The following is a 57,671-nucleotide window of genomic DNA, read 5'->3' as shown; positions in this document are numbered from 1 at the left end:
TACCGCGACCGCACCGCCGACTCCCCGCTGGCCTGGGACGTCTACCCGCAGGGGAACACCTCCTTCACCCTGTACGAGGACGACGGCGTCACCCGCGAGCACCGCGACGGGAAGTACGCCACCCAGCGCGCCGACGTCCGGGCCCCGCAGCACGGCGCGGGCGACGTCTCCGTCACGATCAACGAGAGCCGGGGCAGCTTCACCGGCAAGCAGACCGCCCGCCCCTACGAGTTCACCGTCCACACCGGCTCCGAGCCGCGCGCGGTGAAGCTGGACCGGACGCTGCCCGAGCTGACCTCGAAGGCCGCGTACGACCAGGCCCGCCAGGGCTGGTGGTACGACCGCGACGACCGGGGCGGCGTGGTGCACGTGAAGACCGCGCCCCTGAGCACCGCGAAGAAGTTCACCGTGAAGCTCCTGGGCACCAGCGCGGTCGGCGGTAAGAAGGCATCGGCGGCCGCCGCCCTCACCGCCCCCACGGGCCAGGAGGCGGGTGCGGGCACCCCCGGCACGGTCCAGGTGGAGGTGACCGCGGGCAGCTCCGCCCTCACCGACACCACGGTCTCCCTCCAGGTCCCCGAGGGCTGGCGGACGGCCACCGCGAAGGTCCCGGGCCGCATCCCGGCCGGTGCCACCCGCCGGGTCGAGGTGGAGCTCACCCCGGCGAAGGACGCCGAGGTGCGCGAGACCCGGCTCACCGCGCTGGCCCGCTACCGGACCGCCGGGGAGACCCGCACGAGTCAGCAGCGGCTCGCCGTGTCCGTCCTGCCACCGGCCCCCGAGGGCGAGGCCTGGGCGAGCGATCTGGTCTGGCTCTCCGAGAGCAACGGCTACGGCCCCGCCGAACGCGACCGTTCCAACGGGGAGTCGGGCGCGAGCGACGGGAAGACGCTGACGCTCGCGGGGAAGACGTACGAGAAGGGGATCGGCACCCACGCCGACTCCGACATCGCCGTCCATCTCGGCGGCCGATGCACGGCGTTCACGGCCGACGTCGGGATCGACGACGAGATCAACGGCTACGGAGAGGTCGCGTTCTCCGTGGAGGGCGACGGCAAGGTGCTGTGGACCTCACCGAAGCTGACCGGCGCCTCGGCGACCGTGCCCGTGGACGTGAAGCTCGACGGCGTACGCCAGGTGCGGCTGAAGGTCACCGACACCAACGGGTCCAAGACGGGCGACCACGGCGACTGGGCGGCGGCGACGTTCCACTGCGCCTGAGCCGCACCGGGACGCTCCGGAACAGAGGCGCCGCACGGGATCATCTCCCGTGCGGCGCCTCGCTGTTCGTCACCGGGCCTAACTCTCGCCGTCCTCCTCGGGACGGCCGCCGGAGCCTTCCTCGCCGTCGGACTCCGACGCGTCGTCAGTCCCCTTGGCGCCCTTGTCGTCGGAGGCCTTCCCGCGCCCCGTCTCCGGGCGCGGCGGCTTCGGCGGGCGGGTGCGGCCGCTGGACGGATCCCGCAGATAGGAGACGTCCCCGGTCTCCGTGGCATGGCCGCCCGGCCCCTGCCCGGGACCGCCGTCCCGCCGCCGCAGATACCGCTCGAACTCCCGGGCGATGGCCTCGCCGGACGCCTCGGGCAGCTCCGCGGTGTCCCGCGCCTCCTCCAGCGTCTGCACGTACTCCGCGACCTCGCTGTCCTCCGAGGCCAGCTGATCGACCCCGAGCTGCCAGGCCCGAGCGTCCTCGGGCAGTTCGCCCAGCGGGATGCGCAGCCCGATCAGGTCCTCAAGACGGTTGAGCAGGGCCAGCGTCGCCTTCGGGTTCGGCGGCTGCGACACGTAGTGCGGGACCGCCGCCCACAGGCTGACCGCGGGCACCCCGGCGTGCGTGCACGCCTCCTGGAGGACCCCGACGATGCCCGTGGGGCCCTCGTACCGCGTCTCCTCCAGGTCCATCGTCCGCGCCAGGTCCGCGTCGGAGGTGACCCCGCTCACCGGCACCGGCCGGGTGTGCGGGGTGTCGCCGAGCAAGGCGCCCAGGATGACGACCATTTCGACGCCCAGCTCATGGGCGAAGCCGAGGATCTCGTTGCAGAACGACCGCCAGCGCATCGACGGCTCGATCCCGCGCACCAGGACCAGGTCGCGGGGCTTGTCGCCGCCCACCCGCACCACGGACAGCCGTGTCGTCGGCCAGGTGATCTTCCGCGTGCTGCCGTCCAGCCACACCGTGGGCCGGTTGACCTGGAAGTCGTAGTAGTCCTCGGCGTCGAGCGCCGCGAACACCTCGCCCTTCCACTCCCGGTCCAGATGACCGACCGCTGTGGAGGCGGCGTCCCCGGCGTCGTTCCAGCCTTCGAACGCGGCCACCATGACCGGGTCGACCAGCTCGGGCACCGACTCGAGCTCGATCACCCGGGCCTCCTTCCGATGTCTCCATACGTACGGAGCAACCTTACGGCTTCCCGGGCCCCCGGCCGCAGCCCTCTTGCACGGCCGGGTGAACACTGTTCGATCAGTCCCGGAGCGAGGACGGCGCCTCCCGTCGCACGACCGGGGCGATCTCCTCCGCGAACCGCTGGAGCGTCTCCACCTGCTCGGGACGGCCCAGCCCGAGGCCGTCCACGGTGATCGACTGGAGGTCGTGGCGGTAGACCTCGTGCCAGCCGAGGATCTTGTCGATGATCTGCTGCGGACTGCCGATCAGCTGCGGGCCGCCCTCGATCGCCTCCTCGATCGTGCGGAACGGGGTGTTGTAGCCGGCCCTGCCCGCCAGATGCGGCTTGAACGTCTGGCGCACCCGCGCCTCGTACAGCTCCTTGTACCGCGTGACGGCCGCCTGCGAGCTGTCCGCGATGAGCAGCCCGCCCGATCCGGCCGCCACCTTCGCGTCCGCCGGATCGTGCCCGTACGCCTCGAACCGCTCGCGGTAGTGGGCGATGAGCTTCGCGTACGCCTCACGGGGCTGGATGGCGTTGGCGGTGAACAGCGGGTCGCCGTGTTTGGCCGCCAGTTCGGGGGAGTTGAGGCTGGTCGCCGAACCGTGCCAGATCCGGGGGAGACCGCCGTACGGACGCGGCACGGTCGTCACGTTCTTCAGCGGCGGGCGGAACTCACCCTCCCAGTCGACGCCTTCCTCGGTCCAGAGCCGGCGCAGCAGCTCGTACTTCTCCTTCTGGAGGTCCCACTGCCGCTCCTCCTCCAGGCCGAACAGGTCGAAGTGGCCCGCCTCCGCGCCCTTGCCGACGACCAATTCGACCCGGCCCCGGGAGATCTGGTCGAGCGTCGCGAAGTCCTCCGCCACCCGGACCGGATCGAGGATCGCGACGACGGTCACCCCGGTGAGCAGCCGGATGGTGGTCGTCCGGGCCGCGATGGCGCCCAGCACGACGTTCGGGCTGGAGGAGAGGAAGGCGCCCGCGTGCCGTTCGCCGACGGAGTAGGCGTCGAAGCCGAGCCTCTCCGCCACCGAGGCCGTATCGATCACTTCTTCGAACCGGTCGGCGGCGGAGGGCAGGTCACCGGTCAGCGGGTGCGGGTCGTGACCGATCAGGGAGAGCACGGAGAATCGCATGAACTCCACTGTCCCCGCGGCACGTTGCACGCGTATGGCGGGAGTGTGGCACCCGGACGGTGTCCTGCGGGTACGGGAACGGGGGCGGCTCCCGTGAGGAAGCCGCCCCCGTCCGCGTGCCCGTGGGGGGTGGGTCCGGTGGATCAGTCGCGGTCGGCCAGCAGCTTCTCGACGCCCTCGCGGACGTCGTCCGTAGCCAGGCCCCGGATGGTCAGCGTGGTCCGGCGGCGCAGCACGTCGTCCGCCGTCTCGGCCCACTCGTGGTCCCGGGCGTAGGCGACCTGGGCCCAGATCTCCGGGGCGTCCGGGTGCACGCGCTCGGCCAGCTCCGGGTTCTCGTTCGCCAGCCGGGCGATGTCGAAGGCGAGCGAGCCGTAGTGCGTGGCCAGGTGCCGGGCGGTGTCCGGGGCCATGCGCGGGCCGGGGGCGGGGCCGTCGATGAGCAGCCGGTGGGCGACCGCGTTCGGGTTGGCGATACCGGGGAGCGGCAGCTTCCGCGGCAGCCGGTTCATCGGCTCCATGTCCTCGGCCAGCGGGTGCCCGGGCAGGGCGGCCAGCTTGTTCATGACCGTACGGCCGATGTGGCGGAAGGTCGTCCACTTGCCGCCCGCGACCGACAGCATCCCGCCACGGCCCTCGGTGACGACCGTCTCGCGCTTGGCCTTGGAGGTGTCACCCGGACCGCCGGGCAGCACCCGCAGACCCGCGAAGGAATAGGTGATCAGATCGCGCGACAGCTGCTGGTCCTTGATCGAGAACGCCGCCTCGTCGAGGATCTGCGCGGTGTCGGCCTCGGTCACCGAGACGTCCGCCGGATCGCCCTCGTACTCCTCGTCCGTCGTGCCGAGGAGCAGCATGTCCTCCCACGGCAGCGCGAACGTGATGCGGTACTTGTCGATCGGGGTGGCCAGCGCCGCCCGCCACGGCCGGGTCCGCTTGAGGACCAGGTGCGCGCCCTTGGAGAGGCGGATGGAGGGGGCCGCGTTCGGGTCCTCCATCTTCCGCAGGTGGTCGACCCAGGGGCCGGTGGCGTTCAGCACGAGCCGGGCGTCGACACCGAACTCGGTGCCGTCGGTGCTGTCCTTCAGCTCGGCGCCGGTGACCCGGCCCCGGGTGAAGCGCAGCCCGGTGACGGCCGCGTGGTTGAGGACGACCGCGCCCGCGTCGACGGCCGCGCGGACCGTCATCAGCGCCATGCGGGCGTCGTTCATCTGGTCGTCGCGGTAGACCGCGACCGCCTTGAGGTCGTCCGTCCGCAGCTCGGGCACGTCGCGCTGGGCCTTGGCCGGGGAGATGACGTGGCCGACGCCGTCGCCGAACGCGGAGAGCGCGGAGTAGGCGAAGACGCCCGCGCCGAGCTTGGCCGCGCCGTGCGGGCCGCCCTTGTAGACGGGCAGGTAGAAGGTGAGCGGGTTGGCCAGGTGCGGGGCCACCTCGCGGGAGACCGCGCGCCGCTCGAAGTGGTTCTCCGCGACCAGCTTCACCGCGCCGGTCTGGAGGTAGCGCAGACCGCCGTGGAGGAGCTTGGAGGAGGCGGAGGAGGTGGCGCCGGCGAAGTCGCCGGCGTCCACCAGAGCCACCCGCAGCCCGGACTGCGCGGCATGCCAGGCGGTGGAGATGCCCAGGATGCCGCCGCCGATGACCAGGAGGTCGTACGTGGCCCGGGACAGCTGGTCCCGGGTCTCGGCGCGGCTCGGCAGCGAGCCGGAGGCCGGGTGCGTTCCGAGGGCGGGAACGCTCTGCAGGGTGGTCATGGTGATGCTCCTCGTCAGCTTTCTTCGTCCTCGACCCAGCCCATGGTCCGTTCGACGGCCTTGAGCCAGCTCTTGTACTCGCGGGCACGGGTGTCCGCGTCCATGCGGGGTGTCCACTCGGCGGCCCGGCGCCAGTTGGCGCGCAGCGCGTCGGTGTCCGGCCAGAAGCCGACGGCGAGACCGGCGGCGTAGGCGGCGCCGAGGCAGGTGGTCTCGGCGACCATCGGGCGCACCACCGGCGCGTCCAGGAAGTCGGCGAGCGTCTGCATCAGCAGGTTGTTGGACGTCATGCCGCCGTCGACCTTGAGCGCGGTCAGCTCGACGCCGGAGTCCTTCGTCATGGCGTCGCTGATCTCGCGGGTCTGCCAGGCGGTGGCCTCCAGGACGGCACGGGCGATGTGCGCCTTGGTGACGTAACGGGTGAGACCGGTGATGACGCCACGGGCGTCGGGGCGCCAGTAGGGGGCGAACAGGCCGGAGAAGGCGGGCACGAAGTACGCGCCGCCGTTGTCCTCGACCGAGGAGGCCAGCGTCTCGATCTCGGCGGCCGACTTGATCAGGCCCATCTGGTCGCGCATCCACTGCACCAGCGAACCGGTGACCGCGATGGAGCCCTCCAGCGCGTACACCGGGGGCTTGTCGCCGATCTGGTAGCCGACGGTGGTGAGCAGCCCGTTGTACGAGTTCACCGGGGTGCCACCGGTGTTCATCAGCATGAAGGTGCCGGTGCCGTACGTGGACTTGGCCTCGCCCTCGGCGAAACAGGTCTGGCCGAACAGCGCCGCCTGCTGGTCACCCAGCGCGGAGGCGACGGGCACGCCGTCGAGGATGCCGCCCTTGGCGTTGCCGTACACCTCGGCGGAGGAGCGGATCTCGGGGAGCACCTCGGCCGGGATGCCGATGGAGGAGAGGATCTTCTCGTCCCACTCCATCCGGTGCAGGTTCATCAGGAGGGTGCGCGAGGCGTTGGTGACGTCGGTGACGTGGACGCCGCCGTCGGTGCCGCCGGTGAGGTTCCAGATGACCCAGGAGTCCATGGTGCCGAAGAGGATGTCGCCGCGCTCGGCGCGCTCGCGCAGCCCCTCGACGTTGTCGAGCAGCCAGCGGACCTTGGGGCCCGCGAAGTACGAGGCGAGCGGCAGCCCGGTCTCGCGGCGGAACCGGTCCTGGCCCACGTTGCGGCCGAGCTCCTTGCAGAGCGCGTCGGTGCGGGTGTCCTGCCAGACCAGGGCGTTGTGCACCGGCTCACCGGTGTTCTTGTCCCAGAGCAGGGTGGTCTCGCGCTGGTTGGTGATGCCGATCGCCTTGACGTCGGCGGAGGTGATGCCGGCCTTGACGATGGCCCCGGCGACGACCTCCTGGACGTTCTCCCAGATCTCGGTCGCGTCGTGCTCGACCCAGCCCGGCTTCGGGAAGATCTGCTCGTGCTCCTTCTGGTCGACGGAGACGATCCGGCCGTCCTTGTCGAACACGATGCAGCGGCTGGAGGTGGTGCCCTGGTCGATGGCCGCGATGAACGGCCCGGTGCCATGGGTGCCGGTGGTGTGTGCGTCGGTCACGGTGTGCTCCCGGAAGTCTGTGAGGTGATGGGCGAGCGGCTAGGCGAAGGCGAGGTTGTAGAGCCCGCCGGCGAGTGCGCCGCCGACGAGCGGACCCACGATGGGTACCCACGCGTAGCCCCAGTCCGAACCACCCTTGTTCGGCAGCGGCAGCAGGGCGTGCACGATGCGCGGACCGAGGTCGCGGACCGGGTTGATGGCGTAGCCGGTCGGGCCGCCGAGCGAGAGGCCGATCCCGACGACGACCAGGGCGGTGATCAGCGCGCCGAGCACGCCGATGCCGTTGCCCCCGTCGTTGAGGCCCTGGGTCAGGATCGCCAGGACCAGCACGGCCGTCGCGATGATCTCGGTGACGACGTTCTGCACGCCGTTGCGGATCTCCGGACCGGTGGAGAAGATCCCGAGCACCGGGCCCGCCTTCGGGGCGGCGGTCTGGTCGACCATGCCCTCGTCGGTGGACTTGGTGCCGACGATCTCCGGGTCGGTCAGGTGGGCGTGGAACTGGCCGTAGTAGACCGCCCAGACCAGCAGGGCGCCGATCATCGCGCCGAGCAGCTGTGAACCGAGGTAGAGGGGGACGTCGCCCCACTCCGTGCCGCCCTGGATGGCCAGGCCGACCGTGACCGCGGGGTTGAGGTGGGCGCCCGATACGCCGCCGGCGAGGTAGGCGCCGGTCAGCACGGCGAAGCCCCACCCGAAGGTGATGGCCAGCCAGCCCGCGTTCCGGGCCTTCGAGCTCTTCAGCGTGACGGCGGCACAGACACCGCCGCCGAGCAGGATGAGTACGGCGGTACCTATGGTTTCGCCGATGAAAATGTCGGAGCTGGACACCCGCGACTCCTTTGTCCTTCGTCCAGGGGAGAGCGGATCACCGGTCCCGCCGGTGTTCCGCGCCCCAGATGGGTATCCACGAAGCGTGGGCAGCCCATCTGTAAGGGCTTGACCGGCCCTTGGCACTGTCACACCCTAACGCGTATTGCCGTTAGGCGTTCGACAATGCCGACCGTTGAACGGCAGTGTTTCCCCGAAGTGAAGGAAGCGTCAAGGGTTCTGTGGTCCACGACTCGGTGCGCGACGGGATCGTTACCGGCCGGTGTCGGATGTGGGTATGGGTATGGGCATGGGTGTGGGTGTGGGCATGGGTATGCCGGGCCCGGCCGGAGCGGGCGGGCCGCGCCTCAGAAGCGCCCGGCGCCCAGGTCCCGGGAGACCGCCCGGGCGCAGTCCCGCACGGCCGCGATCAGCTCGGGGCGCAGCGTGCCGCCCGGGGCCACGCGCTCCACCGCGCCGGTCACGGCGACCGCGCCCACCGGCATCCTGCGCCGGTCGTGCACGGGGGCGGCCACGGCGGCGACGCCCTCCCAGGTCTCCTCGGCGTCGGCTGCCCAGCCCTGGGCGCGGATCAGGTCGAGCATCGACTCGAACGCGTCGGCCTCGGTGACGGTGCGCCCGGTGAAGGAGCGGCGCTCCGCCTCCATGACCTCGCTGTGGGCCACCGGGTCGTACGCGGACAGCACCTTCCCCAGCGCCGTGGAGTGCAGCGGCTGCATCGCCCCCACCTCCAGCACCTGGCGGCTGTCGTCGGGCCGGAAGACGTGGTGGACGATCAGCACGCCGTGCTGGTGCAGCACCCCGAGGTGGACGCTCTCGCCGCTGGAGCGGGCCAGGTCGTCCGTCCAGACCAGGGCGCGCGCCCGCAGCTCGTGCACGTCCAGATAGCTGTTGCCGAGCCGCAGCAACTCCGCGCCCAGCTGATAGCGGCCCGACGCCGCGTCCTGCTCGACGAAGCCCTCCAGCTGAAGGGTGCGCAGAATGCCGTGCGCGGTGCCCTTGGCCAGCCCCAGCGAGGAGGCGATGTCGGAGAGCCCGAGCCGGCGCTCGCCGCCCGCCAGCAGACGCAGCATCGCGGCCGCCCGCTCCAGCGACTGGATGTTCTTGGCCATCGCGCCGTACTCCTCCACCTCGGTTCGACAATGCTGAACACTATCGGTCGATGCCGACCTGTGCCGGACTCCGGGGAAAGTCTCCTCCCGGTTGCCCGGCGCGCCCGCACCCGCACAGCATGCAGTCCGCCTCATGGACGAACCGACCACGCGTCGAGGTGTCCGGCTACGCTGACGGAGTGCGCCTTCCCCAAGAAGGACGCAAAGCCGACAGCCGTCGCATCCCTGGGAGATCATCCATGGCCTCGTTGCCGACATCCGCCGCCGACAGCCGGACCCGCGCAGAAGCACTCCGAGAGGCACTCGCCACCCGCGTGGTGGTGGCCGACGGGGCGATGGGCACCATGCTCCAGGCACAGGACCCCACGCTGGAGGACTTCGAGAACCTCGAAGGCTGCAACGAGATCCTCAACATCACCCGGCCCGACATCGTGCGCTCGGTCCACGAGGAGTACTTCGCGGTCGGCGTCGACTGCGTCGAGACCAACACCTTCGGCGCGAACCACTCCGCCGCCAACGAGTACGAGATCGCCGACCGGATCTTCGAGCTCTCCGAGTCCGGCGCCCGGATCGCCCGCGAGGTCGCCGACGAGTTCGGCGCCAAGGACGGCCGCCAGCGCTGGGTCCTCGGCTCGATCGGCCCCGGCACCAAGCTGCCCTCGCTCGGCCACACCACGTACGACATCCTGCGCGACGGCTACCAGCAGAACGCCGAGGGCCTCCTCGCGGGCGGCTCCGACGCGCTGATCGTCGAGACCACCCAGGACCTCCTGCAGACCAAGGCCAGCATCATCGGCGCCCGCCGCGCGATGGACGCCCTCGGCCTCCAGGTGCCGCTGATCTGCTCCCTCGCCTTCGAGACCACGGGCGTCATGCTCCTCGGCTCCGAGATCGGCGCGGCCCTGACCGCCCTGGAGCCGCTGGGCATCGACCTGATCGGGCTGAACTGCTCGACCGGCCCGGACGAGATGAGCGAGCACCTGCGCTACCTCGCCCGCCACTCCCGTACGCCCCTGATGTGCATGCCCAACGCCGGCCTGCCCGTCCTGACCAAGGACGGCGCGCACTTCCCGCTCGGCCCCGAGGGTCTCGCCGACTCCCAGGAGCTCTTCGTCCGGGACTACGGCCTCTCCCTCATCGGCGGCTGCTGCGGTACGACCCCCGAGCACCTGCGGGTCGTCGTCGAGCGGGCCCGCGAGCTGACCCCGACCGAGCGCGACCCGCGCCCCGAGCCCGGTGCCGCCTCCCTCTACCAGCACATCCCCTTCCGCCAGGACACCGCCTACCTGGCCATCGGGGAGCGCACCAACGCCAACGGCTCCAAGAAGTTCCGCGAGGCCATGCTGGAGGCCCGCTGGGACGACTGCGTGGAGATGGCCCGCGACCAGATCCGCGAGGGCGCGCACATGCTCGACCTCTGCGTCGACTACGTGGGCCGCGACGGCGTCGCCGACATGACCGAGCTGGCCGGCCGCTTCGCGACCGCCTCCACCCTGCCGATCGTGCTGGACTCCACCGAGCTGCCCGTCCTGCGCGCCGGGCTGGAGAAGCTCGGCGGCCGGGCCGTGCTGAACTCGGTGAACTTCGAGGACGGCGACGGCCCCGAGTCCCGCTTCGCGCAGGTCAGCGCCCTGGCCGCCGAGCACGGCGCCGCCCTGATCGCCCTGACGATCGACGAGGAGGGCCAGGCCCGCACGATCGAGCACAAGGTCGCCATCGCCGAGCGGCTGATCGAGGACCTGACCACCAACTGGGGCATCCGCGAGTCGGACATCCTCATCGACACCCTGACCTTCACCATCTGCACCGGCCAGGAGGAGTCCCGCGGCGACGGCATCGCCACCATCGGGGCCATCCGCGAGCTGAAGCAGCGCCACCCCGACGTCCAGACCACGCTGGGCCTCTCCAACATCTCCTTCGGCCTCAACCCGGCCGCCCGTGTCGTGCTGAACTCCGTCTTCCTCGACGAGTGCGTCAAGGCGGGCCTGGACTCCGCGATCGTGCACGCCTCGAAGATCCTGCCGATCGCCCGGCTGGAGGAGGAGCAGGTCAAGGTCGCCCTCGACCTGATCTACGACCGCCGCGCCGAGGGCTACGACCCCCTCCAGAAGCTCATGGAGCTGTTCGAGGGCGTCAACATGAAGTCGATGAAGGCGGGCAAGGCCGAGGAGCTGATGGCCCTCCCGCTGGACGAGCGGCTCCAGCGCCGCATCATCGACGGCGAGAAGAACGGCCTGGAAGCCGACCTCGACGAGGCCCTCCAGGACACCCCGGCCCTCGACATCGTCAACAACACGCTGCTGGAAGGCATGAAGGTCGTCGGCGAGCTGTTCGGCTCCGGCCAGATGCAGCTGCCGTTCGTCCTCCAGTCCGCCGAGGTCATGAAGAGCGCGGTGGCCCACCTGGAGCCGCACATGGAGAAGTCCGACGATGAGGGCAAGGGCACCATCGTGCTCGCCACCGTCCGCGGCGACGTCCACGACATCGGCAAGAACCTCGTCGACATCATCCTCTCCAACAACGGCTACAACGTCGTCAACCTCGGCATCAAGCAGCCCGTCTCCGCGATCCTGGAAGCCGCCGAGGAGCACCGCGCCGACGTCATCGGCATGTCCGGTCTCCTGGTGAAGTCGACCGTGATCATGAAGGAGAACCTCCAGGAGCTCAACCAGCGCAAGATGGCCGCTGACTTCCCGGTCATCCTCGGCGGCGCCGCGCTGACCCGGGCCTACGTCGAGCAGGACCTGCACGAGATCTACGAGGGCGAGGTCCGCTACGCCCGCGACGCCTTCGAGGGGCTGCGCCTCATGGACGCCCTCATCGGCGTCAAGCGCGGAGTGCCGGGCGCGGCCCTGCCCGAGCTGAAGCAGCGCCGGGTCCCCAAGAAGGACGTGACGGCGGTGCTGGAGGTCGAGGAGCCCGAGGGTTCGGTGCGCTCCGACGTCTCCATCACCAACCCGATCCCCGAGCCGCCCTTCCGCGGCACCCGGGTCATCAAGGGCATCCCGCTCAAGGACTACGCCTCCTGGCTCGACGAGGGCGCCCTGTTCAAGGGCCAGTGGGGCCTCAAGCAGGCCAGGACCGGCGACGGACCGACGTACGAGGAGCTGGTGGAGACCGAGGGACGCCCGCACCTGCGCGGCTGGCTCGACCACCTCCAGTCCAACAACCTCCTGGAGGCGGCCGTCGTCTACGGCTACTTCCCCTGCGTCTCCAAGGGCGAGGACCTGATCCTCCTCCACGAGGACGGCTCCGAGCGCACCCGCTTCACCTTCCCGCGCCAGCGCCGCGGCCGCCGCCTCTGCCTCGCCGACTTCTTCCGCCCCGAGGAGTCCGGCGAGACCGACGTCATCGGCCTCCAGATCGTCACCGTCGGCTCCCGGATCGGCGAGGCCACCGCCGAGCTGTTCGCCGCCAACTCCTACCGCGACTACCTGGAGCTGCACGGCCTCTCCGTCCAGCTCGCGGAGGCCCTCGCCGAGTACTGGCACGCCCGGGTCCGCAGCGAGCTCGGCTTCGCCGGGGAGGACCCCGAGGACGTCGAGGACATGTTCGCGCTGAAGTACCGCGGCGCGCGGTTCTCGCTCGGTTACGGGGCGTGCCCGGACCTGGAGGACCGGGCCAAGATCGCCGACCTGCTCCAGCCGGAGCGGATCGGCGTGCACCTCTCCGAGGAGTTCCAGCTCCACCCGGAGCAGTCCACCGACGCCATCGTCATCCACCACCCCGAGGCGAAGTACTTCAACGCCCGGTAGGACACCCCCTCGCCCCGCGCTCGCGCGCTTGCCGCGCACCGCGGGGCGACACGTCGTACACTGGTCGGTCCAGCGCAGGCCGGTCGCCCTCCCACTTCTGGGAATGGCGGCCGGCCTTCTCGTCCCTTACGGAAGGTGTGCCGGATGACCAGTACGGTCCCCGCGTCCTTGACCCGCACGGCCGAAGAGGCCGCCCTGCAGGCGGTCCTTCTCGACATGGACGGAACCCTGGTCGATACCGAGGGTTTCTGGTGGGACGTCGAGAAGGAGGTCTTCGCCGGTCTCGGACACCGCCTGGAGGAGTCCTGGCGGGACGTGGTCGTCGGCGGCCCGATGTCCCGCAGCGCCGGCTACCTCATCGACGTCACCGGCGCCGACATCCGGCTGGACGAGCTGACCGTGCTGCTCAACGACGGATTCGAGAACCGCATCAGCCGGGGCGTGCCGCTGATGCCGGGTGCCGAGCGGCTGCTCGCCGAGCTGGCCGTGTACGAGGTGCCCACCGCACTCGTCTCGGCCTCCCACCGCCGGATCATCGACCGGGTGCTGGAATCCGTGGGCCGTCACCACTTCGCGCTCACGGTAGCCGGGGACGAGGTCGCCCGGACCAAGCCGCACCCCGAGCCCTACCTCACCGCCGCCGCGGGCTTCGGCGCCGACCCCTGGCGCTGCGCGGTCATCGAGGACACCGCGACGGGTGTGGCCGCCGCCGAGGCCGCCGGCTGCCGGGTCGTCGCCGTGCCGTCCGTCGCCCCCATCGCCCCGGCGGCCGGACGCGTGGTCGTCGGCTCCCTCGAGGAGGTCGACCTCGCCTTCCTGCGCGGGCTGATCACCGGATCGAGCGGGACCGGCTGAGCGGGTACGAGCGCGAACTTGTGAACGAACGGTGGATTTCCTGCTCCCCTCCGTGTGTTTTCCGGCAGTGTTCCGTGGATGTGGATCAGTCGCCGGGTGATTCTGTGAAGAGGTCGGACGGGTGACCTTGCTCACTCGCGAGTCCTCGGTGCTCCGCCGAAACGGGTGAGCTGTCCGAGATGATGATCGTATGTCCGCCTCGCTGGTGACCGGGGGAGCGCGGACCGTTCGTCGGGCGGTCGGAGGGCTCACCCACGGCTACTAACTTGGATTCCTCACCTGCCGGGATGAGGGAGAACGTCCAGATGAACCGCAAGACCCTGGTGCTGCCGGCCGTCGTCGGCCTGCTCGCCCCCGTGCTCGCCGCCTGCGGCAGCACGGACAGCGGCGCCGGTGGCAAAGGGGCCATCGTCGTCGGCACCACGGACCAGCTCGTGGCCTCCAAGGCGAACCCCGCGCCGCTCGACCCGGCCATCGGCTACGAGGCGGGCGTCTGGAACGTCCTGCGGCAGACCGTGCAGACCCTGACCACGGTGCCCAACGGCGGCGGAGAGCCCGTCCCCGAGGCCGCCCGCAGCTGCACCTTCACCGACACCGCGAACGAGAGCTACCGCTGCACCCTGCGGGCGGGCCTCACCTTCGCCGACGGGACGCCCGTCACCGCCGAGGACGTGAAGCACTCCATCCAGCGCGTCATCGACATCGACTCGGACAGCGGCCCGGTCGGCCTGCTCGCCAACATCGACATGATCGAGACCAAGGGCGAGGACCAGGTGATCTTCCACCTGAACACGCCCGACGCGACCTTCCCGTACAAGCTCGCCACCCCCGCCGCCGGCATCGTCCCGAAGGCGCAGTACCCGGCGAACGAGGCACGCACCGGGTTCCAGGTCGACGGCTCCGGCCCGTACACCATGAAGCCCCAGGTCGAGGACGGCCGGGTCGTCAAGATCGCCTTCGAGAAGAACCCCTCGTACAAGGGTGAGCTGAAGGTGCTCAACGACAAGGTCGAGATGGACCTCTTCCCCGACGCCGAGGCCATGGGCAAGGCGCTCGACGAGGAGAAGATCCACCTGATGACCCGGGCCATGTCGCCCGAGCAGGCCCACGACATGCTCGTGGAGCCGAAGGAAGGCATCGAGCTCACCGAACTGCCCGGACTGGCCATCAGCTACCTCGGGTTCAACACCAAGAACCCCGTGGTCGACAAGCCCGTCCGGCAGGCCATGGCGCAGATCATCGACCGGGGCCAGATCGCGGGCAAGGTGTACGGCACCACCGCCGAACCGCTCTACTCGCTGATCCCGTCCAGCATCGCCGGGCACACCAACGCCTTCTTCAACAAGTACGGCGAGCCCAGCACCGCCAAGGCCGCGGCGATCCTCCGCGACGCCGGGATCAAGACGCCGGTGAAGTTCACCCTGCACTACACCAACGACCACTACGGCCCGGCCACCGCCGCCGAGTTCAAGGCGATCCAGCAGCAGCTGAACAGCTCGGGCCTCTTCGAGGTCTCCGTCCAGGGCAAGGAGTGGTCGAAGTACCGCCCCGAGCAGAAGCGCGGCGACTACGCGGCCTACGGCATGGGCTGGTTCCCCGACTTCCCGGACCCGGACAACTACACCGCGCCCTTCCTGGACGCCAACAACTTCCTCAACTCGCCCTACCGGTCGCCCGAGGCGGAGAAGGTCCTCATCCCGCAGTCCCGCCGCGAGGCCGACCGCACCGCGGCCGCCGCCACCTACGAGAAGCTCCAGGACATCGTCGCCACCGACGTTCCGGTGCTCCCGATCTGGCAGGGCAAGCAGTACATCGCCTCCCGCGACGGGATCGCCGGAGTGGAGCGCTCCGTCAGCGCCACCTCCGAGCTCCAGCTCTGGGAGCTCAACCGGCCCAGCGCCTGAGCCCCGACCGCAGACGCCGTCCGGCCCGCACCCTCCTGTCGCAAGGAGGGTGCGGGCCGGACCGCGTTCGTGAGGGCTTTGTGCGGGCGCGCCGTGCCGCTACTGCGCGCCGGGACGCACCAGCCCGCTCTCGTACGCGTACACCGCGGCCTGCACCCGGTCGCGCAGGCCGAGCTTCGTCAGCACATGGCCCACATGCGTCTTGACCGTCGTCTCGCTGACGAACAGCTCCGCCGCGATCTCCGCGTTGGACAGCCCCCGCGCCACCAGCTTCAGCACCTCGACCTCACGGTCCGTCAGCGTGTGCAGGGCGTCCGGCACCGGCTCCTCGCCGGACGGCAGATGGTCCGCGTACTTGTCCAGCAGCCGGCGCGTGATGCTCGGCGCGAGCATCGCCTCGCCCGCCGCCACCACCCGGATCGCCTGCACCAGCTCGGCCGCCGGGGCGTCCTTCAGCAGGAAGCCGCTCGCTCCCGCACGCAGCGCCTCCACCACGTACTCGTCGAGATCGAAGGTCGTCAGCACCAGCACCTTCGCCGGGCCGTCCTTCCCGGGACCGGTGATCTGACGGGTCGCCTCCACCCCGTCCATCCGCGGCATCCGGATGTCCATCAGCACCACGTCGGGCTGCAGCGCCCGCACCTGGTCGATGGCCTGCAGACCGTCACCGGCCTCGCCGACCACCGCCAGATCGCCTTCCGCCTCCAGGATCATCCGGAAACCGGTGCGCAGCAGAGGCTGGTCGTCGACCAGAAGGACGCGGATCGCCACAGGAACTCCTTAAGGGCCCTCAAGGGCCACGGCTCGGCCGGCCTCGGCCCGGACCGGTCCCATTCTGCCCTGGTCATCCTCTCCCGGGCCCGCCGGGCGGACCGACAGCGGATAGACCGGGGGAGTCCCGCCGAATTCCGGACACACCGCCTGGTGGTCGCACCAGCCGCACAGCTTCGTCGGCCGGGGCCGCCAGTCGCCGGTCTCCGTCGCCAGCCTGATCGCGTCCCACAGCGCCAGCAGCTTGCGCTCCACCCGCTCCAGGTCCGCCACCACCGGGTCGTACGTCATGACGTCCCCGCTGCCCAGATAGACCAGCTGGAGGCGGCGCGGCACCACGCCCTTCAGCCGCCAGATCACCAGCGCGTAGAACGTCATCTGGAACAGCGGCCCGTCGGAATACTCCGGCCGCGGCGCCTTGCCCGTCTTGTAGTCGACGATCCGGACCTCACCGCTCGGCGCGATGTCCACCCGGTCGATCACCCCGCGCAGCCGCAGCCCCGACTCCAGCTCCGTCTCGACGAACATCTCGCGCTCGGCCGGCTCAAGACGCGTCGGGTCCTCCAGCGAGAACCACCGGTCCACCAGCCGCTCCGCCTCGCCCAGCCAACGCGTCAGCCGCTCACCCTCGGCGTCCCCGGCGAACAGATCGCTCAGCTCCGGCTTCGACTCCAGCAGCCGGTCCCACTGGCCGGGGATCAGCGCCCGCGCCCGAGGTGCCGTACGGTCGGCCGCCGGGGCGTCGAAGAGGCGCTCCAGCACCGCATGGACCAGCGTGCCGCGGGTAGCCGCCTCGCTGGGCTTCTCCGGCAGCTTGTCGATGACCCGGAAGCGGTAGAGCAGGGGGCACTGCATGAAATCGCTCGCCCGCGACGGCGACAGGGACGAAGGCGGCTGAGGCGGCCGCGGCACGGAGGTCATGTCTCAAGACCCTACGGCCCGCCACTGACACCGAGCGGCATACCATCGACGGCAGACCCTCGCACACTGCATGATCGTGGCACAGACCACGCACCGAACCGAAGGGACCCCGTGGACGACAGCGGCGACAGCGGGCGGCCGCAGCCCGGCGCAGGGGGAACGGCCCCCGGCCCCGACCCGGACAACGGCAAACCGAAACGCCCCGCGGAGCCGGGCGGCGGCCTGCTCATGGGCCGCCCCTTCGGTGTGCCCGTCTACGTCGCCCCCAGCTGGTTCGTCGTCGCCGCCCTCATCACCTGGGTCTTCGGCGGCCAGCTCGACCGCGTGCTGCCCGAGCTGGGCGGTGCCCGCTATCTCGTCGCCCTGTTCTTCGCCATCGCCTTCTACGCCTCCGTGCTCGTCCACGAACTGGCCCACACGGTCGCCGCCCTGCGCTACAAACTCCCGGTCCGCCGCATCCAGCTCCAGTTCTTCGGCGGCGTCTCGGAGATCGAGAAGGAGACAGAGACCCCCGGCCGCGAATTCGTCCTCGCCTTCGTCGGACCGCTCCTGTCCCTGGTCCTCGGCGGCGTCTTCTACGGCGCGATGCAGCTCGTCGAGCCCGGCACCGTCCCCGGCGTCCTGCTCGCGGGCCTGATGATCTCCAACCTCATCGTGGCCGCCTTCAACCTGCTGCCCGGGCTGCCGCTGGACGGCGGCCGGATGCTTCGCGCCGTCGTCTGGAAGATCACCGGCAAGCCCATGAGCGGCACCATCGCCGCCGCCTGGGTCGGCCGGGGCCTCGCCGTCACCGTCCTCGTCGGACTGCCGCTGCTCACCCACACCGGAGCCCTCGGCGGCACCGCCCAGGACATCGGCGGCGTCGAGACCGTCATGGACGCGCTGCTCGCCGCGATCCTCGCCGGCATCATCTGGACCGGCGCCGGGAACAGCCTGCGCATGGCCCGCCTCCGCGAGCACCTGCCCGACCTGAGGGCCCGCACCCTGACCCGCCGTGCCGTCCCCGTCGAGTCCGCCACCCCGCTCTCCGAAGCGCTGCGCCGGGCCAACGAGGCCGGCGCCCGCGCCCTGGTCGTCGTCGACGGACAGGGCAACCCCAAGGGCGTCGTCCGTGAGGCCGCCATCGTCGGCGTCCCCGAGCACCGCCGCCCCTGGGTCGCCGTCAGCGGCCTCGCCCAGGACCTCACCGACGGCATGAAGGTCCCCGCCGAACTGGCCGGCGAAGCCCTCCTGGACCGGCTCAAGGCCACCCCCGCCACCGAGTACCTGGTCGTCGAGGAGACCGGCGAGATCTACGGCGTCCTCTCCACCGCCGACGTCGAGCGCGCCTTCGTCAAGGCCATGGCCCGCCCCGGCGCCTGAGCCCTCTCCTGGCGGGGGAGCGGCGGCAGGAGGCCCCGGAATCACCGGTAGGCTGGTCACATGTCTGAACCGACCGGTGCCGCCCGCCGACGTGGGCCCTTCAAGGTCGGGGACCAGGTACAGCTCACCGACCCCAAGGGACGCCACTACACCTTTACGCTCGAAGCCGGAAAGAACTTCCACACCCACAAGGGTTCTTTCCAGCACGACGAGCTGATCGGTGCTCCCGAGGGCAGTGTTGTCCGCACCACGGGAAACGTCGCCTACCTCGCGCTGCGCCCCCTGCTCCCCGACTACGTCCTGTCCATGCCCCGCGGCGCCGCCGTGGTCTACCCCAAGGACGCGGGCCAGATCCTGGCCTTCGCCGACATCTTCCCCGGCGCCCGCGTCGTGGAGGCCGGGGTCGGATCCGGATCGCTCTCCACCTTCCTGCTGCGCGCCATCGGTGAGCAGGGCATGCTGCACTCCTACGAGCGCCGCGAGGACTTCGCCGAGATCGCCCAGCAGAACGTCGAGCGCTACTTCGGCTCGCCGCACCCCGCCTGGCAGCTGACCGTCGGAGACCTCCAGGACAACCTCTCCGACACCGACGTCGACCGCGTCGTGCTGGACATGCTCGCCCCCTGGGAGTGCCTGGAGGCCGTCTCCAAGGCCCTGGTGCCCGGCGGCATCCTCTGCGCCTACGTCGCCACCACCACCCAGCTCTCGCGCACCGTCGAGTCCATCCGCGAGATCGGCTGCTTCGCCGAACCGCAGCCCTGGGAGTCGATGATCCGCAACTGGCACGTGGAGGGCCTCGCCGTCCGCCCCGACCACCGGATGATCGGCCACACCGGCTTCCTGGTCACCGCCCGCCGCCTCGCGGACGGCGTCGAGCCGCCGCTGCGCCGCCGCCGCCCCTCCAAGGGCGCCTACGGCGAGGACTACGAGGGCCCGGGCAGCCAGAGCCGCGGAGGCTCCGCCGCCGACCGCGGCTGACCCTCACAACGCACCGGCGCCGCCGCGCAGTTCCCCGACCGACCGGAGAACGGCGCGGCGGTGCCTTTTCGTTGCCCCCGCCGTTCCGCCCGGGTGTGAGGTGTGGCACGATGCCGGGCAAACCCTCGGGGTGTTCCCACCCCTTCACCGGGCTCCCAGGAACCATCAGGAGACATACCGCGTGCAGACCTCCGCGCTCCCGGACCTCGCCCACACCGCCGCCAAGCCGATGCACTGGCTCGCCACGGCCGCGGCGATGGCGGGCGTCGTCGCGCTGGCCGGGCTGCTCCAGCCCCGTACGGCGACCGCCACGGCCTCCGAGCAGCGGACCACCACGCAGCACGGCGCTCCCGTGCCCGCCCCGGACCCGGCCGGAGTCGACTTCCCGCTCCAGTGCGGCGGCGCCGGGACGACCGTCGCGAAGCAGGCCCCCGGGGACCTCGACGGCGACGGGCGGCCGGAAACCGTCGCGGTGGTGCACTGCGCCGCCGGATCGGGGACCCCGCCCGGCGGCATCTACGTCCTGACACAGGCGAGCGGGGCCGCACCCCGGGTCGTCGCGACCCTGGTGGACCCCGCCGACAAGAAGGCGGTCTCCGACTTCGCCGTACGCGACGGCGTCGTCTCGGCGACCCTCCTCGGCTACTCCTCGCTGGAAGTGCCCCGCTGCTGCCCCGACCAGGAGGAACAGGCCTCCTGGCGGTGGAAGGGGCAGACGTTCGTCCGCAGCTCCGGGGAGCTCGCCCGCAGCGTCTGAGCGCCGCCCGTACGCCCTGGGGGCTCGCCCCCGGACGACTACTCCGCGTCCGGCCCGTACACCTCGACGTTGTCCTTGACGCGCCGCACGTGGATGCAGTCGCCGGGGCACTCCTTGGCCGAATCGACGACGTCCTGGAGGAGCGGCAGCGGCACCGGAGTGGTCGCCCCCGGGTCCTGCAGCAGCTCGTCGTCCGAGCTCTTCACATACGCCAGGCCGTCGATGTCCAGCTCGAAGACATCGGGGGCGTACTGCACACAGATGCCGTCCCCCGTACAGAGGTCCTGGTCGATCCAGACCTCCAGGTCCTGCGTGTCACTGTCGCCCGGCGAGTCCTGCTGCACGGTCATGTGTCCTGCCGTTCCTGCGTATCCGAACCAATTGGAGCCAGCCCTGACGGGTGTTGAACAGTTCGACGATACAACCGGCGGCTTTCCGGTGCCGAAGGGTGGGTATTCCCTTGACGTGAGGGAGAGCGCAAGGGTGAAGATCGGACACGCCCCGCAGTCTTTGTGATCTAGGGGTTTCAATCACCACCCACCCAGGTAGGGTCAGGAAGCGTCCAGCTCCCCATGGAGGAGGTGAGGACCGTGGCAGCCCACGACGACGACATCAACCGCGGCTCCCGGCCCGCGCGAGGGTCCGAGGACCCAGCCGGCCAGGTTGCCTATCTCGAGCAGGAAATCGCCGTCCTGCGACGTAAGCTCGCCGACTCTCCGCGTCATACGAGGATTCTCGAAGAGCGGATCGTCGAGTTGCAGACGAATCTGGCAGGCGTGTCCGCTCAGAACGAGCGGCTCGCCAACACGCTCCGTGAGGCGCGTGACCAGATCGTGGCCCTCAAGGAAGAGGTCGACCGGCTCGCGCAGCCGCCGGCCGGCTTCGGCGTCTTCCTGCAGGCCAACGAGGACGGCACCTGCGACATCTTCACCGGGGGCCGCAAGCTCCGGGTGAACGTCAGCCCCAGCGTCGAGCTCGAGGACCTGCGGCGTGGCCAGGAGGTCATGCTCAACGAAGCGCTCAACGTGGTCGAGGCCATGGAGTTCGAGCGGGCCGGGGACATCGTCACCCTCAAGGAGATCCTCGAGGACGGCGAGCGCGCCCTGGTGGTCGGGCACACCGACGAGGAGAGGGTGGTGCGGCTCGCCGAGCCGCTGCTGGACATCACCATCCGCCCCGGCGACGCCCTGCTGCTCGACTCCAGGTCCGGCTACGTCTACGAGGTGGTCCCCAAGAGCGAGGTCGAGGAGCTCGTCCTCGAAGAGGTCCCGGACATCGACTACGACAAGATCGGCGGCCTGGGCGACCAGATCGAGCTGATCCGCGACGCGGTCGAGCTTCCGTATCTGCACCCCGACCTCTTCAAGGAGCACGAGCTGCGCCCGCCGAAGGGCATCCTGCTCTACGGCCCGCCCGGCTGTGGCAAGACGCTCATCGCCAAGGCCGTCGCCAACTCGCTCGCCAAGAAGGTCGCCGAGGTGACCGGGCAGCCCGCGGGGAAGAGCTACTTCCTCAATATCAAGGGCCCCGAGCTGCTCAACAAGTACGTCGGCGAGACCGAGCGGCACATCCGCCTGGTCTTCCAGCGGGCGAGGGAGAAGGCGAGCGAGGGCACCCCCGTCATCGTCTTCTTCGACGAGATGGAGTCCCTCTTCCGCACCCGCGGCAGCGGCGTCAGCTCGGACGTGGAGAACACCATCGTCCCGCAGCTGCTCGCCGAGATCGACGGGGTGGAGGGCCTGGAGAACGTGATCGTCATCGGCGCCTCCAACCGCGAGGACATGATCGACCCCGCCATCCTGCGGCCCGGCCGGCTCGATGTGAAGATCAAGATCGAGCGTCCGGACGCCGAGGCGGCGAAGGACATCTTCGCGAAGTACCTGACCCCGTCGCTCCCGCTGCACGCGGACGACCTCTCCGAGCACACCGGCTCGCGCGAGGCCGCCGCCCACGCCATGATCCAGTCGGTCGTGGAGCGGATGTACACGGAGTCCGAGGAGAACCGCTTCCTCGAGGTCACGTACGCCAACGGCGACAAGGAAGTCCTGTACTTCAAGGACTTCAACTCCGGCGCGATGATTCAGAACATCGTCGACCGGGCAAAGAAAATGGCCATCAAGGCATTCCTGGAACAGGGCCAGAAGGGGCTGCGGGTCGCTCATCTCCTGCAGGCCTGCGTGGACGAGTTCAAGGAGAACGAGGACCTGCCGAACACCACCAACCCGGACGACTGGGCCAGGATTTCCGGTAAGAAGGGTGAGCGGATCGTCTTCATCCGCACACTCGTCACCGGAAAGCAGGGCGCGGACACCGGACGCTCCATCGACACGGTGGCCAATACCGGCCAGTACCTGTAATACCCGGACCGGCTGCGGAAGGCCCCAGGGGGCCTCCGCAGCCGGTTTCATTCCCACGTTCCGGCCATGCCGGAGCAAACTCGTAATCAAGCTCCCCACCGGCGCAGAGGCGCTCTAGGCTCTGCGGTACCGCCGAGTCGCGCAGTGCGGTGACGGGCACCGCACAGACGCACCGGACACAGCAGCGGTACGTGAGCGTCGCTCCGGGAGGGGCCGACGCCGGGCAAGGAGGGCCGCATGACCGTACGGCGAGTAATGGGCATCGAGACGGAGTACGGGATCTCCGTCCCCGGTCACCCCAACGCCAATGCCATGCTCACCTCGTCCCAGATCGTCAACGCCTACGCGGCGGCGATGCACCGGGCGCGACGTGCCCGCTGGGATTTCGAGGAGGAGAACCCGCTGCGTGACGCGCGAGGCTTCGATCTCGCCCGTGAGACCGCCGACTCCAGCCAGCTCACCGACGAGGACATCGGCCTCGCCAATGTCATCCTCACCAACGGCGCCCGGCTCTACGTCGACCACGCGCACCCCGAATACAGCTCCCCGGAGATCACCAATCCGCGCGACGCGGTGCTCTGGGACAAGGCCGGCGAACGGATCATGGCGGAGGCCGCCGAGCGGGCGGCCGCCATCCCCGGCGCCCAGCCGATCCACCTCTACAAGAACAACACCGACAACAAGGGCGCCTCCTACGGCACGCACGAGAACTACCTCATGCAGCGGGAGACGCCGTTCTCGGACATCGTGCGCCATCTGACGCCGTTCTTCGTCTCGCGCCAGGTCGTCACCGGCGCGGGCCGGGTCGGTATCGGTCAGGACGGCCACGAGCACGGCTTCCAGATCAGCCAGCGCGCGGACTACTTCGAGGTCGAGGTCGGCCTGGAGACCACGCTCAAGCGCCCCATCATCAACACCCGGGACGAGCCCCACTCCGACGCCGAGAAGTACCGCCGGCTCCATGTGATCATCGGCGACGCCAACCTCTCGGAGATCTCCACGTATCTCAAGCTCGGCACCACGTCCCTGGTGCTGTCGATGATCGAGGACGCCTTCATCAACGTCGACCTGGCGGTCGACCAGCCCGTGCGCACCCTGCACCAGGTCTCCCACGACCCGGACCTGCGGCAGCTGATCACGCTCCGCAGCGGCCGGACACTCACCGCGGTCCAGCTCCAGATGGAGTACTTCGAGCTGGCCCGCAAGTACGTCGACGAGCGGTACGGCGCCGACGCCGACGAGCAGACCAAGGACATCCTGACCCGCTGGGAGGACACCCTCAACCGGCTGGAGACCGATCCGATGAGCCTGTCGGGCGAGCTGGACTGGATCGCCAAGCGGGAGCTCATGGAGGGCTACCGCCGCCGCGACGCGCTGGACTGGGACGCCCCCCGGCTGCATCTGGTGGACCTCCAGTACGCGGACGTACGGCCCGACAAGGGCCTCTACAACCGTCTGGTGGCCCGCGGGAAGATGAAGCGCCTCCTGAACGAGGACCAGGTCACCCGGGCCCGTACGGCGCCTCCGGAGGACACCAGGGCCTACTTCCGCGGCCGCTGTCTGGAGCAGTACGCCGACGACGTGGCGGCGGCCTCCTGGGACTCGGTGATCTTCGACCTGCCGGACCGCGACTCCCTGCAGCGGGTGCCCACCCTGGAGCCGCTGCGCGGGACCAAGGAGCACGTGAAGGATCTCCTCGACCGCTGCCGTACGGCCGAGGAGCTGGTCCGGACCCTGTCGGGCGGCTGAAAGGCCTCCGGGCTGGGAATCAATCACCTGAGGCACGGGCTTGCATCAACTACCGGGCCAAATGTCGGACCCGGTGGGTAGGGTCTGATCAAGAGCTTCGATTGCTTCGAACCGAGCGGGGTGAGCTACATGGCGACCAAGGACACCGGCGGCGGACAGCAGAAGGCGACACGTTCCACCGAGGAGGTCGAGGAGCAGGCGCAGGACGCGCAGGCGTCCGAGGACCTTGCGGAGCGACAGGAGAAGCTGAGCGACGACGTCGACTCGGTGCTGGACGAGATCGACGACGTGCTCGAAGAGAACGCCGAGGACTTCGTGAGGTCCTTCGTCCAAAAGGGCGGCGAGTAGTTCACGAGTGTGAACGCTCGGTAGGAAGCGGGGTGACGGCGCAGGCCGTCACCCCGCCCGCCGAACGGGGCCCGGCCGACGGGCCGCCGGATCGGCGCGGATATCCCCCGCCGAACATGTGGATCACTCCCGCGGGGCGGGTAGGGTCCGTGGCACAAGTTGCTTCAACGGCAATTCGGCCATCGGCAAGTTGGGGGATGATCCTGACTCTCTTGCGCAGGGCCATCGCATACCTGGAGGGAAACGCGTGGAAGCCAACACTCGTAGCACCGGGCGTCTACCAGCTGCCTTCCTGACGCCGGGTTCGTCCTCGTTCATGGACTTCCTGTCCGACCAGTCGCCCGAGATGCTGCCGGGCAACCGCAGCCTGCCGCCGCTCCAGGGGGCGATCGAGGCGCCGCACGGGACGACCATCGTCGCGGCGTCCTTCCCCGGTGGCGTGGTCCTGGCCGGCGACCGGCGCGCCACCATGGGCAACATGATCGCGCAGCGCGACATCGAGAAGGTCTTCCCGGCCGACGAGTACTCCGCGGTGGGCATCGCGGGCACCGCCGGACTGGCCGTGGAGATGGTCAAGCTGTTCCAGCTGGAGCTGGAGCACTTCGAGAAGGTCGAGGGCGCCCAGCTCTCCCTGGAGGGCAAGGCCAACCGGCTCTCCACCATGATCCGCTCCAACCTCGCCATGGCCATGCAGGGCCTCGCCGTGGTTCCCCTCTTCGCGGGCTACGACATCGACCGCGAGAAGGGCCGCATCTTCTCCTACGACGTCACCGGCGGCCGCTCCGAGGAGACCGGCTACGCCGCCACCGGCTCCGGGTCGATCTTCGCCCGCGGCTCGATGAAGAAGCTCTACCGCGAGGACTTGACGCAGGACCAGGCCCTCACCCTGGTCGTGCAGGCCCTGTACGACGCTGCGGACGACGACTCGGCGACCGGCGGCCCGGACGTGGCCCGCCGTATCTATCCGATCGTCACCGTCATCACCGACGAAGGCTTCCGGAGGCTGACCGACCAGGAGTCCTCCGAAATCGCGCGCTCCATCCTGGAACGCCGACTCGAGCAGCCCGACGGCCCGCGCGCCGCGCTGCTCTGATCCGGACTCCGAGCCTTTTTCCGATGCACTCGTCACTGACAGGAAGGGACGGATAGCCGGTGTCGACGCCGTTCTATGTCTCACCCCAGCAGGCCATGGCCGACCGGGCGGAATACGCCCGCAAGGGCATCGCCCGTGGTCGCAGCCTCGTTGTGCTGCAGTACGCCGACGGCATTGTGTTCGTCGGCGAGAACCCGTCCCGCGCGCTCCACAAGTTCAGCGAGATCTACGACCGGATCGGCTTCGCCGCCGCCGGCAAGTACAACGAGTACGAGAACCTCCGCATCGGCGGTGTGCGCTACGCCGATCTGCGCGGATACACCTACGACCGGGACGACGTGACGGCCCGTGGGCTGGCCAACGTCTACGCCCAGACGCTCGGCACCATCTTCTCCAGCGCGGCCGAGAAGCCGTACGAGGTGGAGCTGGTGGTCGCCGAGGTCGGCAGCGAACCCGAGGGCGACCAGATCTACCGGCTGCCGCACGACGGTTCGATCGTGGACGAGCACGGCTCGGTCGCGGTCGGCGGCAACGCCGAGCAGATCAGCAGCTTCCTGGACCAGCGCCACCGCGACGGCATGACGCTGGCCGAGGCGCTCAAGCTGGCCGTCCAGGCCCTCTCGCGAGAGCCGGGCGGCGGCGAGCGGGAGATCCCCGCGGAGCGCCTGGAGGTCGCGGTCCTGGACCGCACCCGCCCCCAGCAGCGCAAGTTCAAGCGGATCGTCGGCCGTCAGCTGGCCCGGCTGCTGGAGACGGAGTCCGCCGCCAGCACGCCCACGGACGCCCCGTCCGACGACGAGGACAACGACTCCACCGGTACGGACACCGGCAGCGCGTCCGGCTCCACGGAGGAGACCGACAAGTAGCCGAGCGACGCTTGACGTGCCCCCGGGCCCCGGCCCGGGGGCACGGTCATGCCCGGGCGGCGGGCGGGGGCGCGGTGGAGCCGCGTACGACGAGCTGGACCGGCAGACCGCCCTGCTCGGCGGGGCGGCCGTCCAGCACGGCGAGGAGCGCCTCCATGCCCCGCTCCCCGACCTGCTCCGCCGGCAGCCGTACGGTGGTCAGCTCCGGCTCCAGCGCGGTGGCCAGCGCCAGATCGTCGAACCCGGTCACCGACAGCTCGTCCGGCACCCGCAGCCCGAGCCTGCGCGCCGCCTTACAGGCCCCGGCGGCCAGGATGTCGTCGTCGCAGACGATCGCGGTGGGCCGCTCCCCGGCGACCGCCAGAGCCTGTTCGGCCGCCTCGCGCCCCGCCCCCACGTCCAGCGGAGCCCGTACCGTACGCACCGTCGCGTCACCCGCCGCGCCCAGCGCTTCGTGCAGCGCCTCGGCGCGCACTGCGAACGTCCAGGTGTCCACGGCGGACGCCAGATGCAGGAAACGACGGTGGCCGAGCCCCAGCAGATGGTCCGTCACCTGCCGCATCCCGTCCGCGATGTCGAGGTTCACATGGGCGGCGGGCCCGGTGCCCGAGGGGTCGCTGTCCAGCATCACCAGCGGCAGATCCGCCCCGTGCAGCGCGTCCAGCGCGTCGGCGGCCATCGAGGACGCGATCACCCCGTCGAGCGCGGCCCGGGCCGAGGCGAAGGGGTCCCGGGCCGGGCCCGTGCCGTCCGGCGAGGGGTAGAGCACCACGCCGAAGTCGTGCTCGGCGGCGAGCGCCGCGGCCCCCGCGTACACCCGGGCGAAGAACTCGTTGGTGAGCGCCGGGACCACCAGCAGCGCCGTCCTGGTGCGGCCGAGCCGCAGACTGCGGGCCGCCAGATTGGGGCGGTAGCCGAGCTCCGCCGCGGTCTCCCTCACCCGCTGGGCCGTGACCTCCGACACCCGGCCCGGCCACTTCCCGCCGAGCACCAGGGAGACCGTCGCCTGGGAGACGCCCGCCGCACGGGCCACGTCACGACTGGTGGGCCGGGCGGGGACGGGCTGCTGCGCGCTGGTCACTCGTGCCTCCGTGCGGGACGTCTCCGTAACGCCGCGGGGTGGACCCGCGAACTGCGCACATGGTACGTATGAACCTCGACGTTATACGTAACACTTCGGCAGGCGTACGGCCGGCCGGGGCGGAGAGGGGCGGGAATGGCCGCGGGATATCTGGACATCCTCCGGGCGCGGCATGCCGCCCGGCTGCTGACGGGCACCCTGGTGGGGCGGCTGCCCAACGGCACCGCGCACATCGCGATCGTGCTGTTCACCCGGGCGGAGGGAGGCAGCTACACCCTGGCCGGCGCGCTCGCCGCCGCGTACGGCCTGGCCACCGCCGTCGGGCAGCCGCTCCTCGGCCGCGCGGTGGACCTGTACGGGCAGCCGCGCGTCCAGCTCCCGGCCGCCGTGCTCTCCGCGCTCGGCATGTCGCTGCTGGCCCTCGCCGGCCTCGGCTCGCTCCCGCTGGCCTACCTCGCCGTCATCGTCGCCGGAGTCGCCACCCCGCCCCTGGAGGGCGGCCTGCGTGCTCTGTGGCCCAGCGTCCTCAAGGGCGAGGGGCAGGTGCACCGGGCCTACGCCATGGACGCCGTGGCGCAGGAGATCATGTTCACCGTCGGGCCGCTCCTGGTGACGCTGCTCGTCTCGCTCTGGTCCCCGGCCGCCGCGCTGCTCGTCATCAACGCCATCGGCGTCCTCGGGGCCCTCTCGGTCGTCCTGTCCGAGCCCTCGCGTACCTGGCGCTCCGCACCCCGCGAGGCGCACTGGCTCGGTGCCCTCCGCTCGCCCGGACTCCTCGCGCTCCTCGGCGCGTTCTTCTTCGTCGGCCTCGCCCTGGGCTCCATCACCGTGGCCGGGGTGGCGTACGCCGACGACCACGGGCGGGAGGCGGTGTACGGCTGGCTGATGGCCGCGCTCGGCCTCGGCGCGCTGATCGGCGGACTGGCCTACGGGGCCCGGCAGTGGGCCGGCGCCCCCGAGAAGCGGCTGCGGGTCATCGTCGGACTGCTGGCGCTGGGCTATCTGCCGCTGATGCTCACCCCTTCCGTGGCCGTCATGACCGCCTTCGCCGCCCTCGCGGGGGTCTTCCTCGCCCCGGCCATCGCCTGCTCCTTCATCGTGGTCGACCGGCACGCCCCGCGCGGCACGGTGACCGAGGCGTTCTCCTGGCTCGTGACCACGTTCGGCGTAGGCGCCGCGGCCGGCACGGCCGTCGCCGGACCGGCCGTCGAACTCGGCTCGACCGCCTGGAGCTTCGCCGTCGCGGGGGCCGGGGGAGTGGCCGCCCTGGTGGTCCTGCTGGCCACCGGCAAGGTCCTCGGGGGTGTCTCGGCGCCCAGGGCCGGGTCCGCGACGCCTGGCACGGCACCTCGCCGCGTTGCCGAAACGCCCGAATCGCTCCGCGATGAGGACGTTCCAGCGCCTTGCGATGCACCGCACCAGACGCCGCGGCCTATCCGGCCCTGAGCGCCGAGACACCCCCTGCAGCTCCCGTCCGTACCGCCGCCGTCGTGACGGGATCGGAAAATGATCGAAACGGTGCCGTCGAACCCGGTTTCAGCTCGGGCCATAAGGCGTAATGTTCAGTCATGGACCGCCGCATTTTCGGGCTGGAGAACGAGTACGGCGTCACGTGCACGTTCAGGGGACAGCGCCGACTGTCACCTGACGAAGTGGCGCGCTACCTCTTCCGCCGTGTTGTGTCATGGGGCCGCAGCAGCAACGTCTTTCTGCGGAACGGCGCCCGCCTCTACCTCGACGTGGGATCGCATCCGGAATATGCAACCCCCGAATGCGACAACGTGACCGAACTGGTCACGCACGACAAGGCCGGCGAGCGCATTCTCGAAGGCCTGCTCGTCGACGCCGAACGCCGCCTGCACGAGGAGGGAATCGCGGGCGACGTCTATCTCTTCAAGAACAACACCGACTCGGCGGGAAACTCCTACGGCTGCCACGAGAACTACCTCGTGGCCCGGCACGGAGAATTCTCCCGGCTCGCGGACATCCTCATTCCGTTCCTCGTCACCAGGCAGCTGATCTGCGGCGCCGGCAAGGTGCTCCAGACCCCACGTGGCGCGGTCTACTGCGTCAGCCAGCGTGCCGAGCACATCTGGGAGGGCGTCAGCTCCGCGACGACCCGCTCCCGGCCGATCATCAACACCCGTGACGAACCGCACGCCGACGCCGAGCGGTACCGCCGCCTCCACGTCATCGTCGGCGACTCGAACATGTCCGAGACGACCATGCTGCTCAAGGTCGGCGCCACCGACCTGGTGCTCCGCATGATCGAGGCGGGCACGGTGATGCGCGACCTGACCCTGGAGAACCCGATCCGGGCGATCCGTGAGGTCAGCCACGACCTCACCGGACAGCGCAAGGTCCGCCTCGCCAGCGGCCGGGAGGCCTCGGCCATCGAGGTCCAGCGGGAGTACTACGAGAAGGCCGTGGACTTCGTCGAGCGCCGGGGGATCCGCACCGGCACCGTCGACCAGGTCCTGGAGCTGTGGGGCCGTGCCCTGGACGCGATCGAGGCTCAGGACCTCGACCGGATCGACACCGAGATCGACTGGGTCATGAAGTACAAGCTCATCGAGCGGTACCGGGCCAAGCACAACATGACCATGTCGAACCCGCGGGTCGCCCAGATAGACCTCGCCTACCACGACATCCACCGCCGCCGCGGTCTCTTCTACCTCCTGGAGAAGAAGGGGCAGACGGCCCGCATCTGCAACGACCTGAAGATCTTCGAGGGCAAGTCGGTGCCCCCGCAGACCACCCGGGCGCGGCTGCGCGGCGACTTCATCCGCAGGGCCCAGGAGCAGCGGAGGGACTTCACCGTCGACTGGGTCCACCTCAAGCTCAACGACCAGGCGCAGCGCACGGTGCTGTGCAAGGACCCGTTCCGGTCCGTGGACGAACGCGTGGAGAAGCTCATCGCCGGCATGTGACCGGTCCGCCCGCGCGGAACCCACGGGACTCGCGGAAGCCGTGGGACTCGCGGGAAAAGGGACACATTGTACGCCGGGGCCGGTCGCCCCGGCGTACAGCCGTGTCGGTACTCGTGATGCAGCTGGGGCGAAGTCGTAGAGTGGCGGGAGTGCCCGGAGCCCCCTACGCGAGTTGGACTGATGATCCCCACGAAAACTGCCCGGCGTGTCGCCGCCGTCCTGGCCGTGCCCGCTCTGCTGATCACCGCCGCCTGCGGTTCCGATTCCAAGGACGACGCCGCCCCGAAGAACTCGGAGCCCGTCGCCGAGGTCTCCGGGAAGTTCGGCGCCGAGCCCAAGATCGAGATCGCCAAGGACGCCAAGGTCTCCGACAAGGTCGTCGCGAGCGACGTCTCGACCGGTGACGGCGCCGAGGTCAAGAAGGGCGACATCGTCCGTCTGGACTTCGCCGGAAACATCGAGGCCCTCGGCTCCACCTGGGCCCAGCGGCAGGGCGCCGACCCGAAGGCCCCCCGCGCCCAGGTCGTGCAGGAGGTCGGCACGCAGGGCCAGATGCTGCCGACCAAGGTCGCGGACGCGCTGACCGGCCACAAGGTCGGCAGCCGGGTCCAGGTCGAAGGCACGGCCGAGGCGATCGTCGGCGAGCAGCTGAACCCGCAGTCCGGGATCAAGCCCACCGACCCGCTGGTCTGGGTCGTCGACATCGTCAACGCCAAGAAGGTCGACAAGAAGGGCGAGGTCAAGGGGGACCAGGCCGCCAGTGAGGCCGGGATGCCCGAGGTGAAGGCCGCGTCGCAGAAGGCCGCGACCATCACCATCCCCAAGGGCGAGAAGGCCCCGAATGACCTCAAGGAGCAGGTGCTCATCAAGGGCGACGGCGCCGCCGTCAAGGCCGGTGAGGGCCTCGTCGTCCAGTACACCGGGGTGAAGTGGGAGGACGGCAAGAAGTTCGACTCCTCCTGGGACCACGGTGGCGCGAGCGCCTTCCCGATCGGCGTCGGCGGCGTCATCCAGGGCTGGGACAAGGGGCTGGTCGGCAAGAACGTCGGCGACCGCGTCCTGCTGACGATCCCGCCGAACCAGGCCTACGGAGCCGACCCCTCCAACCAGCTCGCCAAGAACAACCTGGTCTTCGTCGTCGACATCCTCGGCACGGTCTGAGACACCTCTCGGTACGGTCCGGGCGACGGGGCGACCCGTGCGAGACTTGTGGGGTTTTCCCCAAGATTCTTTTAGGAGCAGTTCAGTGAGCATCGAGAAGCCCGAGGTCGACTTCCCGGGCGGCGAGCCGCCGGCCGATCTGGAGATCAAGGACATCTGGGAGGGCGACGGCCCGGTGGCCCAGGCGGGCCAGACCGTCTCCGTCCACTACGTGGGCGTCTCCTTCTCCACCGGCGAGGAGTTCGACGCCTCCTGGAACCGCGGCACCCCGCTGCAGTTCCAGCTCGGTGCCGGCCAGGTCATCTCCGGCTGGGACAAGGGCGTGCAGGGCATGAAGGTCGGCGGCCGTCGCCAGCTGACCATCCCCGCCCACCTCGCCTACGGCGACCGCGGCGCCGGCGGCAAGATCGCCCCCGGTGAGACGCTGATCTTCGTCTGCGACCTGGTCTCGGTCTGAGCCGTTCCGGACTCGCGTGAATGAGGGCCCCCGCCGCACGGCGGGGGCCCTCGTGCTGTCCGGCAGGCCCCCACCGCGCTCCGGACGACGGCCCGGCTTTGGATCCCCACACCCCGGGGCGGTACGGTCGACCGTCGTAGAGCACCGGAGAAAGGGCGTCGATGGCGATTGCCAAGGCCGAGCGGTTGATGAACCTCGCGCTGTGCCTGCTGGGGACCCGGCGCCCCCTCAGCAAGCGTGAACTCCGCGGATCCATCGAGGCCTACCTCGAAGCCGGTTCCGACGACTCCTTCAACCGGATGTTCGAGCGCGACAAGGACGATCTGCGCGAGCTCGGACTCGTCATCGAGACCGTCGAGAACCTCGACGGCGAGACCGGCTACCTCGCCCGCCGCGACAGCAACCGGCTGCCCCCCATCACCCTGGACGCCGAGGAGGCCGCAGCCCTCGGCCTCGCCGCCAAGGTCTGGCAGCAGGCCCGCCTCGCCGGGGCCGCCAGCGGAGCCCTGCAGAAGCTCCGGGCCGCCGGCATGCCCGAGGCCGAGGACGCCTACGAGGTCCACAGCGCCCTCGAACCCCGCATCCCCGTCCACGAGGCCGCCTTCGAGCCCCTGATGCTGGCCTGCCGCGACCGCCGCCCCGTCACTTTCGACTACCGCAAGGCCAACTCCGCCCGCGCCGAGCAGCGCCAGGTCGAACCCTGGACCCTCGAATGCTGGCGCGGCCACTGGTATCTGGCCGGCTGGGACCGCGAGCGGGGCGCCGAGCGCGTCTTCCGGCTCTCCCGCATCACCGGCAAGGTCCGCTCCCGCGCCGGGGCGTTCAGCGCCGAGGTGCCCGACGTGGTCACCGTCCGCGAGACCGTCGAGAGCTGGGCCGGCGAGACCGCGACCCGGACCGCCCGGATCAGGCTCCGCGCCGGAGCCGGCTACCCACTGCGCTCCCGCGCCACCGCCGTACGGGACCGGGGCGACGGCTGGGACGAGCTGGAGATCCCGTACGGACACGGCCTCGACGCCTGGCTCGTCGAGTTCGGCCCGGACGTCGTCGTGGAGGAGCCCGCCGATCTGCGGGCCGATGTGGTGGACCGGCTCCGAGCCGTGGCCAAGGACTAGGGGAGCCGACACGATGGCCACGAACGCGATCGACCAGACCCGCCGGATGCTGTCCCTGGTGACGTATCTGCGCGAGCGCCCCGGCGCCCATGTCCAGGACGTGGCGCGGGCCTTCGGGATCACCGAGGACGAGCTGATCTCCGACCTCGACGTGCTGCCCATGTGCGGCACCAGCTTCCGCGGCGGCGACCTCCTCGACATCGACACCGACGGCGACCGCATCTGGTGGCACAACCCGGACGACGTCGCCGAGCCGCTCCGGCTCGCCGCCGACGAGGCCACCGCGCTGCTCGTCGCCGCCCGCGCCGTCGCCACCCTGCCCGGCCTGCGCGAGAGCGACCGGGACGCCCTCGTCCGCGCCACCGCCAAGCTGGAGACGGCCGCCGGTGAGTCCGGCGCGGCCAGCTCCCGGCTCTCGGTGACCTTCGAGGCGGAGGGCGGCGTCTTCGCCGACGTCGACCGGGCCATCTCCGAGCGCCGCCGGCTCTGGCTGCGCTACTACTCGCCCGCCCGCGACGAACTCACCGAGCGCGAGGTCGACCCGATCCGGCTCTTCGCCGTCGGCCACACCTACATGGAGGGCTGGTGCCGGCTCTCCGAGGCCCGCCGGACCTTCCGGCTCGACCGCGTCGCCGAGATCCGCCTCCTCGACGCCCCCGCCGCCCCGCCCGAGCTGGAACTGCGCGACCTGTCCGCCGGTCTGGTCCAGCCCGCCGCCGAGGACCCGGAAGTCGTGATCGAGGTCGGCACCGGCGGCCGCTGGGTCGCCGAGTACTACCCGCACGACAGTGCCGAGGAGCTCCCCGACGGCGGCCTGCGCATCACCCTGCGCACCCCCGACCCGGCCTCGCTGCGCCGGCTCGCCCTGCGGCTCGGCGGCGACGGCCGCATCGTCGCCCCGCCGGAGCTCGCGGACAGCGCCCGCGAGGCCGCCCGCGACGCGCTCGCCGCCTACGAGGACGCGGTCTGAGGGCCCGGGGAAGGGAGACGACGATGAACCGGACGCCCCTGTTCCCGGCCGCCGCCGGAGTCCGCCCGGAGGCCCCGCCCGGCACCGGGATACGCCCGACGCCCCGGTCCGGCACCGGTCCCGTCCCCGTGCCGGTCCCCGCCGCCGTCCGCTTCCGCGCCGCCTGCCCCGACTGCCGGGGGCGCTTCGAACTGGCCGCCGCCGCACTGCGCCTCGCGATCGGCGCCACCCGCCGCACCACCTTCTACACCTTCACCTGCCCCGAGTGCGGCGCCTCGGTCCGCAAGCCCGCCGGGGAGCGCATCATCGAACTGCTCACCGGCGGCGGCGTACGGACCCTGCGCCTGCACACCGCCCTGTAGCGCCGCGCAGCCGTACAGGAAAGAGGCACCCCGTATGTTCTGGCCCATGCTCGCCATCGCCCTCGGATTCCTGGGCATCGCCGTGCTCGGCGTGCTCGGCATCAAGGTCTTCGTCGAGGCCCAGCGCCTCGGCCGGCAGGTCACCGACACCACCGAGCGCATCAACCGGGCCTCGGAGGACCTGGAGCGGGCCGCCACCCGGCTCGCGGCCACCGGTGACGGCCTGCGCTAGCGCGCCGGGGGCCTGATGCCCCACAGCACAGGGGGGTACGCTGCATGGGTCGGCCCAGGCAGGGAGGTGCGGGGCCGCAAGCCGGAGTACGCACGGGCATTGCCTCGCGTTTACCCCTGCGGGTTACGATCGCTGCCAAGCGCAACGATCGGACGTATGCCCGGTCGAACGGGTAGCGAGCCCTCCCCCAGCCGCCTCAGTGAGAAGGAAGTCGCACATGATCGGCAATCTGAAGCCCCTCGAGATCGTTCTGATCATCGCTGTCATCCTGCTGCTCTTCGGTGCCAAGAAGCTCCCCGACATGGCGCGCTCGCTCGGCAAGTCGGCCCGCATCCTCAAGAGCGAGGCCAAGGCCATGAAGAAGGACGACGCGGCGACCGCGACGCCCACCACGGAGACCGTCGACGACACGGTCCCGCCGCAGTCCACCACCGCGCGCACCATCCAGGCCGCGCCGGGAGACGTCACCAGCTCCCGCCCGGTCAACGAGGCCAAGCCCACCACCCAGAGCTGACCGCCGACGCGCTCCGCCGACAGCCGCCGCACGAGACGAGGGAAGTGGGTTGCTCAAGTCTGCCCGCAAGCAGGAGAAGGACGACGAGGGGCGGATGCCTCTCCTCGATCACCTGCGTGAGTTGCGTAACCGGCTGCTGAAGGCCGTGCTGGCGATCGTCGTGGTGATGATCGTCGCGGCGTTCTACCAGAAGGAGATCTACGAGTTCCTTCTGGCCCCCATCCAGGAATCCGTCGGCTGTAAGAACGGTGTGGTCACCACCGTCGACGGCAAGTCCTGCGCCCTGCTGAAGACCGACACGCTGATCGGGCCGTTCACCAACGCGCTCAAGGTCGCGCTGATGTCCGGTGTGCTGCTGGCGACCCCGGTCTGGCTCTACCAGCTGTGGGCCTTCATCGCCCCGGGGCTGCACAAGGGCGAGAAGCGTTACGCCTACGCCTTCGCCGTCGTCGGCGCGCCCCTCTTCCTGTCCGGCGGCTACCTCGCCTACGCGATCCTGCCGCAGACCGCCGAGATCATGCTCGGCTTCAGCCCGGACGACGTACAGAACCAGATCGGGCTCGACAGCTATCTGGACCTGCTCGTCCGCATGGTGATCGTCTTCGGGCTCGCCTTCGAGCTGCCGCTGCTCCTCGTCGCGCTGAACATGACGGGTGTCGTCTCCGGCAAGCGGATGCTGGGCTGGTGGCGCGGCATGGTCGTCGGTCTCACCGCCTTTGCGGCCATCGCCACCCCTGGCGGCGAGCCCATCTCGATGCTGCTCCTCGCGGGGCCGCTCGCCGTCCTCTACTTCATCGCCACCGGCTTCTCGCTGCTCAACGACAAGCGCCGCAACCGCAACAACCCCGACGCCGAGCTCAGCGACGACGAGGCCTCGGAACTCGATCTGACGCCCGAGCCCGTCGGCCGCGTGGAGCACGTCTCCTCGTCCTCCCGCCCCGCCCTGCCCGGGCAGGCCACCGGTGAGGCGGACGGACCCGGATCGCAGCGGCTCAACGGTTACGACGACATCACCTGACCTTGTAGGGTCCGGCGGGTGACCAGCGAGATCACCCTCTTCGTCAATCCCACCGCGGGACGCGGCCGGGGCGCGCACGCCGCGCAGCCGGCCGCTTCCGCGTTGCGGGACGCAGGATTCTCCGTCCGTACGGTGCTGGGCGAGGACGCCGACGACGCCCTGCGCCGGGCCCGCGAGGCCGTCGCGGCGGGGACCGGGGCACTCATAGCCGTGGGCGGGGACGGGCTGATGTCCCTCGCCCTCCAGGCCGTCGCCGGGACCGCCACCCCGCTCGGGGTCGTCGCCGTCGGCACCGGCAACGACTTCGCCCGGGCGCTGGGTCTGCCGATCCGCGACCCGGCCGCCGCCGGACGGCTGGCCGCGCGGGCCCTCAAGGACGGCGGCCACCGCGAGATCGACCTGGGACGGGTCGGGGACCGCTGGTTCGGCACCGTCCTCGCCTCCGGCTTCGACTCCCGGGTCAACGACCGGGGCAACCGGATGCGGTTCGTCGGCGGCCGGTTCAAGTACGACCTCGCGATTTTCGCCGAACTGGCCGCCTTCAAGCCGATCCCGTACCGGATCCGGCTCGACGCGGGAGAGGTCCGCGAGATCGAGGCGACGCTCATCGCCGTCGGCAACGGGACCACGTACGGCGGGGGCATGCGGATCTGCGCCGACGCCCAGATGGACGACGGGCTCTTCGACGTGACCGTGGTGGGGGAGTGCACCCGCACCGAGCTGCTCAAGGTCTTCCCGAAGGTCTACAAAGGCACGCATCTGGACCACCCCGCCGTCACCGTGCACCGGGTCTCCTCGATCGAGCTGGTGGCGGCCGGTGTCACGGCGTACGCGGACGGCGAACCGATGGGTGCGCTGCCGCTCACCGCCACCTGCGTACCGGGGGCCGTACGGGTGCTCACCGGGCCCTGACCGGTGCCGAGCGGGTCGAAGCCCAAGGGGATTTAAAGATCGGGCTGACTGTCGGAGGTGACGGGTAGGCTCGTAGCCAAGATGACAGAGGACCTCTCACCAGCTGAGCGATACCAGGCATCCCGCGCCCGTGCGGCCGATATGGCGACGGCCCTCGGGCCCTTCCGGGAGATGTACGACTTCGGCCTGGACCCGTTCCAGATCGAGGCCTGCCAGGCCCTGGAGGCGGGCAAAGGGGTGCTGGTCGCGGCGCCCACCGGGTCGGGCAAGACGATCGTCGGCGAGTTCGCCGTGCACCTGGCCCTGGAGCAGGGCCGCAAATGCTTCTACACCACGCCCATCAAGGCGCTCTCGAACCAGAAGTACGCCGACCTGGTCAAGCGGTACGGCGCGGACAAGGTCGGTCTGCTGACCGGCGACAACAGCGTCAACTCCGAGGCGCCGGTGGTCGTGATGACCACCGAGGTCCTGCGGAACATGCTGTACGCGGGCTCCCAGTCGCTGTCCGGCCTCGGCTATGTGGTCATGGACGAGGTGCACTACCTCTCCGACCGCTTCCGGGGCGCGGTGTGGGAGGAAGTGATCATTCACCTTCCGGAGTCGGTGACGCTGGTCTCCCTGTCGGCGACCGTGTCCAACGCGGAGGAGTTCGGCGACTGGCTGGACACCGTCCGCGGCGACACCGAGGTCATCGTCTCCGAGCACCGTCCCGTGCCGCTGTGGCAGCACGTGATGGCCGGACGCCGGATGTACGACCTCTTCGAGGAGGGCACCGACCACGGCGGGCGGGGCGCCGGACGCCGCGAGGTCAACCCGGACCTGGTCCGGCTCGCCCGCCAGGAGAGCCAGAACACCTACAACCCGCGTGACCGCCGCCGGGGCAAGATGGTGCGCGAGGCCGACCGCGAGCGCGAGCGGCGCCAGCGCGGCCGGATCTGGACGCCCGGCAGGCCCGAGGTCATCGACCGGCTGGACAACGAGGGGCTGCTCCCCGCGATCACGTTCATCTTCAGCCGGGCGGGCTGCGAGGCCGCCGTACAGCAGTGCATGTACGCCGGACTCCGGCTCAACGACGAGGACAACCGCCGGCTGGTCCGCGAGATCGTCGAGGAGCGGACCGCGTCCATCCCCGGCGAGGACCTCCACGTGCTGGGCTACTACGAGTGGCTCGAAGGACTGGAGCGGGGCATCGCCGCCCACCACGCGGGCATGCTGCCGACGTTCAAGGAGGTCGTCGAGGAGCTGTTCGTCCGGGGGCTGGTCAAGGCCGTCTTCGCCACCGAGACCCTGGCGCTCGGCATCAACATGCCCGCGCGCTCGGTGGTGCTGGAGAAGCTCGTCAAGTGGAACGGCGAGCAGCACGCCGACATCACCCCCGGCGAGTACACCCAGCTCACCGGCCGGGCCGGACGCCGCGGCATCGACGTCGAGGGCCACGCGGTGGTCCTGTGGCAGCGCGGCCTCGACCCGACGGCGCTGGCCGGCCTCGCGGGGACGCGTACGTATCCGCTGCGCTCCAGCTTCCGCCCCTCGTACAACATGGCGGTCAACCTGGTGCAGCAGTTCGGGCGGCACAGGTCGCGGGAGCTGCTGGAGACCTCGTTCGCCCAGTTCCAGGCCGACAAGTCCGTCGTCGGGATCTCCCGGCAGGTGCAGCGCAACGAGGAGGGCCTGGAGGGCTACAAGGAGGGCATGACCTGCCACCTCGGGGACTTCGAGGAGTACGCGCGCCTGCGGCGCGACCTCAAGGACCGCGAGACGGAGCTGGCCAAGCAGGGCGCGGCGCAGCGGCGGGCGGCGGCGGCCTCCTCCCTGGAGAAGCTGAAGCCGGGAGATGTCATCCATGTTCCGACAGGGAAGTTCGCGGGGCTGGCCTTGGTGCTCGATCCGGGGCTGCCCGCCGGGCGGGCCAACGGGCACCGCGGGTTCGACCACCACGACGGGCCTCGGCCGCTGGTGCTGACCGCCGAGCGGCAGGTCAAGCGGCTGGCCTCGATGGACTTCCCGGTGCCGGTGGAGGCGCTGGAGCGGATGCGCGTCCCGAAGTCGTTCAACCCGCGCTCGCCGCAGTCCCGGCGCGATCTGGCCTCCGCGCTGCGGTCCAAGGCCGGGCACATCGTGCCCGACCGGCACCGCAAGGGGCGGGCGCCGGCCGCCGACGACCGCGAGATCGCCCGGCTGCGGACCGAGCTGCGCGCCCACCCGTGCCACGGGTGCGACGAGCGGGAGGACCACGCGCGGTGGGCCGAGCGCTACCACCGGCTGCAGCGGGACACCCGGCAGCTGGAGAAGCGGATCGAGGGGCGGACGAACACGATCGCCCGGACCTTCGACCGCATCGTCGCGCTGCTCACCGAGCTGGACTACCTCCGGGGCAACGAGGTCACCGCCAACGGGCGGCGGCTGGCCCGGCTGTACGGGGAGCTGGACCTGCTCGCCAGTGAATGTCTGCGGGAGGGTGTGTGGGAGGGGCTCAACCCCGCCGAGCTCGCCGCGTGTGTCTCGGCTCTGGTCTACGAGGCGCGGCAGGCGGATGACGCGGTCGCGCCGAAGCTGCCGGCCGGTCCTGCCAAGGTCGCCATGGGCGAGATGGTGCGGATCTGGGGGCGGCTGGACGCCCTGGAGGAGGACTTCAAGATCAACCAGACGGAAGGGGTCGGGCAGCGTGAGCCCGATCTCGGATTCGCCTGGGCGGTTTATATGTGGGCCTCCGGCCGGACGCTGGACGAGGTGCTGCGCGAGGCGGAGATGCCGGCGGGGGACTTCGTGCGGTGGTGCAAGCAGGTGATCGACGTGCTGGGGCAGGTGGCCGCGGCGGCGCCCCGCGATGCGGGGGAGGGGGCGTCCGGCGTGGCGAAGAGTGCGCGTAAGGCGGTGGATGCGGTGTTGCGGGGGGTTGTGGCGTACAGCTCGGTGGGGTGAGGGGTTGGTGTGGCGGGGGCGCGGGGCGCCTGCGGCGGGCTTGTTCCCCTACCCGCCCCTTCCCGAAACCGGGGCTCTGCCCCGGACCCCGCTCCTCAAGCGCCGGAGGGGCTGCAAACGGGGCCCGGGGCCTGTCGGGTCGGCCTTACGTGCTGCGGGTTCTGGCCGCTGCTCCCGCGCAGACCATGCCCAGCAGTACCGTCAGTCCGCCGACGATGATGTTGTTGATCACGATTCCGGCGTCCGGGCTGTTGCCCACGACCCAGGTCGACACGATGATCCACGCCCCGATGGCGCACATCGCCCAGCTCAGGCCGTACATACGCTCGGGCATCACGGTGAAGCCGAGAGCCAGTACCGCGATGGCGATCCCCATCACCAGGTTGTGCGTGACCAGGGCAGGCTGGCTCGCCGTGAAGTGGAGCACCCATGGGGAGACGGCGCAGTAGAGGCCGACGAGGAAGACCGGCGCGTCCACCAGCGCCACATCGCGGCCGCCCATCACGCGGTCGTACCGTGCACGCATTTCGGAGGCGTCGGGGTGGCCCGACAAGTCGCTCCTCGCGTGTGAGACGTTGCTCATGAGTTTTCGTCTCCTTCGGTCCTGCGGGCCCTGCCGCTGTGCGGATGGGTGCGGCAGGCACCCGTGCCTCCATAGTGCGCTTATCCGGCGCTTATGTGTACATTTCGGGCGGGGTTTTTCCCGGGCACGACGAGGGGCGGGCAGCCGCGCGCACCGCGGCTGCCCGCCCCTCGTCGATGGGGGAATCGGTGAGGACTACTTCGGGGGCATCAGGACCGTGTCGACGATGTAGACCGTCGCGTTGGCGGTCGGGACATTGCCGCAGACGACCTTCGAGTTGTCGTTCACGGTGTACTCCGTGCCCGAGCCGGCCGTCGTCAGCTTGCTCTTCTCCAGGGTGTCGAAGGACCCCTTCTCCAGCTGCTGCGGCGTCAGCTTCTCGCCCACCACGTGGTAGGTGAGGACCTTGGTGAGCTCGGCCTTGTTCGCCAGCAGCGCGTCCAGGTCGGCCTTCGGGATCTTCGCGAAGGCGTCGTTGGTCGGGGCGAACACCGTGATGTTCTCGGCGTTGTTGAGCGTGTCGACCAGGCCGGCCTGCTTCACGGCGGCCACCAGCGTCGACAGCTCCTCGTTGTTCGAGGCGGCCGTCGCGACCGGGTCCTTCGCCATGCCGTCGAACGAGCCCGCGCCTTCCTTCGGCACCGACGAACAGGCCGGGCCGAACGGCTCGGTCATGGTCGCCGAGTCGTCGGCCGAGGGGCTCGCCGGCGCGGACGCGCTGGGCGTTGAGCCGGCTGCCGAGTCCTTGGAGGAGTCGTCCGACGAGCAGGCGGTCAGCGCCAGCGGCAGCACGGCTGCTGCGGACACGGCGACGGCTGCGCGGCGGAAGAGGAGCGTGTTCATGGCGTTTCTCCTGGATCGGGAGGGTCGTGCTGAGAGCGGTGTGTCCTGACACAGGGGGTTCGGCGCCGGGATGGCCGGCGGATTGGTCCCGGCCCCTTCATTCACCCGTTCGGAGCAGATTCGGTGATCGACCAATCCATTCGGCCACCGGCCACGAATGCCACGTGAGGGGCGCTTCAGCAGCGCTCCGACCAGGCGGAAGAACCGGAGGGAGCCGGAATGGCAGGGGAACGGCGGCGCACGGCCGTGGTGGGGGCCGGAGTGGCGGGACTGACCGCCGCCCATGTTCTCCGCGACGCTCATGAGGTGACGCTCTTCGAAGCGGACGACCGCGTCGGCGGCCACGCCCACACCCATGATCTGGCCGCGTCCGACGGGCGGGTGCACCGTGTCGACTCCGGGTTCATCGTGCACAACCGGCGGACCTACCCCCACCTGCTGCGGCTCTTCGACGAACTGGGCGTCGCCACCCAGGAGTCCGAGATGTCGATGTCCGTACGCTGCGAGGGCTGCGGTCTGGAGTACGCCGGAGCCCGGGGTCCCGCCGGGCTCTTCGCGCAGCCGCGCTCCGCCGTGCGCGGCCCCTATCTGCGGATGCTCGCCGAGGTGCCGCGCTTCCACCGTGCCGCCCGGGCCCTGCTGGCGCTGCCGGAGAGCGGGGCGAGCGGGATGACGCTGGGGGAGTTCGCCCGGCGCGGGCGCTTCTCGCCGTACTTCCACGCCCACTTCCTGACGCCCATGGTCTCCGCCGTCTGGTCCTGCGACCCGGTCACCGCCCTGCGCTACCCGGCCCGCTATCTCTTCCGCTTCCTCGACCACCACGGCATGCTCACCATCGGGAACTCCCCGGTCTGGCGCACCGTCACCGGCGGGTCGCGCGCCTACGTCGACCTCGTCGTCAAGCAGCTCGCCGCCGTGCACACCGCGACCCCGGTCCGCGCCATCACCCGGCACGCGGACGGCGTCGACATCACCACCGAGGACGGCACGACCACCCCGTACGACTCCGTCGTCATCGCCACCCACCCCGACCAGGCGCTGCGGATGCTCGCCGATCCGACCGACGCCGAGCGCAGCACGCTCGGCGCGTTCCGGTACTCCCGCAACCCGACGCTGCTGCACACGGACACCACGCTGCTGCCGCGCGCCCGGGGCGCCCGCGCGTCCTGGAACTACCTGATGCCCTCGTGCGCCGCCGACGCCGACCGGGTGACCGTGAGCTACGACATGAACCGGCTCCAGCGGCTCGACGCCCCGGACACGTTCGTCGTGACGCTGAACGGCGCCGACCGGGTCGACCCGGACACCGTCCGCGCCCGCATGGTCTACGAGCACCCCGTCTACACCCCGGAGTCGGTCGCGGCCCAGTCCCGGCTGCACACCCTGTCCGGCCCCGTCACCGCCTACGCGGGGGCGTACCACGGCTGGGGCTTCCACGAGGACGGCTGCCGTTCGGGGGTCGAGGCCGCCGCCGCCCTGGGGGTGAGGTGGTGAACGCCCTCTACCCGTGCACCATCACGCACGTACGGAACCGGCCGACGAAGTACGCGCTCCGGCACCGGACCTACCTGTGGCTCATCGACCCCGACCGGCCGCCCGAGCTGCCGCGCGCCCTGCGGCCGCTGGCCCGGTTCGACCCCCGTGACCACTTCGGCGGCACCGCCCCCACCATCCGGGCCGGTCTCGAGCGTTTCCTGCGGGCCCGGGGCGTGGAGCTGGGCGACGGCACCGTCACCATGCTCACCCAGGCCCGGGTGTTCGGGTACGTCTTCAACCCGATCACCGTCTACTGGTGCCACCGCGCCGACGGCAGTCCCCTCTGCGTCGTCGCCGAGGTGCACAACACGTACGGCGGACGGCACGGCTATCTCCTGCGTCCCGACGGGAATCACCGTGCCGTGACCGGCAAGGAGTTCTACGTCTCGCCGTTCTTCCCCGTGGACGGCGGCTACCGGATGCGGCTGCCCGAACCCGGGTCCCGGCTCGACCTGAGCGTCCACCTGGAGCGTGAGGGGGCGCGCCCGTTCACCGCGACCGTACGGGGCGCCCGCCGCCCGGCCACCTCCCGGGAGCTGGTGCGCCTCGCCGTGCGCCACCCCCTCTCCACCGTCCTTGTCTCCGCCGCGATCCGCCTGCACGGCATCCGGCTCTATCTGCGCGGACTCCCCGTGCAACCCCGTCCCCCGCACCGCACACAGGAAGGCATGCAGTGACCGCTCCCACCTCGGCGCTGCCGGCAGAGCACACCCCCGGGACCGACCCGGAACGCTGGCCCGACATCGTCACCCTGCCCCGGGTCTCCCGCGCCCGGACCGCCGTCGCCGAACGCATCGTCCGCCGCGCGCTCGGCGGGCTTCCCCTCCGCGCCCGGCTCGCGGGCCAAGGCGACATCGGCCTCGGCGGGCCGCTCATGGACATCCGCGACCCCGACGCCTTCTTCCGGCGGATCGGGGCGAGCGGACTCATCGGCTTCGGCGAGTCCTACATGGCCGGCGAGTGGGACGCCCCCGACCTCGTCGCCGTGCTGACCGTCCTCGCCGACAACGCCGCCGACCTCGTCCCCCGCTCCCTGCAACGCCTGCGCGGCATCTGGCATCTGCGCAGGCCCGCCGCGCAGATGAACACCCCCGAGGGCTCGCGGGACAACATCAGCCACCACTACGACCTGTCCAACGAGCTCTTCGCCCTCTTCCTCGACGAGACGCTCTCCTACTCCTCCGCCGTCTTCCGCGGCTTCCCCGCCGAGCACGACCTGCTGCCCGCCGCCCAGCACCGCAAGATCGACCGGCTGCTCGACGCCGCCGGGGTCACCGACGGCACCCGGCTGCTGGAGATCGGCACCGGCTGGGGCGAACTGGCCATCCGCGCGGCCGCCCGCGGCGCCCGGGTCACCACCGTCACCCTCTCCGCCGAACAGCGCGAACTGGCCCGGGCCCGCATCCGCGAAGCCGGGTTCGAGGACCGCGTCGAGGTACGGCTGAGCGACTACCGCCATGTCACGGGCGACTACGACGCCATCGTCAGCGTCGAGATGATCGAGGCGGTCGGCGAGGAGTTCTGGCCGGTCTACTTCCAGACGCTCGACCGGCTGCTCGCCCCCGGCGGCCGGGTCGCCCTCCAGGCCATCACCATGCCCGACGACCGACTGCGCGTCAGTCGCTCCACGTACACCTGGATCAGTAAGTACATCTTCCCCGGCGGACTGCTGCCCTCCACCGAGGCCGTCGAGCGGATCACCACCGGCCACACCCGGCTGCGCACCACCCAGCGCATCCGGTTCGGCGCGCACTACGCCGAGACGCTCCGGCTGTGGCGGGAGCGGTTCACCGAGCGGACCGCCGAGGTCGACGCCCTCGGCTTCGACGCCGTCTTCCGCCGGATGTGGACCTTCTACCTCGCCTACTCCGAAGCGGGCTTCCGCTCCGGCTATCTCGATGTGCAGCAACTGCTGCTGACCCGTGAGGAGACCGCGTGACCACCTCCGCCACCAGGCCGCCCGCCCGGCGCACCCCGACCGGGGCCGCCCAGCGCGTCGAACCGCTGATCGAGCGGTTCCTCGGCGGCGGACTGCCGGTCCGGGTACGGATGTGGGACGGCAGCGAGACCGGGCCCCGCGACGCCCCCACCGTCCATGTGCGGACCCGCAGAGCCCTGCGCCGCCTGCTGTGGGAGCCGGGCGAACTCGGCCTCGCCGAGGCCTACATCACCGGGGACATCGACCTCGACGCCGACCTCGGCGACGGGCTGCGCGCCATGCGTCGCGCCGTACGTGAACGCGGCCTCACCGCACCCGCCCCCGCCCTCGCCGACCGCGTCAAAGCGGCCGGCCTCGCCCTGCGCCTCGGCGCGGTCGGCCCCCGGCCGCCGGTGCCCGCCGCCCGCGCGGGACTGCGCGGGGAACTGCACAGCAAGGCCCGGGACCGGGCGGCGATCAGCCACCACTACGACCTGTCCAACGCCTTCTACGCCCTGCTCCTCGACGAGACGATGGCGTACTCCTGCGGCTACTGGACCAGCGACGCACCCGACTACGGCCCGGCGGACGCCCAGCGCGACAAGCTGGAGCTGATCTGCCGCAAGCTCGGACTGCGGCCCGGCGCACGGCTGCTGGACATCGGCTGCGGCTGGGGTTCGCTGACCCTGTACGCGGCCGAGCGCCACGGCGTCCGCGTCACCGCCGTCACCCTCGCCGCCGAACAGGCCGCGCACGTACGCAAGCAGGTCACGGCACGCGGTCTCGACGACCTCGTCGAGGTGCTGAACATCGACTACCGGGACATCGCGGAGCGGCCCGGGACCCGGGGCGCGTACGACGCCGTCTCCACCATCGAGATGGGCGAACACGTCGGGGACGCCGAGTATCCGGCGTTCACCCGGATCCTGCACGACGCCCTCCGGCCGCAGGGCCGGGCCATGGTCCAGCAGATGTCCCGGGGGACGACCGCCCCCGGCGGCGGCGCGTTCATCGAGTCCTACATCGCCCCCGACATGCACATGCGGCCGCTCGGCGAGACCGTCGCCCTGCTGGAGGGCTCGGGGCTGGAGGTCCGCGACGTCGAATCCCTGCGCGAGCACTACGTGTGGACGGTGGAGGCCTGGCGGCGCACCCTGGAGGAGCGCTGGGCGGAGTTCGTCGCCATGGTGGGGGAGGAGACCGCGCGGGTGTGGCGGCTCTATCTCGTCGGCGGCGCCCTCGCGTTCGAGGAGCGGCGCATGGGCGTCGACCAGATCCTGTCCGTACGGCCCGACCCGGTCGGCTCCGCCGCGATGCCCGCCACCCGGCGCGACTGGTACGCACCGGACGGGCCGGAGGAGAAGCGGTGAGCGGCTTCGCCTGGGCCGCGTTCGCGAGCGGGCTCGCGGGCGCGGCCGTCGCCGCCCTCGGCGTCATGCTCGTCACCTTCGCCGTCGCCCTGAAGAAGGGCGTGCACCGGATCGTCGACGTCGCCTGGGGCATCGGGTTCGCCGCCGTCGCGCTGGTCTCCTACGGCCTCTCGGCGGGCGAGGGCGACGACGCCCGCCGGCTGCTCGTCACCGCCCTGACCGTGATCTGGGGGCTGCGCCTCGCGATCCACATCGGGCGGCGCGGGAAGGGGCACGGAGAGGACCCGCGTTACGAGAAGATGCTGGCCAAGGCCCCCGGCAACCCCCAGCTGTACGCCCTGCGCAAGGTGTATCTCCTCCAGGGCGCGCTGGTCTGGCTCGTCTCGCTCCCGGTCCAGGCCGCGCAGTACCTCACCGCGCCGCTCGCCTGGTGGACCTGGGCGGGGGTGCTGCTGTGGGCGGTCGGGCTGGCCTTCGAGGCGATCGGTGACGCCCAGCTCGCCCGGTTCAAGGCCGACCCCGCCAACAAGGGGAAGATCATGGACCGAGGGCTGTGGTCCTGGACCCGCCATCCGAACTACTTCGGCGACTTCTGCGTCTGGTGGGGCCTCTTCCTCTTCGTCTGCCAGGCGCCGGCCGCCGCTGCCGCCACCGTCGTCGCCCCGCTGGTGATGAGCTTCCTGCTGACCAAGGGCAGCGGCGCGGCCCTGCTGGAGCGTCATATGGCCGACCGGCCGGGCTTCGACGCCTACATGGCCCGGACGAGCGGCTTCTTTCCGAGGCCACCACGCCGGGTGTGAGAAACGGGAAGGGGCCTGTTCCGCAGCCGCGCGGAACAGGCCCCTTCCGGGTCGTACGGGTCAGCCCAGGCCACGGGCGCGTTCGAAGCGGGACCGCGCCTCGGCCAGGTCCACCACCGGGTCGGGATAGTCGACGCCCGCCCGGTCCGGGCCCGCCAGCTTCCAGGGCTCGTGAATCGCGGACCCCTTCACCTCCGCCAGCTCCGGCACCCACCGCCGTACGTAGGCGCCGTCCGGGTCGAAGCGCTTGCCCTGGATCACCGGGTTGAGGATCCGGTTGGGGCGGGTGTCCGTGCCGGTGCCCGCCACCCACTGCCAGTTCAGCTGGTTGTTCGCCATGTCCCCGTCGACCAGCAGGTCCAGGAAGTGCCGGGCGCCCACCCGCCAGTCCACGTACAGCGTCTTCGTGAGGAAGCTCGCGGCCAGCATCCGGCCCCGGTTGTGCATCCAGCCCTCGTGCGCGAGTTGCCGCATCGCCGCGTCCACCAGCGGATAGCCGGTGTGCCCCGTCCTCCAGGCGTCGATCTCGTCCTCGTCCGAGCGCCAGCGGTCGTGCCGCGGCCGGTAGTCGGACCAGGAGGCGTCGTGGCGGGCCGCGAGGACCTGGTGGTGGAAGTCGCGCCAGGCCAGCTGGCGCACGAACGCCTCACCGCCGGGGCCGCCCTTCTCGCGTGCCCGGTTGGCCAGTTCGGCGGCGGAGACCGTGCCGAAGTGCAGATGCGGGGAGAGCCGGGAGGTCGCGTCGCCGGCCAGGTCGTCGTGGCCGTCCTCGTAGTCGGCCATGGGGCCGTGCAGCCAGGACGTCACCAGCTTGCGGCCCGCCTTCTCGCCGCCCCGTGCGAGGCCGGGGGAGAGGTTCTTGATGGTGTCCCGGTCCGGGAGCGCGTCGCCGGACACGCCGTCGGGCACCCGGACCGTGCGGGGAGCGGTCAGTGTGCCCCGTACTCCCTCCGCCTCCCAACGGCGGAAGTACGGGGTGAACACCGCGAAGTGGTCCTTGCCGCCCGTCGGGACCACCCGGCCCGGGGCGAGCGCGGTGACCACCGCGTCATGGACGCGCAGATCGCAGCCGGTGCCCGCCAGGGCCTCCCGGATGCGTTCCTCGCGCTGTGCCGCGTACCCGCTGACCCCGGCGGCGATGTGCACGGATTCCGCCCCGGTCTCCTCGACGACCCGTTTCACCTCGCGGGCCGTCCCGCCCCTGCGGACGATCAGTCTGCCGTCGCGGTCACGGAGTCCGGCGTCCAGGTCCGCCAGGCAGTCCGCGAGGAACGCCAGCCGGTTGGGCGCGTCGAACCCGGCCCGGTGGACGGCGTCGTCCCGCACGAACAGCGGGACGACCTCGTCCGCGTCCCGCAGGGCGGCACGCAGCACCGGATTGTCGTGCAGACGCAGGTCGGAGGTGAACAGCACCACCGCGACACTACTCATGGAACGGGTGCTCCCTTGCGGTACTCATCGGTGAGACGTCAGGCGGTCGGGAAGTCCATCAGCGCCACCGGATCCGAGGTCGGTTCGGCGGAGCCACCGGCGGGCTCGACCGTGATGCCCATCCCGGACGCCCGGTCCACCGGCCCGTCCAGCAGGACCGCGTCGTCGCCCGCCTTCGGGTCCATCAGTCCGGCCGAGCGCATCGTGCCCTCGTCGTTGTACCAGAGCTGGTAGACCTTGCCGCTCGGCGGCGGAGCCATCCCCGAGGCCAGGAACACCGCGCGGTTCTGGCTCTGCGAGACGACGACGGTGCCACGGGCCCCGCCCGTCAGCTCGCCCGACGAGGTCTTCGCGTCGGGGGCCGAAAGCACCTGCGCCAGCTGCTCGTTCTGCCGCTGCGCCTGGTTCGCCTCCTGCCGCGCGTCCTGGGCGAGCTGGTTCTGCCAGACCGCGACCCCGCCGAAGGCGGCGGCCGCCGCGACGCAGGCGGCGAGCGCGTAGCCGGACCACCGTCCGGTGCGCCCCCGCCCGCCGGTCCGTTCACGTCTGCCGTGCGCCGGAGCCTCCTGGCGTACGGTCGTGATCTCCCGCAGCACCCTCTCGCGCAGGTCGCGCGGCGAGGGCTCGGCGACGGCGAGACCGAGCCGGGCGGCGGTGGCCGACAGCTCCCGCACCTCCTGGGAGCAGGCCTCGCAGTCCTCCAGATGCCTCTCGAACGCCCGCTGCTCGGAATCCGGCAGCGCATGCAGGGCATAGGCCCCGGTCAGCGTGTGTAGTTCGGCCGTGCTCATGCGCTCACCCCCAGGCAGTCGCGCAGCCGGATGAGGCCGTCGCGGAGTCGTGTCTTGATCGTGCCGAGCGGCACGGAGAGGAGTTCGGAGACCTCGCGGTAGGTCAGGCCCCGGTAGTAGGCGAGGGTCACCGACTCCCGTTGCAGCTCGGACAGGGTGCGCATACAGCGCCGTACCTGTTCTCTCTCCAGCCGGGTCTCGACCTGTTCGGACACTTCGTCGAAGGCGGGCGTCCGCTCCAGCAGTGCCGCCTTGTGCTCCCGGGCGGCGGCCGCCTCGGCCGAGCGGACCCGGTCGACGGCCCGGTGGTGGGCCAGGGTCAGCACCCAGTTCATCGCGCTGCCCCGGGAGGCCTGGAAGCGGGGCGCGGTGCGCCACACCTCCACCAGCACCTCCTGCGCCACCTCCTCCGACTGCGCCGGGTCGCGGAGGACACTGCGCACCAGGCCGAGGACGGGCCCGCTCACCGCGTCGTACACCGAGGCGAACGCGTCCTGGTCGCCCCGCGCGACCCGCACCAGGAGCTCCTGGAGATCGGGACCGGGCGAGGGCACCCCACTGATGTGTACGGCTTCCTTCACGCGGGTTTCCTCCCGGAGCGATCATCGGTTCCGGAAGTGATTCGGAGCCGGAGGCTGTGCGGATTGGTCTGGTCTCCGCGATCTTTCCAGACCGGCCCCGGGAGGACGCGCGACTCAGGCGGCGGGCGTTTCGCGCCGCCGCAGACGGACGGCGCGGACGGCGAGGAAGATCAGCAGCCCGAACGGCGACAGCAGGATCGTCAGCACCAGCAGCGGGCCCATCAGCAGCGGTGAGAGCCCCAGCTTCCGGCTCTGGAGGTACATCCACTGGCCGAGCAGGAGATCCCAGGCGATCACCTGCGCCCAGACGGCCCCCGCTCCGCCGGCCAGCGCCGTCAGATCGCGGAAGGTGTCGATGTCCGGGCTGCTCACCGCCGTCCACAGCTCCGGGAAGACCGGGACGGCCAGGACGGTGTAGACGGCGAGCACCGGCAGCACGGTCAGCGGGGACGCGGCGACGCGGGCGGTGCCGGACCAGGTCGGGGCGAAGATCATCAGCAGCCAGAACGGAGCGGCCAGATAGAACGCGATCTCGAAGAGTGCACCGGTCATGCCACGGGCTCCTGTTCGGCGGCGGTACGGGACGGGTGGTCGGGGGCGGTCGTGCGCAGCGCCCTCCAGGTGCCGTACGCCACCGCCGCGAGGATCGCTGCGGCGGCGGCGAGCGTGACCCCGTCGGGGTGGATCAGGGGCTGGCCGCGGAGCGCCTGCCAGGTGATGAGCGCGACGAGCGCTGCGTAACCGCCGACGGCGACCCGGACGAGACGCAGCCGTACCCCGGCGTCGCGCAGTGGGGCGAAGCGGGGCGCGAGGAGCACCAGTGCGATCAGGAGGAGCGGTAGCAGCTGGAGCGCGTGCATGCCCACGAAGTGCGGGGCCCGCAGATCGCCGCCGGTCGTCGACCAGCCGGTCAGCGGCATGGACGGGCCGCCGTCCGGTACGCCCACGGAGTGCGCGCCCATCGTGTCGGCGGCGTCGAGATCTCCGGTGGCCTGCCCGCTCTCGTTCGGCAGCGTCATCAGGAACCCGAGTCCCGCGCCGGCCAGGGCGATCAGCAGTCCGCCCCGGACGGCGAGGGCCGTCGCCCGGTCGGTGATACGGGTGCGCAGCAGCAGGACGGCGATCACCAGGGTGGCCGCCCACAGCACGACGATGGTCATCCCCATCGCGTTCCACAGCGCCGAGTCGAAGGCGGTCGCGGTGTTGAAGTGGCTGCGCTTCCCCCGGACGACCTGCACGGTGATGATCACCATCTCGATCAGACCCGTCAGCACGACGACGTGCCCCGCCCACCGGCCGATCCGTCGCCCGCGCGTGAGGAGCGTCAGCATCCAGGCCAGCGTCAGGCAGTACGCGACGAAGGACACGCTGAACTTGAACGGCTTCGCCCAGATCGGCGCCCCCACCAGAACCCGGTCGTCGACCACGAGGCCGACGGCGGAGACGACGGCGAGAGCGGCCATCGCGGCGGAGAAGACGACTAATGGGCGATGCCAGGAACGCCATGACGGCATGGGAGACCCCCTGTGGTGATGCGGCGGTGATGCTATCAGTATGGATAGCCGTGCTGTCCGCTATCCGATAGGGGGACTATCTATGATGGGGGCGGTTTCTGGCAAGGGCGGAAGGGCGAACACGCGGTGCGCATCGGTGAATTGAGTCGCAGGTCCGGGGTTCCGGTGCCGACGATCAAGTACTACCTACGTGAAGGGCTCCTGGCCGCAGGGGAGTTGACCAGCCCGAACCAGGCGCATTACGGCCCCGGGCACGAGCGCAGGCTGCGGCTGATCCGGGCACTGCTGGATGTCGGCGGCCTCCCGCTCGCCGCCATCGGCGAGGTCCTGCGGGCCATGGACGATCCCGGGCAGCCGGTGCACAAGGTGCTCGGGGCCGCGGCGGACCGCGTCACGCCGACCGGCGGGGAGGCGGCGGGGCCCGACCTGGAGGACGCGCGCGAGGAGGTGGCCGAACTGGTGCGGCGGCGCGGCTGGCAGGCGGACGAGCGGGGCACCGCCGCGGAATCGCTGGCCGGGGTGCTGTGCGCGCTGCGCAGGGCCGGGCACAGCGGGTACATCGACCTGCTGGACGTCTACGCGGACGCGGCAGAGCCGATCGCCCGCGCCGACCTCGACTACGTGCAGCGGCGGGTGGCGCGCGAGGACCTGGTCGAGAGCGTGGTGGTGGGGACCGTCCTGGGCGAGGCGATGTTCGGCGCGCTGCGGAGGCTGGCGCACATCGATGTGTCGTTCCGGCGCTTCGAGTCGCCGGAGCATCTGTCGGGGCCGGTGGGGCCGGTGGGGCCGGTGGGGCCGGGGGGCTCGGGGGGCTCCGGTGACGGCGGGGAGGCCGCCGGGGGAGCGGGCGGTGCCCGGGGTGCGGAAGGCTCCGACGCGGCGGAGGGGTCCGGGGGTCCGGATGGTTCCGGCAGCGCGGAGAGGGCGGGGGGCGCGGAAGCGGGCGCTCCGGGCGCCTGAAGCCGGGGCCGGCCCGTCGGCCGGCCGCGCCCCCGAACGAACGGACCCCGTCCGCCGCGATGTGCGGCGGACGGGGTCCGGCGGTCTGCTCGTCGGGCAGCCGTGTGAGCTCGCGGTCAGGCGGCCGCAGGGCCGGGCGGCCCCGGCGGGTCAGGCCCCCGGGCAACCCCGCAAGCTGCCGCTACGCGGCGCTCGTGCCGCTTTCCTGCTCGCGTTCCACCTGCTCGTTCCACTCGCGCTTCACCGCGCGCCACGCGTCGTCGTTCTGGCCGAGGCGCCAGTAGCCCGAGATCGACAGCTGCGGCAGCGGGATCTGCCGTTCCACGCGGAGATAGCGGCGGATCTCCTTCACGAAGCCCGCCTCCCCGTGCACGAACGCCTGGACCTCGCCCTCGGGGAAGTCCAGCCCCTTCACGGCGGCGGTCAGCAGCTCGCCGACCGGTCGGTCCCCGCGGTGCAGCCAGGTCACGGCCACCCCGTCGGGCGTCACGATCTTCTGCTCCTCCGAGGCGTCCGGCACCTCGACGAAGGCGTGCACCAGCGCGCCCACGGGCATCTGCTCCAGCGCCGCCGCGATCGCCGGCAGCGCGCTCTCGTCGCCGACCAGCAGATGCCAGTCCGCCGAGGCGTCGGGGCCGTAACCGCCGCCGGGGCCGAGGAAGGTCACCTGCTCGCCCACCTGCGCCCGCTGGGCCCACGGTCCCGCCAGGCCCTCGTCGCCGTGCACGACGAAGTCGACGGCCATCTCCCGGGCGGCCGGGTCCCACGAACGCACCGTGTACGTACGGGTGGTGGGCCACAGCTCGCGCGGGTAGGACTCCCGGATGGTCGCCATGTCGAACGGGTGCGCGTAGTCCGCGCCCTCGGGCGCGAAGCACAGCTTGATGTAGTGGTCGGTGAAGCCGGAGAGGGAGAAGTCCGCGAGCCCCTCGCCGCCGAGGACCACCCGCACCATGTGCGGGGTGATCTGCTCGGTGCGCACGACCTGCGCCCCCTGGGCCTTGGGTCCCTGCCGGGCCGGCCGCTCTGCCACGAGGTACTCCCTGGTTCGAAGACTTAGGTATGCCTAAGTTAACACCTCGGCCGACGCCCCGGTCGACCCCTCAGTGCTGAAGCACGGTCAGCAGGCGCTGGATCGCCCCGCTCAGCCCCCACTGCTCCGCCAGCGCCTCCAGGGCGGCCGGATCGCGCGGCTCGCGCGGCAGCGCCGGATCGAAGTCGGGCAGCGGGACGTCCCCGGCCACCCGGACCACCTTCGGCGCGACGGCGACATAGGCCCGCGACTCGTCCAGCCGCTTGCGCTGCGACGGGGTCAGCTTCGCCTTCGGGTCGTCCACCGCCGCCATGATCCCGTCGAGATCGCCGTACGCGTCCAGCAGCTTCGCCGCCGTCTTCTCGCCGATGCCGGGGACGCCCGGGAGCCCGTCGCTCGGGTCGCCGCGCAGCAGCGCCAGATCCACGTACCCCGCGCCGTCCACGCCGTACTTCTCACGCAGCCACGCCTCGTCGGTCAGCTGGAGCGTGCCGACGCCCTTGAGCGGGTAGAGCACGCGCACCTGGCGGGCGTCGTCGACCAGCTGATACAGATCGCGGTCGCCCGTGACGATGTCGACCGGGCCCTTCGCCCGCCCCGTGAGTGTGCCGATGATGTCGTCCGCCTCGTACGGCGTGACGCCGACCCGGGCGATCCCGAGCGCCGCCAGCACGTCCTCGATGATCGGGACCTGCGGCGACAGCGTGTCGGGGATCTCCTCCTCGTCCGTCTGTCCGGCGGGCGTCTCCTCCGCGACCCGGTGCGCCTTGTACGTCGGGATCAGGTCGACCCGCCACTGCGGCCGCCAGTCGTTGTCCCAGCAGGCGACCAGTTCGTCCGGCCGGTGGTCGTGCACCAGGCGGCCGATGAAGTCGAGGAGGCCGCGCACGGCGTTCACGGGCGTCCCGTCCGGCGCGCGCACCGAATCGGGCACCCCGAAGTAGGCGCGGAAGTACAGGGAAGCGGTGTCGAGGAGCATCAGGCGTCGCGTCACAGACCCGATGATGCCCCACGACGCCGACAGTCGCTCAAAGTAACCGCTTACCCGCGCTCCGTCGCAGGTCAGTGACCTGGGTCACGGTCGCGTTTGGGTTGTGTAAGTACGGGCAGGCGCGCCACCGGAGCGGACCACGTCGCATTTTCAACTAGTGCATGTGCCACGCGGACAGAGCCCGCATCGCTCCACGGTCTGCCGGAGGGGGTGGCAGACCGTTTTTTCGGTTCAACGCGTGAGGTGTATGTGTCCAGGCTGCAAGCCGAGCACTTGTACAAAGTGTTCGGCAGACGACCCGATGAAGCCGTGCGGAAGCTCGAGAGCGGCTCCGGCCGCGACGAGCTGCGCGCCGAAGGAACGACCGCAGCGGTGATCGACGCCTCGTTCACCGTCGAGCCGGGTCAGATCTTCGTCGTCATGGGGTTGTCCGGCTCGGGCAAGTCCACCCTGCTGCGGATGCTCAACGGTCTCCTCGACCCCACCGCGGGCCGGGTGCTCTTCGACGGCCAGGACCTGACCGCCCTCAGCCCCCGCGAGCTGCGGAGCGTCCGCTCCACCAAGATCAGCATGGTGTTCCAGCACTTCGCGCTCTTCCCCCACCGGAGCGTCCTGGAGAACGCCGCGTACGGCCTGGAGGTCCAGGGCGTCCCGCGCGAGGAGCGTGAGGTGCGCGCCGCCGAGGCGCTGCGTCTGACCGGCCTCGAAGGTTGGGAGAAGTCCTGGCCCGACGAGCTGTCCGGCGGTATGCAGCAGCGCGTGGGCCTCGCCCGCGCCCTGGCGACCGACGCCGACCTGCTGCTCATGGACGAGTCCTTCAGCGCGCTCGACCCGCTGATCCGCCGTGACATGCAGGACCAGCTCCTGGAGCTCCAGAAGCGACTGAAGAAGACCATCGTCTTCATCACCCACGACCTCAACGAGGCCATGCGGCTCGGCGACCGGATCGCCGTCATGCGCGACGGGAAGATCGTCCAGCTCGGCAGCGCCGAGGACATCCTCGTCACCCCGGCCAACGACTACGTCGCCTCGTTCACCCAGGACGTCGACCGCTCCCGGGTGCTCACCGCCGGCGCCATCATGGCCGAGCCGCACACCGTGATGGGCGGCAAGGCCGCGGACGGCACGGAGCTGCGCACCCCGCAGGACGTGCTCGCCGCCGCCCCCGCCACGGTCGCCGAGGACACCCCGATCATCGACCTGTTCACGCCCTGCTCGCAGAGCCAGGACCCGGTCGCCGTCACCGACGCCAAGGGCAAGCTCGTCGGCGTCGTCCCCAGCTCCCGGCTGCTCGCCGTCCTCGGTGAGCCGATGACCCCGGCCGAGGCCCCCCGCGACACCGCGCCCACGGCCGACATGAACAAGGCCGACATGAACAAGGCCGACGTGAAGAACGCCGACGTGAAGAAGGTGGCCGGTGTTTAGGCTTCCCCTCGGCGAATGGGTCGACTCCGCGGTCGACTGGCTGCAGACCCACCTCGTCTGGCTCTTCGACGCCATCAGCTCGATCGTCAGCGGCATGTTCGACGGCATAGCCGCCGTCCTGTCCGCCCCCGCACCGCTGCTGTTCGCGGGCATCGTCGCCGTCATCGCCTGGTGGCTGCGCGGCCTGCCCGCCGCCCTGCTCACCTTCGTCGGATTCGCCCTCATCGACTCCGTCGAACTGTGGGACGAGGCGATGGACACCCTCACCCTGGTGCTCGTCGCGACCCTCGTCACCCTGGTAATCGCCGTCCCGCTGGGCATCTGGGCCTCCCGGTCCAAGACGGTCAGCGCGGTGGTCCGCCCGGTCCTGGACTTCATGCAGACCATGCCCGCCATGGTCTACCTGATCCCCGGCGTCATCTTCTTCGGCGTCGGCGTGGTCCCCGGCATCATCGCCACGATCATCTTCGCGCTGCCCCCGGGCGTCCGGATGACCGAACTCGGCATCCGGCAGGTCGACGGCGAACTCGTCGAGGCGGCCGAGGCCTTCGGCACCACCTCGCGCAACACCCTGCTGCGCGTCCAGCTGCCCCTCGCGCTGCCCACGATCATGGCTGGAATCAACCAGGTCATCATGCTCGGCCTGTCCATGGTCGTCATCGCGGGCATGGTCGGCGGCGGCGGCCTCGGCGGCTCCGTCTACCGCGCCATCGGCAACGTCGACGTCGGCCTCGGCTTCGAGGCGGGCATCTCCATCGTCATCCTCGCCATGTACCTGGACCGGATGACCGGCGCGCTCGGCACCGTGGTCTCCCCGCTGGGCCGCCGCGCGGTCGTCAAGGCCCGTGCGATGGCCGAGGGCTGGAAGATCTGGACCTACCGCCCGCAGCCCGTGGTCGCGGTCGCCGCCATCGTCGCCCTCGCTCTCGTGGCGGGCGGCATGAGCGTCTTCGGCGGCTCCAAGGACGCCACCGCGGGCAAGAGCGCGCAGGTCGGCGACGGCAAGAAGATCAGCATCGGCTACATCCCGTGGGACGAGGGCATCGCCTCCACGTTCCTCTGGAAGGAGATGCTGGAGCAGCGCGGCTTCGAGGTCGACGTCAAGCAGTACGAGGCCGGCGCGCTGTACACCGGCATGGCCAACGGGCAGATCGACTTCCAGACCGACTCCTGGCTGCCGGTCACCCACGCCAGCTACTGGAAGAAGTACCAGGACCGCCTGGAGGACATGGGCTCCTGGTACGCCCCCACCTCGCTGGAGCTGGCCGTCCCGGCGTACATGAAGGACGTCAAGTCGATGGAGGACCTGAAGGGCCGGGCCTCCGAGTTCAAGGGCCGCATCGTCGGCATCGAGCCGAGCGCCGGCGAGATGGGCCTGCTCAAGGACAAGCTCCTGCCGGGCTACGGCCTGGACAAGGAGTACAAGCTCATCGACGGCTCCACGCCGTCCATGCTGGCCGAGCTGAAGCGCGCGTACGCCAAGAAGGAACCGATCGTCGTTCCGCTCTGGTCGCCGCACTGGGCCTACAACGACTTCGACCTCACCAAGCTCAAGGACCCCAAGGGCCTGTGGGGCAAGGGCGACGGCATCCACACCCTGGCGCGCAAGGGCTTCTCGCAGGAGAACCCCGAGGTCGCCAAGTGGCTGAAGAGCTTCAAGATGACCGAGAAGCAGCTCACCAGCCTGGAGGCCGAGATCCAGAAGGCCGGATCCGGCAAGGAGCAGGAA

Annotated in this window: 50 protein-coding genes and 2 pseudogenes (2 of these 52 cut by a window edge); 33 read left to right on the top strand and 19 right to left on the bottom strand. The window is 70.8% G+C overall.

All coding sequences use genetic code 11. From position 1 onward, the window contains the following. On the top strand, positions 1-1,221 hold the 3' end of the coding sequence (locus IE134_RS18745; protein ID WP_189431123.1) for an NPCBM/NEW2 domain-containing protein. The gene continues 1,845 nt to the left of window position 1, outside the view; 1,221 of the gene's 3,066 nt are visible here — the last part of the coding sequence; its start codon lies off the left edge, out of view; the stop codon is at positions 1,219-1,221. 78 nt (positions 1,222-1,299) lie between these two features. On the opposite strand, the gene IE134_RS18740 is transcribed toward IE134_RS18745, so the two are convergent. The 6 genes from IE134_RS18740 to IE134_RS18715 all read right to left on the bottom strand — a co-directional run bounded on the left by IE134_RS18740 (position 1,300) and on the right by IE134_RS18715 (position 8,776). Further along, on the bottom strand, positions 1,300-2,361 hold the full coding sequence (locus tag IE134_RS18740) for a PAC2 family protein (protein WP_098019497.1): 1,062 nt from the start codon (positions 2,359-2,361) through the stop codon (positions 1,300-1,302). Positions 2,362-2,461: 100 nt separating this feature from the next. Beyond that, positions 2,462-3,520 carry an LLM class flavin-dependent oxidoreductase gene (locus IE134_RS18735; protein WP_189431120.1) on the bottom strand — a complete coding sequence of 353 codons (1,059 nt, stop codon included), beginning with the start codon at positions 3,518-3,520 and terminating at the stop codon, positions 2,462-2,464. A 143-nt stretch (positions 3,521-3,663) separates the two neighbouring features. Further along, positions 3,664-5,274 carry a glycerol-3-phosphate dehydrogenase/oxidase gene (locus IE134_RS18730; protein ID WP_010070231.1) on the bottom strand — a complete coding sequence of 537 codons (1,611 nt, stop codon included), beginning with the start codon at positions 5,272-5,274 and terminating at the stop codon, positions 3,664-3,666. Between the two features lie 14 nt (positions 5,275-5,288). Continuing rightward, a complete protein-coding gene (gene glpK / locus IE134_RS18725; protein WP_030712209.1) occupies positions 5,289-6,833 on the bottom strand; it encodes a glycerol kinase GlpK in 1,545 nt (514 codons plus the stop codon). Between the two features lie 39 nt (positions 6,834-6,872). Continuing rightward, the gene (locus IE134_RS18720) at positions 6,873-7,664 is read right to left on the bottom strand and encodes an MIP/aquaporin family protein (RefSeq protein WP_030712212.1); all 792 of its coding nucleotides are present in this window, start codon (positions 7,662-7,664) and stop codon (positions 6,873-6,875) included. Between the two features lie 347 nt (positions 7,665-8,011). Next, positions 8,012-8,776, bottom strand: a complete 765-nt coding sequence (locus IE134_RS18715) for an IclR family transcriptional regulator (RefSeq protein WP_006123393.1) — start codon at positions 8,774-8,776, stop codon at positions 8,012-8,014. Positions 8,777-9,015: 239 nt separating this feature from the next. Here IE134_RS18715 and metH point away from each other — a divergent pair, with 239 nt between their 5' ends. From metH to IE134_RS18700, 3 genes are all read left to right on the top strand, one after another. Further along, on the top strand, positions 9,016-12,531 hold the full coding sequence (gene metH, locus IE134_RS18710) for a methionine synthase (RefSeq protein WP_189431117.1): 3,516 nt from the start codon (positions 9,016-9,018) through the stop codon (positions 12,529-12,531). A gap of 144 nt (positions 12,532-12,675) precedes the next feature. Further along, a complete protein-coding gene (locus tag IE134_RS18705; RefSeq protein ID WP_030712216.1) occupies positions 12,676-13,386 on the top strand; it encodes an HAD family hydrolase in 711 nt (236 codons plus the stop codon). A 305-nt stretch (positions 13,387-13,691) separates the two neighbouring features. Next, the gene (locus IE134_RS18700; RefSeq protein ID WP_030712218.1) at positions 13,692-15,290 is read left to right on the top strand and encodes an ABC transporter substrate-binding protein; all 1,599 of its coding nucleotides are present in this window, start codon (positions 13,692-13,694) and stop codon (positions 15,288-15,290) included. Between the two features lie 99 nt (positions 15,291-15,389). Here the strand turns inward: IE134_RS18700 and IE134_RS18695 are convergent, their stop codons facing one another. Further along, entirely contained in the window at positions 15,390-16,061 is a 672-nt protein-coding gene (locus tag IE134_RS18695) for a response regulator (RefSeq protein ID WP_006123389.1), read from the bottom strand. A gap of 9 nt (positions 16,062-16,070) precedes the next feature. Continuing rightward, positions 16,071-16,916, bottom strand: coding sequence for a RecB family exonuclease (locus IE134_RS18690; protein ID WP_030712220.1), 846 nt, complete (start codon positions 16,914-16,916; stop codon positions 16,071-16,073). A 177-nt stretch (positions 16,917-17,093) separates the two neighbouring features. Here IE134_RS18690 and IE134_RS18685 point away from each other — a divergent pair, with 177 nt between their 5' ends. From IE134_RS18685 to IE134_RS18675, 3 genes are all read left to right on the top strand, one after another. Next, positions 17,094-18,344 carry a site-2 protease family protein gene (locus tag IE134_RS18685; RefSeq protein ID WP_030712222.1) on the top strand — a complete coding sequence of 417 codons (1,251 nt, stop codon included), beginning with the start codon at positions 17,094-17,096 and terminating at the stop codon, positions 18,342-18,344. Positions 18,345-18,404: 60 nt separating this feature from the next. Next, positions 18,405-19,322 (top strand): tRNA (adenine-N1)-methyltransferase, encoded by a 918-nt coding sequence (locus tag IE134_RS18680; RefSeq protein ID WP_006123386.1) that lies wholly within the window; start codon positions 18,405-18,407, stop codon positions 19,320-19,322. Between the two features lie 181 nt (positions 19,323-19,503). After that, positions 19,504-20,079: a hypothetical protein gene (locus IE134_RS18675; protein ID WP_098019494.1), complete on the top strand. Its 576-nt coding sequence runs from the start codon at positions 19,504-19,506 to the stop codon at positions 20,077-20,079. 38 nt (positions 20,080-20,117) lie between these two features. On the opposite strand, the gene IE134_RS18670 is transcribed toward IE134_RS18675, so the two are convergent. Continuing rightward, a complete protein-coding gene (locus IE134_RS18670; RefSeq protein ID WP_006123384.1) occupies positions 20,118-20,429 on the bottom strand; it encodes a ferredoxin in 312 nt (103 codons plus the stop codon). A 240-nt stretch (positions 20,430-20,669) separates the two neighbouring features. Between IE134_RS18670 and arc the strand changes: the two genes are divergently transcribed. The 6 genes and pseudogenes from arc (at position 20,670) to prcA (ending at position 26,492) form a co-directional block, all read left to right on the top strand. After that, complete coding sequence (gene arc / locus IE134_RS18665) at positions 20,670-22,436, top strand: proteasome ATPase (protein WP_030712227.1); 1,767 nt, start codon at positions 20,670-20,672, stop codon at positions 22,434-22,436. 237 nt (positions 22,437-22,673) lie between these two features. Further along, positions 22,674-24,185, top strand: a complete 1,512-nt coding sequence (gene dop / locus IE134_RS18660; RefSeq protein WP_030712229.1) for a depupylase/deamidase Dop — start codon at positions 22,674-22,676, stop codon at positions 24,183-24,185. Positions 24,186-24,314: 129 nt separating this feature from the next. Continuing rightward, positions 24,315-24,533, top strand: coding sequence for a ubiquitin-like protein Pup (locus IE134_RS18655; RefSeq protein WP_010057120.1), 219 nt, complete (start codon positions 24,315-24,317; stop codon positions 24,531-24,533). Between the two features lie 103 nt (positions 24,534-24,636). Then, positions 24,637-24,829 (top strand): annotated as a pseudogene (locus IE134_RS34225) (endonuclease domain-containing protein); the annotation flags it as partial. Continuing rightward, positions 24,781-25,626: a proteasome subunit beta gene (gene prcB, locus IE134_RS18650; protein WP_030712231.1), complete on the top strand. Its 846-nt coding sequence runs from the start codon at positions 24,781-24,783 to the stop codon at positions 25,624-25,626. The pseudogene IE134_RS34225 and the gene prcB, both read left to right, overlap by 49 nt. A gap of 59 nt (positions 25,627-25,685) precedes the next feature. Continuing rightward, positions 25,686-26,492 (top strand): proteasome subunit alpha, encoded by an 807-nt coding sequence (gene prcA / locus IE134_RS18645; protein ID WP_089114643.1) that lies wholly within the window; start codon positions 25,686-25,688, stop codon positions 26,490-26,492. A gap of 46 nt (positions 26,493-26,538) precedes the next feature. Here the strand turns inward: prcA and IE134_RS18640 are convergent, their stop codons facing one another. Further along, positions 26,539-27,573, bottom strand: a complete 1,035-nt coding sequence (locus IE134_RS18640; protein ID WP_189431115.1) for a LacI family DNA-binding transcriptional regulator — start codon at positions 27,571-27,573, stop codon at positions 26,539-26,541. A 135-nt stretch (positions 27,574-27,708) separates the two neighbouring features. On the opposite strand from IE134_RS18640, the gene IE134_RS18635 reads away from it, so the two are divergent. The 12 genes from IE134_RS18635 to IE134_RS18580 all read left to right on the top strand — a co-directional run bounded on the left by IE134_RS18635 (position 27,709) and on the right by IE134_RS18580 (position 40,166). Continuing rightward, complete coding sequence (locus IE134_RS18635; RefSeq protein WP_189431114.1) at positions 27,709-29,019, top strand: MFS transporter; 1,311 nt, start codon at positions 27,709-27,711, stop codon at positions 29,017-29,019. 122 nt (positions 29,020-29,141) lie between these two features. Next, positions 29,142-30,503, top strand: coding sequence for a Pup--protein ligase (gene pafA / locus IE134_RS18630; RefSeq protein ID WP_010057126.1), 1,362 nt, complete (start codon positions 29,142-29,144; stop codon positions 30,501-30,503). Positions 30,504-30,683: 180 nt separating this feature from the next. Then, entirely contained in the window at positions 30,684-31,664 is a 981-nt protein-coding gene (locus IE134_RS18625) for an FKBP-type peptidyl-prolyl cis-trans isomerase (RefSeq protein ID WP_189431112.1), read from the top strand. Between the two features lie 85 nt (positions 31,665-31,749). Beyond that, positions 31,750-32,121, top strand: a complete 372-nt coding sequence (locus tag IE134_RS18620; protein WP_030712241.1) for an FKBP-type peptidyl-prolyl cis-trans isomerase — start codon at positions 31,750-31,752, stop codon at positions 32,119-32,121. A 161-nt stretch (positions 32,122-32,282) separates the two neighbouring features. Then, complete coding sequence (locus IE134_RS18615) at positions 32,283-33,236, top strand: helix-turn-helix transcriptional regulator (protein ID WP_030712244.1); 954 nt, start codon at positions 32,283-32,285, stop codon at positions 33,234-33,236. Between the two features lie 13 nt (positions 33,237-33,249). Next, on the top strand, positions 33,250-34,206 hold the full coding sequence (locus IE134_RS18610; RefSeq protein WP_030712247.1) for a helix-turn-helix transcriptional regulator: 957 nt from the start codon (positions 33,250-33,252) through the stop codon (positions 34,204-34,206). A 23-nt stretch (positions 34,207-34,229) separates the two neighbouring features. After that, positions 34,230-34,568, top strand: a complete 339-nt coding sequence (locus IE134_RS18605) for a hypothetical protein (protein WP_179888070.1) — start codon at positions 34,230-34,232, stop codon at positions 34,566-34,568. Positions 34,569-34,602: 34 nt separating this feature from the next. After that, complete coding sequence (locus IE134_RS18600) at positions 34,603-34,800, top strand: hypothetical protein (protein WP_006123367.1); 198 nt, start codon at positions 34,603-34,605, stop codon at positions 34,798-34,800. Positions 34,801-35,017: 217 nt separating this feature from the next. Continuing rightward, the gene (gene tatA / locus IE134_RS18595) at positions 35,018-35,314 is read left to right on the top strand and encodes a Sec-independent protein translocase subunit TatA (protein ID WP_030088270.1); all 297 of its coding nucleotides are present in this window, start codon (positions 35,018-35,020) and stop codon (positions 35,312-35,314) included. Positions 35,315-35,363: 49 nt separating this feature from the next. Beyond that, positions 35,364-36,332 (top strand): twin-arginine translocase subunit TatC, encoded by a 969-nt coding sequence (gene tatC / locus IE134_RS18590; RefSeq protein ID WP_098894759.1) that lies wholly within the window; start codon positions 35,364-35,366, stop codon positions 36,330-36,332. An 18-nt stretch (positions 36,333-36,350) separates the two neighbouring features. After that, complete coding sequence (locus IE134_RS18585; RefSeq protein ID WP_030712253.1) at positions 36,351-37,244, top strand: diacylglycerol kinase; 894 nt, start codon at positions 36,351-36,353, stop codon at positions 37,242-37,244. Between the two features lie 81 nt (positions 37,245-37,325). Beyond that, entirely contained in the window at positions 37,326-40,166 is a 2,841-nt protein-coding gene (locus tag IE134_RS18580) for a DEAD/DEAH box helicase (protein WP_098894758.1), read from the top strand. A gap of 145 nt (positions 40,167-40,311) precedes the next feature. Here IE134_RS18580 and IE134_RS18575 read toward each other — a convergent pair whose 3' ends face one another. Together IE134_RS18575 and IE134_RS18570 are read right to left on the bottom strand one after the other, a co-directional pair. Beyond that, a complete protein-coding gene (locus tag IE134_RS18575) occupies positions 40,312-40,749 on the bottom strand; it encodes an SPW repeat protein (RefSeq protein WP_030712259.1) in 438 nt (145 codons plus the stop codon). 195 nt (positions 40,750-40,944) lie between these two features. Then, on the bottom strand, positions 40,945-41,592 hold the full coding sequence (locus IE134_RS18570) for a fasciclin domain-containing protein (RefSeq protein ID WP_030712262.1): 648 nt from the start codon (positions 41,590-41,592) through the stop codon (positions 40,945-40,947). Between the two features lie 219 nt (positions 41,593-41,811). Here IE134_RS18570 and IE134_RS18565 point away from each other — a divergent pair, with 219 nt between their 5' ends. The 5 genes from IE134_RS18565 to IE134_RS18545 are packed head-to-tail and all read left to right on the top strand — an operon-like array spanning position 41,812 to position 47,216. Then, positions 41,812-43,086, top strand: a complete 1,275-nt coding sequence (locus IE134_RS18565; RefSeq protein ID WP_030712265.1) for an NAD(P)/FAD-dependent oxidoreductase — start codon at positions 41,812-41,814, stop codon at positions 43,084-43,086. Further along, a complete protein-coding gene (locus tag IE134_RS18560; protein ID WP_078614381.1) occupies positions 43,080-43,805 on the top strand; it encodes a DUF1365 domain-containing protein in 726 nt (241 codons plus the stop codon). Before IE134_RS18565 ends, IE134_RS18560 begins: the two co-directional genes overlap by 7 nt. Further along, positions 43,802-45,067 carry an SAM-dependent methyltransferase gene (locus IE134_RS18555; RefSeq protein WP_030712269.1) on the top strand — a complete coding sequence of 422 codons (1,266 nt, stop codon included), beginning with the start codon at positions 43,802-43,804 and terminating at the stop codon, positions 45,065-45,067. Before IE134_RS18560 ends, IE134_RS18555 begins: the two co-directional genes overlap by 4 nt. Next, positions 45,064-46,416: a class I SAM-dependent methyltransferase gene (locus IE134_RS18550; protein WP_030712270.1), complete on the top strand. Its 1,353-nt coding sequence runs from the start codon at positions 45,064-45,066 to the stop codon at positions 46,414-46,416. Before IE134_RS18555 ends, IE134_RS18550 begins: the two co-directional genes overlap by 4 nt. After that, positions 46,413-47,216: a DUF1295 domain-containing protein gene (locus tag IE134_RS18545; protein WP_030712271.1), complete on the top strand. Its 804-nt coding sequence runs from the start codon at positions 46,413-46,415 to the stop codon at positions 47,214-47,216. Before IE134_RS18550 ends, IE134_RS18545 begins: the two co-directional genes overlap by 4 nt. Before the next feature lie 60 nt (positions 47,217-47,276). On the opposite strand, the gene IE134_RS18540 is transcribed toward IE134_RS18545, so the two are convergent. The 5 genes from IE134_RS18540 to IE134_RS18520 all read right to left on the bottom strand — a co-directional run bounded on the left by IE134_RS18540 (position 47,277) and on the right by IE134_RS18520 (position 51,533). Beyond that, the gene (locus IE134_RS18540) at positions 47,277-48,647 is read right to left on the bottom strand and encodes a cryptochrome/photolyase family protein (RefSeq protein WP_189431109.1); all 1,371 of its coding nucleotides are present in this window, start codon (positions 48,645-48,647) and stop codon (positions 47,277-47,279) included. 38 nt (positions 48,648-48,685) lie between these two features. Then, positions 48,686-49,438: an anti-sigma factor gene (locus IE134_RS18535; RefSeq protein ID WP_097887474.1), complete on the bottom strand. Its 753-nt coding sequence runs from the start codon at positions 49,436-49,438 to the stop codon at positions 48,686-48,688. Beyond that, the gene (locus IE134_RS18530; RefSeq protein WP_030712278.1) at positions 49,435-50,019 is read right to left on the bottom strand and encodes a sigma-70 family RNA polymerase sigma factor; all 585 of its coding nucleotides are present in this window, start codon (positions 50,017-50,019) and stop codon (positions 49,435-49,437) included. The genes IE134_RS18535 and IE134_RS18530 overlap by 4 nt, the downstream gene beginning before the upstream one ends. 114 nt (positions 50,020-50,133) lie before the next feature. Then, positions 50,134-50,571 (bottom strand): ABA4-like family protein, encoded by a 438-nt coding sequence (locus tag IE134_RS18525; protein WP_030712280.1) that lies wholly within the window; start codon positions 50,569-50,571, stop codon positions 50,134-50,136. After that, positions 50,568-51,533 carry a hypothetical protein gene (locus tag IE134_RS18520; RefSeq protein ID WP_098894756.1) on the bottom strand — a complete coding sequence of 322 codons (966 nt, stop codon included), beginning with the start codon at positions 51,531-51,533 and terminating at the stop codon, positions 50,568-50,570. Before IE134_RS18520 ends, IE134_RS18525 begins: the two co-directional genes overlap by 4 nt. A 126-nt stretch (positions 51,534-51,659) precedes the next feature. Here IE134_RS18520 and IE134_RS18515 point away from each other — a divergent pair. Beyond that, positions 51,660-52,379, top strand: a pseudogene (locus tag IE134_RS18515) (MerR family transcriptional regulator); the annotation flags it as partial. Between the two features lie 295 nt (positions 52,380-52,674). Here the strand turns inward: IE134_RS18515 and IE134_RS18510 are convergent. Together IE134_RS18510 and IE134_RS18505 are read right to left on the bottom strand one after the other, a co-directional pair. After that, on the bottom strand, positions 52,675-53,526 hold the full coding sequence (locus tag IE134_RS18510) for a siderophore-interacting protein (protein WP_098020374.1): 852 nt from the start codon (positions 53,524-53,526) through the stop codon (positions 52,675-52,677). Between the two features lie 70 nt (positions 53,527-53,596). Next, complete coding sequence (locus IE134_RS18505) at positions 53,597-54,505, bottom strand: 5'-3' exonuclease (RefSeq protein WP_030712292.1); 909 nt, start codon at positions 54,503-54,505, stop codon at positions 53,597-53,599. A gap of 321 nt (positions 54,506-54,826) precedes the next feature. Between IE134_RS18505 and IE134_RS18500 the strand changes: the two genes are divergently transcribed. Together IE134_RS18500 and IE134_RS18495 are read left to right on the top strand one after the other, a co-directional pair. Continuing rightward, complete coding sequence (locus tag IE134_RS18500; RefSeq protein ID WP_189431107.1) at positions 54,827-55,942, top strand: quaternary amine ABC transporter ATP-binding protein; 1,116 nt, start codon at positions 54,827-54,829, stop codon at positions 55,940-55,942. After that, positions 55,935-57,671, top strand: the 5' portion of a protein-coding gene (locus tag IE134_RS18495; protein WP_030712304.1) for an ABC transporter permease/substrate binding protein. 885 nt of this gene lie beyond the right edge of the window; only the first 1,737 of its 2,622 coding nucleotides appear in the window; its start codon is at positions 55,935-55,937; its stop codon lies off the right edge, out of view. Before IE134_RS18500 ends, IE134_RS18495 begins: the two co-directional genes overlap by 8 nt.

This window comes from Streptomyces rubiginosohelvolus (assembly GCF_014649875.1).
Classification (GTDB): domain Bacteria; phylum Actinomycetota; class Actinomycetes; order Streptomycetales; family Streptomycetaceae; genus Streptomyces; species Streptomyces rubiginosohelvolus.
This window is presented reverse-complemented; position numbering and strand designations above follow the sequence as displayed.

Bases quoted from the DNA above. Each gene is read 5' to 3' on its own strand.
- IE134_RS18655 (WP_010057120.1), top strand. From the start codon at position 24,315: ATGGCGACCAAGGACACCGGCGGCGGACAGCAGAAGGCGACACGTTCC.
- IE134_RS18700 (WP_030712218.1), top strand. From the start codon at position 13,692: ATGAACCGCAAGACCCTGGTGCTGCCGGCCGTCGTCGGCCTGCTCGCC.
- dop (WP_030712229.1), top strand. From the start codon at position 22,674: ATGACCGTACGGCGAGTAATGGGCATCGAGACGGAGTACGGGATCTCC.
- IE134_RS18570 (WP_030712262.1), bottom strand. From the start codon at position 41,592: ATGAACACGCTCCTCTTCCGCCGCGCAGCCGTCGCCGTGTCCGCAGCA.
- IE134_RS18535 (WP_097887474.1), bottom strand. From the start codon at position 49,438: ATGAGCACGGCCGAACTACACACGCTGACCGGGGCCTATGCCCTGCAT.
- metH (WP_189431117.1), top strand. From the start codon at position 9,016: ATGGCCTCGTTGCCGACATCCGCCGCCGACAGCCGGACCCGCGCAGAA.
- IE134_RS18635 (WP_189431114.1), top strand. From the start codon at position 27,709: ATGGCCGCGGGATATCTGGACATCCTCCGGGCGCGGCATGCCGCCCGG.
- IE134_RS18600 (WP_006123367.1), top strand. From the start codon at position 34,603: ATGTTCTGGCCCATGCTCGCCATCGCCCTCGGATTCCTGGGCATCGCC.
- IE134_RS18670 (WP_006123384.1), bottom strand. From the start codon at position 20,429: ATGACCGTGCAGCAGGACTCGCCGGGCGACAGTGACACGCAGGACCTG.
- IE134_RS18705 (WP_030712216.1), top strand. From the start codon at position 12,676: ATGACCAGTACGGTCCCCGCGTCCTTGACCCGCACGGCCGAAGAGGCC.
- IE134_RS18575 (WP_030712259.1), bottom strand. From the start codon at position 40,749: ATGAGCAACGTCTCACACGCGAGGAGCGACTTGTCGGGCCACCCCGAC.
- IE134_RS18625 (WP_189431112.1), top strand. From the start codon at position 30,684: ATGATCCCCACGAAAACTGCCCGGCGTGTCGCCGCCGTCCTGGCCGTG.
- IE134_RS18615 (WP_030712244.1), top strand. From the start codon at position 32,283: ATGGCGATTGCCAAGGCCGAGCGGTTGATGAACCTCGCGCTGTGCCTG.
- IE134_RS18525 (WP_030712280.1), bottom strand. From the start codon at position 50,571: ATGACCGGTGCACTCTTCGAGATCGCGTTCTATCTGGCCGCTCCGTTC.
- IE134_RS18735 (WP_189431120.1), bottom strand. From the start codon at position 3,520: ATGCGATTCTCCGTGCTCTCCCTGATCGGTCACGACCCGCACCCGCTG.
- IE134_RS18505 (WP_030712292.1), bottom strand. From the start codon at position 54,505: ATGCTCCTCGACACCGCTTCCCTGTACTTCCGCGCCTACTTCGGGGTG.
- IE134_RS18565 (WP_030712265.1), top strand. From the start codon at position 41,812: ATGGCAGGGGAACGGCGGCGCACGGCCGTGGTGGGGGCCGGAGTGGCG.
- pafA (WP_010057126.1), top strand. From the start codon at position 29,142: ATGGACCGCCGCATTTTCGGGCTGGAGAACGAGTACGGCGTCACGTGC.
- IE134_RS18520 (WP_098894756.1), bottom strand. From the start codon at position 51,533: ATGCCGTCATGGCGTTCCTGGCATCGCCCATTAGTCGTCTTCTCCGCC.
- IE134_RS18580 (WP_098894758.1), top strand. From the start codon at position 37,326: ATGACAGAGGACCTCTCACCAGCTGAGCGATACCAGGCATCCCGCGCC.
- IE134_RS18690 (WP_030712220.1), bottom strand. From the start codon at position 16,916: ATGCAGTGCCCCCTGCTCTACCGCTTCCGGGTCATCGACAAGCTGCCG.
- tatA (WP_030088270.1), top strand. From the start codon at position 35,018: ATGATCGGCAATCTGAAGCCCCTCGAGATCGTTCTGATCATCGCTGTC.
- IE134_RS18730 (WP_010070231.1), bottom strand. From the start codon at position 5,274: ATGACCACCCTGCAGAGCGTTCCCGCCCTCGGAACGCACCCGGCCTCC.
- IE134_RS18680 (WP_006123386.1), top strand. From the start codon at position 18,405: ATGTCTGAACCGACCGGTGCCGCCCGCCGACGTGGGCCCTTCAAGGTC.
- IE134_RS18610 (WP_030712247.1), top strand. From the start codon at position 33,250: ATGGCCACGAACGCGATCGACCAGACCCGCCGGATGCTGTCCCTGGTG.
- IE134_RS18715 (WP_006123393.1), bottom strand. From the start codon at position 8,776: ATGGCCAAGAACATCCAGTCGCTGGAGCGGGCGGCCGCGATGCTGCGT.
- IE134_RS18540 (WP_189431109.1), bottom strand. From the start codon at position 48,647: ATGAGTAGTGTCGCGGTGGTGCTGTTCACCTCCGACCTGCGTCTGCAC.
- IE134_RS18605 (WP_179888070.1), top strand. From the start codon at position 34,230: ATGAACCGGACGCCCCTGTTCCCGGCCGCCGCCGGAGTCCGCCCGGAG.